The organism is Marinomonas sp. UCMA 3892, from assembly GCF_012726345.1.
In the GTDB taxonomy this organism is placed as follows: domain Bacteria; phylum Pseudomonadota; class Gammaproteobacteria; order Pseudomonadales; family Marinomonadaceae; genus Marinomonas.
In genome coordinates, this window is record NZ_PTXN01000025.1 from 1 (window position 1) to 43,165 (window position 43,165).

The following is a 43,165-nucleotide window of genomic DNA, read 5'->3' on the forward strand; positions in this document are numbered from 1 at the left end:
CTGCTAAGCAGGGCGGGGTTTTTTCGTTTAGGCGGTGTAATAGGATTGCTCCCACATGCGTGTGGGGCTCTTTATCAAAGACACGCATGTGACAGTCGGCATCAGTCGTCAAGCTTTATATTAAGAAGGCCCTGATAGCTACGCTGTCAGGGCTTTTTTTCGTCTGCAGAAAATTCTTTTGCCTGTAGGAATACCATCTTGTCATTGCCTTCGCTTGCGCCAGTTTCGCAAGCTCAACGCGTCAGCGCGACTCCAATGCCAAGATAGCTAAAGGGAGGGGCGAATATTGATTCTGAAAATATTTAAGAGAGCTGCGGATATAATCAAATTAAAAAAGCCCTAGAAGTTATTATGCTCAATTGAGTGAGAGTTTACTTTTAGGGCTTGGTGGATATCAGGTAATAGGTCTTATTGTTGATTAAATTCCGCTAAGATTTCGTTGTAACGTCCAGAGGCTTGGAGTGATATTAGGCCTTTATTAAAAGCATCACGAAGTGCCTCTGCGTTTGGTGCTGACTTTGCTATCAATAGGTATAGATCATTTTCTTCTAGAGGAGGAAGAAGTATCTGTAGCTGAGAGCCATCAATGCCTGCGGCTTTAGCTGCTTCTTTTGCGACGGCTAAACTGTCTGCGTACAACTGCACTTCACCAGTATTCAATGCTTTAATGGCATCAGAAACTTCTGCGTATTCTTTAAGGTTTGTAAATGGGAAGTTATCAAATGATTCTCCGATTACAGTGCCTTTTAACTTGGCAATAGTGTACTGATCAAGCTCTTCAAATGAAGAATAATTAGTAAGAGGGAAGTCCGGCTTTTTGATTAAACCTGCTAAAACCGTATAGATAGGAATTGAAAAATAATATTCTTTCGCTCTTTCCTCTGAATAGTAACCGCCGACAATGGCGTCTTTGTCACCGTTTTTCGCGTTGTTCAATGCATTTTGCCAACCTGTGAATTCGATTGTAGAGTCATAACCTGATTCAGCAAGTGCTTCTTCTACAATGGCTGTAATGAAGCCGCCTTTCTCTAAACTTTCTGCATAAAAAGGAGGCCAGTTCATCGTGGTTAGTTCAATTGTCTGTGCCTGCAAGGTAAGAGGTATAGCCATTACTAGAGGTAAAAAGAATTTTGTTATTTTTTTCATAGGTTAATCCTGTTATTAAGAAGGGATTTTTTATTCTTACTCATTGTATGCATATTTTTGTTTATTTTATAGACAGCTGTCGTTAGTGGATAGAGGACGGTCGTATTTCTAATTTTGGAGGTTAATCATGTCTGGGGATGGGGGGTTCACAAAAAAGCCCAGCTTGGTGCTGGGCTTTATGTATAAAAGCGATCTAGATCATCGAGTATTGTCAGCCAGCTCACTAAGTAACGCGCGCTGAGCGCTGCGATATTCGCCTTTTCTAGGTTTGGATAGCTGGTACGAGCCGTCGCTTTGTAAAATCCAGCTTTGAGTATTATCTGTTAGATAGTATTCAAGTTCCTTTTTCACTCGGCGAGTCTGTTTATAATCCTGAAGAGGGAAGGCTACTTCAATACGGTTATTTAAGTTTCTATCCATACCATCGGCGCTTGATAAATAGACCTGAGGATTACGATTGTTGTAGAAGTAATACACTCGGGTGTGTTCAAGGAATCGACCGATTACACTTCTGACGCGAATATTGGAAGATATTCCTTTGATTCCTGGGCGTAATGTACAGATTCCTCGAACAATTAAGTCTATTTTTACACCCGCCTGAGATGCTTTATACAGGGATTGAACAAGTCTCTGCTCAGTTAAAGAATTCACTTTAATGATGATTCTAGAAGGGTCACCATTAAGGGCATTCTCCGCTTCTCTATTAATCATTTCTAGCAAGCGATCGCGAAGGGTAAATGGAGCATGTAATAGCTTTTTGACCTTCAGTTCTTTGCTCATACCGGTGAGTTGTTGGAAGACGCGATGAACATCATCACCAATTTCCTTATCACAAGTCATAAAGCTATAGTCGGTGTAAAGACGAGCATTACCTGCGTGATAGTTACCAGTTCCTAGGTGAACATAGCGAGTCAGATCTGCGCCTTCTCTACGGACGATCAGAATCATTTTTGCATGAGTTTTATGTCGAACAACGCCATAGACGACAATGGCGCCAGCATCTTGTAGGCGGCTTGCCAAGGCTAAGTTTTCAGCTTCGTCGAAACGAGCACGTAATTCGATAACGACAGTAACTTCTTTGCCGTTTCGAGCTGCTTCAACTAATGCATTGGCAATTGGTGAACGCGAACCTGTTCTGTATAGAGTTTGGCGAATTGCTACAACGTTTGGATCTTTTGCTGCTTCGCTTAATAAATCGATAACAGGTGAGAAGCTCTCAAACGGATGCATTAATAGATAATCACGCTGGCGAATCGCCTCGAATAATCCTCCAGAGCTGGCTAGTTTTCTAGGCAAACCCGGTGAAAATGGAGGATACATTAGGTCTGGTCGATCAACGAGTTCTAGTACTGCCATAAGACGGCTCAAATTAACTGGACCATCTATGCGATACAAGTCTTGCTGTTCTAAGTCAAATTGCTTAAGTAAAGAATCGACGATATGAAGTGGACAGTTTTCGGCGATTTCTAATCGTACTGAGCTACCGTAATGGCGACTTTGTAACTCTGTGCGTAACGCACCAGCCAAATCGACACCGATATCATCTGAGTCTACTTCTAAATCGGCGTTACGAGTCAGGCGGAATTGGAAACAACCTTTGACTGTCATGCCGGGGAATAACTGATCCGCATGGGCGTGAATGATAGAAGAAAGGAAAACTAGATTATCGCCACCTTCACACACGTCATCTGGTAGTTTTACCAAGCGTGGTAGCGAGCTTGGTGCTGGAACAATGGCGAGGCCATTTTCGCGGCCGAAGGCATCACGACCTTCCAGTTCAACAACAAAGTTGAAGGTCTTGTTCGCTAGTCTTGGGAACGGATGTGCTGGATCGAGGCCGATAGGGCTGATGATAGGCAGCACATTGTCACGAAAATAGCGTTTTACCCAAGCGGCTTGTTTTTCGTTCCATACGGTACGACGAATAAACTTAACGTTTTCATTCGCCAGTTTAGGCAAAATAATATCGTTGAGAATACGGTACTGACGACGTACTAGTTTGTGAGCATGTTCGCTAATTAAGCCGAGCACTTTTTTCGGATGCATGCCGTCAGGACCATTTTTTTCACGGCTGTATTCTAATTGGCTTTTTAAACCCGCTACGCGGATTTCGAAAAATTCGTCCATGTTTGAGCTGAAGATACACAGAAACATCAATCTATTTAAGATTGGATGGTTTTCATCCATGGCTTGTTCAAGAACACGTGCGTTAAATTGTAAGTGACTTAACTCGCGGTTGAAGTAGAGCTCTGGATCAGCCAGATCAATCTCTTCCGGTAGACGTTCTTCAATCGCTACCTTGTTGGGATCTTGTGGCTGTTCCGGAATGGGCTCTAAAACAAGCTCTGCATCCAACTCTAAAGGTGGACTAGGAATGGTTTCTTTTTTATCTATTTCGTTCACCGACTGCTCAGACATGCGCTTTAATTCTCTCTAAATACCGTTTTATTGTGTTGTTGGTATCATTGTTCCTTTGCCTACAGTATGTAGGCATATACTAACAAATTACACCAACGCAGCCTGCTGGTCACCGATTCTGTGCGTTTATTTTTACTAAAAGCCGTTAGCTTTTAGTTTTCAGCAGGCGTGCTGCATCTTTTGCAAAATAAGTCAGGATGCCATCTGCACCAGCGCGTTTGAATGCTAGGAGTGATTCCATCATTACTGTATCTTTATCTAGCCAGCCATTTTGAAAGGCGGCCATGTGCATTGCGTACTCTCCACTTACTTGATAAGCAAACGTTGGTACTTCAAGTTCTGTTTTCACTCGACGTACGATGTCTAAATAAGGCATGCCTGGTTTTACCATGACCATATCCGCGCCTTCCTCTATATCGAGCATCACTTCGCGGATGGCTTCATTAGAGTTGGCTGGGTCAATTTGGTACGTAAATTTATTGCCTTTACCAAGGTTACCGCTTGAACCTATTGCATCACGGAATGGGCCGTAGTAAGCCGAAGCGTATTTGGCTGCATATGCCATGATAAGTGTATTAATAAAACCTTCAGCTTCAAGTTCATCACGGATTTCACCAATGCGTCCATCCATCATGTCGGATGGTGCAACGATGTCAGCGCCTGCTTGGGCATGTGAAAGTGCTTGTTTTACTAGCGTGTCGACGGTGATGTCATTCAGCACATAACCTGATTCATCAATGATGCCGTCTTGGCCGTGAGTGGTATAAGGGTCTAGCGCAACATCTGTTAATACACCAAGCTCTGGGAAAGACTCTTTTAAAGCGCGAACAGCACGTTGTACTAAACCATTCGGATTGTAGGCTTCTTCAGCAAGTAAGGACTTTTTATCACTTTCGACAACAGGAAATAGCGCGATCGTAGGGATACCTAACTCGACAAGCTCTTTGGCTTCTTCTAAAAGTAAGTCGATAGAAAGGCGCTCAATGTTTGGCATGGAAGGAATGGCTTCGCGCACATTATTGCCTTCAATAATAAACATTGGGTAGATTAAATCGTCTGTAGTAAGGCGATGCTCGCGCATCAGGCGGCGAGAAAAATCATTTTTACGCATGCGGCGCATACGAGTGTATGGAAATGTCATCCAATATCTCTCCTTTTCGCTGTGTATGAATGTACTTTAGTATTGTTACAATACTAAGACAGTGCCAGATTAAAAGCTTTGTGTTAAGACAAAACTTTACTGATTTCTAGCACTTAGTCTTTGTTTATCCGTTCTTTTGGGGTTTAAGTTTAGATTAGTTGCGCTTCGGCTTCTTCAAGTTCCTCTTGTGCTTCGAACCACGCTTCTTCACTTTCAGCTTGGGCTTTTTTCCATTTCGCCTCATCACTCAATAAACTTTGCAGTTTGTTTCTTTGATCGGCTTCGTAAAGGCTTGAGTCAGCCATTGCTTCGGCAATACGATCAAGATGTTCTTGTGCTGCTTGAACTGCTTTTTCATACTTCTCGATTTGTTTGCGCAGCGGACGTAATTTTTCGCGCATTTCAGCCGCTTTACGGCGTTCTTCCTTACGATCCACTTTATCGATTTTATCTCCAGCTAATTCGCCTTTTTCAAGTTGCGCGGCACTGGCTTGTCTTGCTTGTAACCATGCATGATAAGCAGATAAGTCGCCATCGAACGCTTGGATTTGATGGTCAGCGACAAGGTAAAACTCATCGACGGTACTGTTTAGCAAATGTCTATCGTGGGATACCAATAAAATGGAACCTGGGAATTCTTGCAAGGCTTCAGTTAATGCTTGGCGCATTTCGATATCCAAGTGGTTGGTTGGCTCATCGAGTACTAATAGGTTTGGTTTTGTCCAAGAAATTAATGACAAAGCCAAACGTGCTTTTTCTCCGCCTGAAAAGCCTTTTACCGCACGCAGTGCATCGTCCCCAATAAAACCAAAACCCCCTAGGTAACGACGAATATCACTCTCAAGCACTTTTGGGGTGAGTCGTTGAATATGCAGTAATGGTGAGGCTTCTAAGTCGAGAGCGCTTAGTTGATGCTGTGAGAAATAACCGATCTTTAGGTTTTCTCCTAAGATGCGATCACCAGCCAAAATGCTAATTTCGCCAACAATGGATTTGATGAGCGTCGATTTACCCGCGCCGTTAGGGCCAAGTAAGCCAATGCGTTGACCATCTCGAAGGGCAAAGTTTGTGTTGCCAAGCTGAACGGTTTTTGTGCCTGATTCTGATGTATAACCCAAGTCTGCTTGAGATAAATTAATCAATAATTGTGAGGTTTTCTCGGCCACAGGGATTGTAAATTCAAATTGCGAATCAATATGTGCTGGGCCGATAATTTCCATTTTCTCGAGCATTTTTAAGCGGCTCTGAGCTTGCTTGGCTTTATCGGCTTTGTAACGAAAGCGATCCACATATTGTTGTAGGTGAGCGCGTTTCTCTTGTTGTTTTTCGTAGTTGGCTTGTTGTTGCGCTAAGTGCTCAGCACGTTGGCGTTCATAATCCGAGTAGTTACCTTTATAAAGCACCAATTGCTTTTGATATAGGTGAACAATATGACTACAAATACCATCTAAAAAATCTCTATCATGGGAGATTAATAATAAAGTGCCGGGGTATTGGCGCAGCCAGTTTTCTAACCACATGACAGCATCCAAATCCAAGTGGTTGGTTGGTTCGTCGAGCAAGAGCACGTCGGAAGGGCACATTAAGGCTTTGGCAAGGTTAAGGCGAATTCGCCAGCCGCCAGAAAAGTCAGACACGGGCCTCTGCATGTCTGTCATTTTGAAGCCTAGCCCTTGCAGAAGTGTTTCGCCTCTTGATTGAGCTGTGTAGCCATGAGCATTTTCATATTCACCTAGCCAACTTGCATGAGCATGATCGTCGCCACTTGCTTGTGCTTTGGCAATATTGCTTTCTATGTCTCTTAGACGATCGTCACCATCTAGACAATAATCCAAAGCACTGCGTTGCGTTTCTTCAACTTCCTGAGCCATAAAAGCAATACGGCGTTGTCCTGGCAGAATAACTTCGCCAGTATCAGCATGTAGCTCGCCTTTGATCATGGCGAATAAAGAGGATTTGCCAGCGCCATTAGCACCAATCAGACCGACTTTTTGACCTTCAAAGATGGTGAGGTCGGCTTCTTCAAGTAGGAACTGAGTGCCACGCTGTAAACTAACTTCAGTAAATTGGATCATAAAAACTAGGAATCTCTTATCTCTATTAATGAGAAGTGATGTTGGTCGTTTCAATAGAAAGTACAATGCGAAACATTTTAGAGTGCTGCTAGACTAAACGAAATAGCAAGCGTGCATATTCCCAGTACATTTCCTAGTTAATCACGGTTTAAAGTAGATGATTGATCGTCTCAAGGGTAAAATGGCGGCAATATTTATTTGAACTTTTTTAGTTAGGCTTTTCGGCCTGAACAAGGTGTGCTTTGTGAACAATGTAACCATAAACGAAATCCAGCGTTTTTCCTTTGATAATAGTAATGTTCGTGGTGAACGCGTGTTACTGAATGACGCTTATCAAGAAATCATTAAGCGTAAGCAATATCCGCTAGCGTTAGAAAAACTCCTTGGTGAGTTTGTTGCTGCAATCGCGTTATTAAGAGACATTGTCAAAATAGATGGTGTGTTATCTATTCAAGCTAAGGGCTACGGCTTTTTGTCGACTTTGATGACAGAATGTGACGAGCACCAAAATCTTCGTGGTATTGCTCAATGGGATGAAAGCCAAGAAGTGCCAGAGGCTATTTCTTTAAAAGATGTACTTGAAGGTGGTTATTTGGCGATTACTATCCAACCACGTAATGGCCAGCGTTACCAAGGCATTGTCGAGATCGTTGGTGACACCTTGTCTGAATGCCTTGAGCAGTACTTCTCTCAGTCAGAGCAGTTACCAAGCCGAGTTTGGCTGGCGGCCAACGGTGCACAATGTGGTGGTTTGTTCTTGCAGCGCTTGCCAGAAGAACAAGCGAAAGAAGGTGATGAGGATGCTTGGGAGCGTTTGACGCATCTTGCTTCTACGGTTAAAGAAGATGAATTGCTTGGACTTGAAACTGGTGAGTTGCTTCATCGCCTATACCATGAAGAAGAAGTTCGTCTTTATGACACTAAAGTGATGCAATTCGGTTGTTCATGCTCTCGTCAGCGTACTTTAGATGCTGTGATGTCACTAGGCACTGAAGAAATACGTGAGCTTCTTATTGAGCAAGGTAGCGTAAAAGTAGACTGCCAATTCTGCGCAGAAAAGTATGAATTTACCGAAGCCGATTTGGTTGATTTGCTCGGTGATCAAGCGAAAACTCACTAATTTAAAAGACTACAGACGCTAAAACGTGGCGTGATTGACAAGGTCGCGCCACGAAATAATACCAATGACATGATCTTCATCGTCTGTTACTGGTAAACAGGAAATATCTACTCGTTTTAGCCACGCCACAATTTCTTCTACTGGTGTTTCTGCTCTTACTGTAATGGGCTGGCGTGTCATCACTTGATGAGCAGCTCTATTTAAGGTGTCTAGATCTCTAGGTTGCTCTGAAGCACTGTCTATAAAAGGGCTGATTAGGCGCAACAAATCCCTGTCTGAAATAATACCAACCAGTTTATCTTTTTCGGTGACTGGAAGATGATGGAAGCCATTCGTTTCCATAATTTGTTTGACATTGGGCAAGCGCTCATCCATGTCGACACAGATGACATTCTTTACCATGATATCTTGTGCTTTCATTGCCATACTCCCCAGTACCCTAAATTATAGAATTTAGTATATTTATACTGAACATTAATATTTAAATATAGTAGCCAAATCGAAGCATGTTTTTTCTTAATGTTGTTAACATCGCCTTTCTTGTCGCTAAAGTCAATAAAATGAACGCTATCGTGAAAATTGAAATGTGAATATATCTACATTCTTATACTAAGGTCTCAAGACATTATTTTTAAAATCCGTATAATTAACCCACACCTGCTCAGAATCCCTTATTAAGCTGATTTTCTATGGATTTTTGGCATACGAGCAAAGGCGTTCTGAGGAGAGGGTGGAGAAAGTAAAGCAGAGCATTCTGAAATATTACTGCTGGCCAAAAGCCTCTTTTCTACATCACTCTCAAATTCACAATTGGCTATGACACGGCGAAATCATATGACCTCAAATTCTGTAGACGTTTTACTAGTCGGGGGCGGTGCCATGAGCACCACCCTAGGAGTGTTACTAAAGCAATTAGACCCTAGCATGACCATATTAATGGTTGAACGTTTGGGTAGTATCGCAAAGGAAAGTACCGATGGCTGGAATAACGCTGGTACGGGCCATGCCGCATACTGCGAGCTTAATTATACTTCTGAAAATAATGACGGTTCCGTTAATATTGATAAAGCAGTTAAAATTAACGCCGCCTTTGAAATTAGTCTCCAGTTCTGGTCCTACCTTGTGAAACAAGGATTGATGCCAGCGCCACAAGAGTTTATTCATCGTGTGCCGCATCAGAGCTTTGTTTGGGGGCAGCGCAACGTTGACATGCTAAAAGCACGTCATGCAGCAATGAGTGCTCATCCCGCTTTTAGAGAAATGCAGTACACAGAAGACCGTGAAAAAATGAGAGAATGGATGCCTCTTGTTATGAATAACCGTAATGACAGCGAACCACTTGCTGCAACACGAGTTGAGCATGGTGCTGATGTAAACTTTGGTGCTATTGCTCGTAATATGAGTAAGCATTTAGAAGGCTTAGATAACTTTGAATTAAGTCTGAATTGCGAAGTAAAAGGTTTGCAAAAACGCTCTGATGGCCGTTGGGATGTAGAGATTGAGCAGAATGGCGCGTGTAAAACCATTGACGCTAAATTTGTATTTCTAGGTGCTGGTGGTGGCGCTCTACCTTTACTGCAAAAAGCAGAAGTAAAAGAAGGGAAGGGTTTTGGTGGTTTCCCTGTGAGTGGACAGTGGTTAGTTTGCGAAAAGCCAGAAATTGTTGAGCAGCATTTTGCGAAAGTTTATGGTGCTGCGCCTATCGGTGCTCCGCCTATGTCTGTTCCGCATTTAGACACGCGAATTATAGATGGCAAAAAAGCTATTTTGTTTGGTCCATTTGCTGGTTTTACGACAAAATTCCTGAAAACAGGTTCATTCTTCGATCTGCCGAAAAGTGTTCGTTTTGATAATATCAAGCCGATGCTAAGTGTCGGCAAGAATAATATGGATCTAACTCGCTACTTGATTAGTGAGGTGATGCAATCTCATAAAGATCGTTGTAATTCATTGCGTCAGTTTTTTCCTGATGCAAAAGATGAAGATTGGGAGCTTGCGTACGCTGGGCAGCGTGTTCAGATCATCAAGAAAGATGAAAAATTGGGCGGTAAGCTAGAGTTCGGAACCGAAGCGATTACCACCGAAGATGGTTCTCTTGCTGCTTTATTGGGTGCTTCTCCGGGAGCTTCAACAACTGTGAATACTATGATCGGTATTCTAGAGCGCTGTTTCCATGAGCGTGTAGCATCGCCTGAATGGCAAGCGAAAATGAAAGAAATGGTGCCTTCTTACGGTGAATCACTGGTAGAAAATACCGACTTACTTCTTTCTATCCGAGCGAATACATTAGAGACTCTAAACTTAAAGCCTTAACGTAATTTATGTAGATAGGATAAGTTTTCAAAAGCTGGGAATCCCCCAGCTTTTTTGTATATTACATTAATAGCATCATTGTGAGATTGAATATGACAATAACCTTTGCTGAGCGCGCAGATCAGTTGTGTGACAGATTACGAGATATGGAACATCAAGCGGAAGAGGGCGATCAGTTATTTTACTGCGCGTATCTTCTAGGGCTTTTGGGCTTACATAGCAGTACCGAAGGAGAAGGGCAAGATGAGTTCGACCGTGCTTTCACTGAGATCTTGCAAGACACGCTGGAGGCCGAAGGTGTAACCGATAGCGATCAAGAGAGTATCCAAGCATTGTGGGAAACGGTAAGCTCCACAGCTGTTTAGTTATTGATATATCTATTTGAACAATAAAAAGGGAGCACCAAATATGCTTATTTGGTGCTCCCTTTTTATATCCATCACTTTGTATTTTAATAAATGGTATTAGAGTACTGGTTTATCTGGATGTGGTGCATAAGCAAAAACATCAGAAAAACAGTTCTCTTTGCTAAGGCCTTTTAGTTCTAATTGATCTAATGTGCCATACACCATGCCAACCGATCCGCTGATAAAGGCAACGCTTTTACTTAGATCTGGATGATCTGCTAGAACCGCTTCATATAACCAGCCGCTTCGGCCGTGCCATTTGTCGCCTTTCTCATTCACTATAACGTCTAGCGTAAAAGGTGTGTATTTGTGGGCTTCTTCTAACCACTCTTGAGCAAAAACATCTTCTGGCGTTCTTAATCCCCAGTAGAATGACACATTGCCAGTGAAATTCTGCTCAACCAAATGGCTATACAGACTTTTAATCTGAGCAAAACCTGTTCCGCCAGCAATCAGCAAAATATTTTCTGGGGTGGAGTCTAGGGCGCCATTCGCAATATGGCAGTCGCCACCCGGTGCTTTAATTGTAATACTGTTGTTGGATTTAATGTGCTCAACGACTTTGCTGGCAAGAGACGCAGAATCTGAAACAAGAACATATAACGTCAAATAAGGTAGTTCATGTGGTGCGCTACCGATGGAGTAAGGAACTTGCTCGCCAGTTGGTAATGTCACTATTAAATATTGGCCGGCTTCAAACGTAAGATCATCCACCTTTAAAGTAATTTGATATACATTTGGGTTTATTGATTCGACTGCGTTTACCGTCGCGGTAATCTCTTTCATTTAAACTACTCCAATATAAGTCACGCTCACCTTAAAGTGGTGGCGGTGGAATTAGGTTGATCATTTAAGTAAAAAAAAACCACTTCAGGAAGTGGCTTTTTTACCGCAGACTTCTTGCTGCAGGAATATCTACTTACTTATTTTTGCCTTTCATTGACTCAAAAAACTCATCATTGGTTTGAGTTACTTTTAGACGGTCAATCAAAAATTCTGTTGCTGCAACGTCTTCCATAGGGTTCAACAGTTTACGAAGAATCCACATGCGTTGTAGTTCATCTTCAGATGTTAGCAAGTCTTCACGACGAGTGCCTGAGCGACGAATGTTGATTGCAGGGAAAGTTCGTTTCTCAGCAATCTTACGGTCCAAGTGCAATTCGGAGTTACCAGTACCTTTGAATTCTTCAAAGATAACTTCATCCATTTTTGAGCCAGTATCAACAAGCGCGGTTGCGATAATTGTTAAACTACCGCCTTCTTCGATATTACGTGCAGCACCAAAGAAACGCTTAGGACGTTCAAGTGCGTTGGCATCCACACCACCAGTTAATACTTTACCTGATGAAGGGATAACCGTGTTGTAGGCACGTGCTAAACGTGTGATGGAATCCAATAAGATAACTACGTCACGCTTATGTTCAACTAGACGTTTTGCTTTTTCGAGTACCATTTCAGCCACTTGAACATGACGAGTTGGTGGTTCATCGAATGTAGAGGCAACCACTTCACCGCGAACAGTACGAGACATTTCGGTTACTTCTTCAGGACGTTCATCAATCAGCAACACGATTAAATGACATTCTGGGTTGTTACGAGTAATAGCATTGGCGATGTTTTGTAACATAAACGTTTTACCGGCTTTCGGCGGAGAAACAACCAATGCGCGTTGACCTTTACCCATTGGGGCAACAAGGTCAATGATACGAGATGTCACGTCTTCAGTAGAGCCGTTACCAGCTTCCATCAATAAACGTTCATCAGGGAATAATGGTGTTAAGTTTTCAAAAAGAATTTTGTTACGGACGCTTTCAGGCTTATCAAAGTTAATTTCACTGACTTTTAGTAGCGCAAAATAACGTTCGCCATCTTTTGGTGGACGAATTTTTCCGGCGATAGTGTCGCCAGTTCGTAGATTAAAGCGTCTGATTTGGCTTGGTGATACATAAATGTCGTCCGGGCCTGCTAAGTATGAACAGTCAGGTGAACGAAGGAAGCCAAAGCCATCTTGAAGAATCTCTAAGATACCGTCGCCATAAATGTCTTCCCCACCTTTCGCATGACGCTTTAGGATTGAGAAAATAACATCTTGCTTGCGAGAACGAGCCATATTTTCTATGCCCATTTCTGCTGCGATTTCTAAAAGTTCGTGTACTGATTTCTGTTTTAAGTCGGTAAGGTTCATAAACGGGTTTTGTATTAGCTCATTTGAGGAAAATTGACGGAATTAGAGTTAATAAATTAGTAACAATAATTTGTGTCTGGAAGTATTTTACAATGTATCAGCTACTCGGCACCAAAAACACAAAACAAGAAGGTTAGATTATTGTTCTGTTTTTCACTAGCCCGGATAGGGCAAAAGCCAATACAGCGCGAAACAATTTGATTGGGATCTAAAAGTGATCTACTTACTGCTTTATCACTATCAAGACCATCCATACTATAGTTCGACTTAAAGGCGAGGTCTATAGTGAAATTCAGGAAAAAAACACTTTCTGGTAATTTTTTGATCAAACACAGGCTTTTGGGGGGATTCGCTAGGTGTTTTTTTTAAAATTAGTCATTATTAGACCTTGCTTTTCCCTAAAAGTCGCTAAATTTTATAAAAAATTCATCAAATGCCCCGTTGTTTTTGGTGTTTTGTTGCCAATGACATGGGCCAGTAACTGATATACTCTTGTTCTTATTAAGACTTCGGCAATCATAAGGCTTTCTGAATGCAATCACTCTTTTTGCAACAATCTCATGACTTTCCATTTGAAAAAATTGCTGCCATTGACTTGGGGTCAAACAGCTTCCATATGGTTATCGCCCAAGTTACTCATGGGCAGTTAAGAATCACTGGAGAGTTTGGGGAAAAGGTTCAGTTGGCCGCAGGTTTGGTTAACGGTCACCTAGATGACGCCTCTCAACAGCGGGGGCTGGACTGTTTAGCGCAATTTGCGCAAGTGATTGAAGACATGCCGCCAGGCTCCGTTCGTGTTGTTGGTACCAATGCCTTAAGGGTCGCCAAAAACCGTTACGACTTTATTGGTAAAGCAATGGATATCATGAGTCATCCTGTCGAAATCATTGCGGGTCGAGAAGAAGCTCGTTTGATTTACGTGGGTGTGTCTAGAACCATGGATCATGGTGACTCGAAAAGATTAGTGGTTGATATCGGTGGTGGCAGTACTGAGTTTATTATAGGTAAGCAGCTGGAACCAATATTGACGGAAAGCCTTCATATGGGCTGCGTGAGTTTTAAACAACGGTTTTTTGATGATGGCGTTATTAATAAATCTAATTTTCAGAAAGCGGTCACCGCAGCGCGTTTAGAGTTGTTGAGTATTCAGGACGATTATCTTGATGAAACGTGGGATGTGGCGATAGGTTCGTCAGGTACAGTTAAAGCGGCTTTCAATATAGTTAAGGAAAACAATTGGAGTAAGAAGGGTATAACGCTAAAAACACTAAAACAGATTCAGAAAGCGTTGTTTGCCGCAGGACATGCTGACAATATTGAGTTGCCAGGCCTCAAACCTGAACGAAAAAGTACCTTTGCGGCAGGTATTGCTATATTAACAGCAGTATTTGAGTGCTTTGATATTAAGCAAATGGATTTTTCGAATGGGGCATTAAGGGAAGGTGTGCTGTATGACATTATGGGACGTTATGCCGAAACAGACATTCGTGAACGTACTGTTAACTATATGTTGAACCAATATCATATCGATACAGAGCAAGCAAAACTCGTCACAAATACTGCATTATCGGCTTTAGCCCAAGTTAAAGAAGATTGGAATTTAAACAGTATTTCCAGCGAAGATTTATTGCGCTGGGCAGGCCTTCTTCATGAAGTCGGGGCTGGTATTTCACATAGTCGATACCATAAACATGGTGCTTATATTATCCGTGAATCAGATATGCCAGGATTTTCTCAGCAAGAGCAACAAGCGCTGGCTAACTTGATTCTTCGACATCGCCGCAAGTTTACTCAGTCTCTGGATTATCGTTTTACAAAAAGTGATCAACAAGATTTGGATCGTCTGTCCATTTTACTGCGATTATCTATCTTGTTGCACCATGATCGAAAAGAAGGTGATATGCCTATATTTACCTTAAAAGCGGATAATAAAAGCCTTCATGCAGAGTTTTTACCTGAATGGTTAGACGGTAGACCGCTTACTTTAGCCAATCTTCAGCGCGAAGCTGAGTCATTAATTTCTGATGGCTATACTCTCACATTTAGTTGAGTAAGATAGAAAAGTCGTTGCTTTGCTCCTAGGTTAGCTTATCTATTGATCTATACAGGGCTGCGACTTCTTCTCGTTGCAGTCCTGTCACTCGTGATAAACGACCAATACTGGATGAAATTTGAACTGATTCTTTCCCTTCCTTGTCTTGATCTTCTGACTTTTCAGGTTGAAGCTGCGATGTGAGAAGTTGTTTAGCACGGTCAGACAGCTGGACAGGGTCTTGTCGTTGCGTTGAATCTTGGCGTGCAAAAGCGTCCGTCGAAGCCGTTATGCTGGGCAGATACAAAGGTTTGCTAGATACAGATGAAATCGACAAAACAGCCACCTGAGATAGTTGTTTGAGATACCCTATAGAGTAGTACAAAAAATGATCTAAGTGTATTTTTGTAGCGCTGAATTATTTGGAATTAAATGCAGCCATAAAAAAAACTTTGTATACAGCAAACATAGCCTATAACTCACCTTTCAAGAAAGCTCTCATATCGTCCATTTTTCTATTTATTTTGTGCACACATTCACCATATTAGTGTCATTGTTATGTAAGGATGATATTGTTTGCACAATGTCTATCAACAAACAATTAATTAAATAGTGCATTTAACAGGTGAGCATTCTGCTTTATATCATGTCGTTTCATAGGTAACGTGAATGATTATCTGTTGTAGGTTATTTGCTTCAAAAAGGATGCCGCATGAGCCAAGAAAATCTTCCAATAGAACATCTTTATTTTACTGAGACAAATTTAGAGCAAATCTTAGAAAATTTGGATGTAGTTCGTAATCGAATCCATCCACAGTCAACAGATGAAGAAGGTATAAATGAACAGGTTTTTCCATCTGTTTGCCTAATTGGTTTGGGGCGTTGTGGTTCTAATATCGCTTTGGATGTCGCATCACTAGTATACGATGCTAGAGCAAACTATATGCGTGAAGTAGAGAGCCAAGAAATATTAGATAGTGAGAGTGAATTCAGACCTATGCGCTGGATTCGCAAACACTTGCCACTTGAAGATAAAGATGGTTTTAAACCAGTTTTTCTTATTGAACCTATTGTTCTACTGGGTGATTTAGATAAAGATATTGAAGGCAGAATTCGTTTTTCTAATCAGGAAGGACGAACTAAATTTCTAGAAGAGTACACCAAATTGCAAATAATGGACTTGTCTGAAGTGCATGCTGGTGGCGCAGGTAACGCTCCGATTTTAGGGCAATATCTTGCAAAAATTATTCTAAACAAAGATGCGACGACGTTCCGTAATGAAAACTGGAAACAGATGCATTCTTATCTAGTTGATTCTTGTGGTATCAAAGCCAATCAATCACGTCTTTATTTTTATATTTTTAGTGCTGGTGGTGGTACTGGTTCTGGTATGGCGTCTGAATTTGGTTTAGCGCAACAATTCTCTTACTTAAGTAAAACCTTTGATTATCGTTCCGATCAAAGCCAAATGGCGGATAAACGTCATAGCTTTGTTTTTGAACCTATTTTTACTTCTGGTATTTGTATTTTACCGAACATATCAGGAAAAAATGTTGAGATTTCTGAGGCATTGCATATTAACGCAGGCCGCTTGTTGACCAAATATATTTCTGAAGAGTGGAATTTCTCGTATAACGAAGAGCGTGAAGACGACGAAGTGCCAGCGGATGTAATGGAACGTATTCGTCCTTGGAATTCTATGATGCTGATATCTAACGATATTATGCGTTATGCTGAAGAGGAAAACGGTGGTGATTCAGATAATATTGATGTAAATACTATGGAAAAATACGCTAACCAGTATATTTCCCAGCAAATTTTTAACATCTTGACAGCTCAAGCAGTGACAACAGATTACGACGAAGACTACTTCCGTCGTGCGGGTATTGATATTGCTGAAACTATCCGTTTGGACGCTAACGACTTATTTATGAGTTTGGCGGGCCCAGTTGCTGTGGCTTATGCTGAAAGCGTGGTGAACGAAGGGACACGTCAGGATAGTGTTGATATTGATGACTTATTCTGTCGCTCAATTGAGTTGCCACACTTTAATAACGACACATCTGCAATTGAAGGTGTTAGTGTGTTGCCTGTTGAGTCTGATCGATACCGAGAAGCGATTAAGAATTATCGTAAAAGCGGTTATGATGCGACGGCATTGAACCATCTACATTTCTTCAAAAACTGTTCGTCTATTGTTTCTATTATTTCTTTGCCAAGAGACTACAAACTGTCTTTCACTGCATTGAATCGCTTAAAAATGCATTTGAACCGCTTGTGCCCAAATACAACTTTAAAGCGTTACGCGCTTGTTATTGGTGCATCAGCAAACTTGTCATTAACGACACTTATCGCTAAAAGCCCATGTTTAAGTGATGACTTTTTGACGCTAATGGTTGCTTATATGAAGCGCTGTTTTGCTCGTGATGATTATCGCTACACGGATGAGATTGACAAAGCGATTATCAAAATGATCCAAGATGATAGTTTTGATGATGCCTTGATAGATAAGTTCTTTACTACCTATGAAAACCCAGCAAAGATTCTAGATACCAACTGGTACGCGATTAAGCCAATGTACGAGAAAAAGTACCGTGAGCTTATTGATAACAATCAGCGTTTTGTTTCTATTAATGACATTCGTTTGGATATAAACAACGTTAAAAATGCGATTAAATATCTTCGTGAAATTTATCGTCATCGCATCAGTAAAACTAATGTTCTTACACTAAATGGTTAATTTCATTTAGTTAAATGCCGAATGGTGGTTGTTTGAAAAAGGCTACTCAATTACATTTGAGTAGCCTTTTTTGTTTGCTCTGTTTTTTTATAACTGCTGGCTAATCTCAATAGTTGGCTTAACTATTGAATAACTAAGTTAGCGCTTCTATTTTTGTGGCTTATCTTTACGTTTTTGTTCTTGTGCCCTTATATGGTGTGCGTAATTCGCCCCACGGTATTTAGCATGGGCCTTTTTGGTGCGGTTTTAACTGTTTAGGATGTATATGGCAGAATACTATTGGTTGTTGGTGGCCTCTGCGCTTGTATTTATGATGCAGGCTGGCTTTTTGTGTTTAGAAAGTGGTCGTATTCGCAGTAAAAACAGCATTAACGTCGCGGCGAAAAATATATCTGATTTTATAATATCGACGACATTATTTTGGTTGTTTGGTTTTGGCATCATGTTTGGTGACTCTGTGGCAGGGTTGTTTGGTGCTAGTGATTTCTTTTTTGATGATCGGCACACGCCTTGGGAAATAAGCTTTTTTCTTTTTCAAATGATGTTTTGTGGTACCGCAGCAACGTTAACGTCTGGAGCGGTTGCTGAGCGCATGACATTCATTGGCTATCTGGCAATCACAGTTGTTTTAAGTGCATTCATTTATCCTATCGTTGGGCATTGGGCTTGGTCTGGTGTGTATCCTTCAGAAGGACCAGAAGGTTGGCTTGAGGCTCTTGGTTTTATTGATTTTGCGGGTTCTACCGTGGTGCACTCAGTTGGTGGCTGGGTAGCATTAGCCGCGATTATCATTATTGGACCTCGCCTTGGACGCTTTGAAGAGGGGATACGGTTACCACCTGGTAATAATCTCCCCTTGTCTGCTCTAGGAACGTTATTAATTTGGTTTGGTTGGATTGGTTTTAACGGCGGTAGCACATTAGCGCTAACCGATGCTGTGCCAATGATCATTCTAAATACCTTTATCTCTGCGGCTTGGGGGGCGCTAATCGCTGCTGGAATTAATTATTTCCGCGATGGCTATATTGAGGTGGGCTTTGTGCTGAATGGCACAATTGCTGGTTTGGTAGGCATTACTGCTTCTTGTCATGTGGTTTCACCTGGGGCATCCGTTATTATTGGAGCTGTTTCTGGCGTAGTTGTGTATTTCGGTAGTTTACTGATGGAGCGCTGGAGTTTAGATGATGCATTAGATGTTGTTCCAGCGCATTTATTTGCGGGTATATGGGGGACTTTGAGCGTCGCTTTATTTGGACAGACAGATAAAATTGATAATGGTTTGGGGTTTTTAGGGCAGCTTGGGGTACAAGCATTAGGTATTGTTGTTATTGGATTCTATTGCTTTGTGGTGGGTTATAGCTGCATGTGGCTGCTGAATCGTTTTATGCCGCTACGAGCGAGTAAAGAGCAAGAAGAGCAAGGTTTAAATGTTGCAGAACATAGAGCTACAACCGAATTATTTGATTTATTAACCTCCATGCAATATCAACAAAACAATGCGGATTTTTCAAAACCCGTACCGGAGGAGCCTTTTACTGAAGTTGGACAGATTGCTCGGAAATATAATCAAGTTATTGATCGAGTGAGTACTGAAATTGCGCAGCGAGATGACGCTTTGATGCGTTTTCAAGAGAGTGAAATGCGTAAGTCTGCGATATTGAATTCATCAATGGATTGTATTGTCACGATTAATCGCTTTGGTTCTGTAATAGAGTTTAATCCAGCGGCGGAACGAACATTCGGCTGCCTAAAAAAACAAGTCGAAGGTAAGAGTTTTATCGGTCTTTTTATTCGCGAAGAAGACAGAAAGAAAATTTTCGAAAGCTTGAACTCAGGTTTTTCTACATCAAACGGATTGATATTGAATCGACGTAATCCGTTTCGCTTACAGCGTAGTCCTAATAATGATTTTCCTGCTGAAATTGCGATTACTAAGGCCAATGCTGACTCTTCACAAGAAAGTGAATATACACTTCATATTAGGGATATGACTCGCCACGTGAAACTACAGGAACGCCTGAAGTTCCTAGCCTATAGTGATCCATTAACCAGTTTGTATAATCGTACTTATTTGATGGACTCTTTAATCAGCGCTTTGCTTTTTGCTACCAAGCAAAAGACGTCTGTTGGATTGCTGTTTTTGGATCTGGATAATTTCAAAATCATCAACGACACATTAGGTCATAAAGCAGGTGACGAATTACTGTGTGAAGTGGCTAGACGTTTAATTGCAGTGTCTGATCAGTTTGATGTCATTGCTCGTTGGGGCGGCGACGAATTTGTCTTTATGATGACGAAAGATGTCACTGAAAGTCGTTTGGCGAAGCGAGCGCAACAAATTTTAGAGGCCATGCGAGCGCCAGTTTGTTTAAACGAGCAATATTTCACCATACCAACGAGTATTGGTATCGCCTACACCGGCGAGCAAAGTTTGGATGCCGATAAGTTGATTCAACAAGCTGATATCGCAATGTATTGGGCTAAGGAAAAAGGTCGTGATAATGCGCAATTCTTTACACCTGAAATGTCCAATATTGTCACGAAAAAATTTGGTTTTGAGAAAGAGATTAATGATGCGCTTGCATCAGAACAGTTTTCTTTAGTTTTTCAACCAAAAGTCTTTATGGAAAAAGAAAACATCCTCGGTTTAGAGGCGTTGATCCGCTGGAATCATCCAACCAAGGGGCTTATTCCACCTGCTGACTTTATTCCAATGGCGGAAGAGTCTAACTTAATCTCTAGAATTGATGAGTGGGTGATTGATCAAGCTTTATTACAGCAAAAAGCATGGCGTGATCAAGGTTTACGGATTGTTCCTATTGCTGTGAATCTTTCTGGGCGGCATTTGGTATCGGACTCTCTGGTGTCTTATATCTCACAGAAATTAAATGCTTACGGTATCGAGGGATGCTTGCTAGAGATTGAAATTACTGAGGGGGTGCTACTCCAAGATATTCAGCGCTGTATCGAGGTGATGGCAGAATTGAAAGAGTTAGATATTAGAATCTCAGTAGATGATTTTGGAACAGGCTATTCGTCGCTAAGCTATTTAAAACGGTTACCGTTGGATATCTTGAAGATTGATCATTCATTTGTTGAAGAATGCGATCGCCATATTGAAGACGCTAAAATATGTGAAACCATTGTTCACTTGGCGCGAAATTTAGAATTGGTGATTGTTGCGGAGGGGGTAGAAACCGCTCCGCAAGCAGATACGTTGAAGTCGTTAGGCTGTGAGATCTTCCAAGGCTACTATTTCCATAAACCTATGGTAAGTGCTGATATTGCCAAGTTGCTTATTGAGGATCTTGTGATTGGTTAGGTGTTTCTCTATTACGGATAGTTTCCATAAGTTCTTGGTTCTGCGTTTTTTCTAGCGGCTTAGTGCGATAGTGCAGTGCCGTTTTTGCAATCATATTGGCCGCGACCGGTGCGGTAATCAATAGGAATAAGGTAATCAAAAACTCTTGAATGGAAAGGAATCCTTTTAAATGGCTTTGAAAGATCATTGATGCAACTAACACACCAGTAATTCCCAATGTAGATGCCTTTGTTGGACTGTGAAGGCGCATGTAAATGTCAGGCAAACGCGCAAGACCATAAGAGCCTATCAACAGAAAAATGCCTCCAACAAGCAAAGACACGCAGATGATGATTTCGAGATAAAAAGGCATAACTGATCCTTATTCTATGATGTCGCCGCGAAGTAAGTACTTACATAGAGCCGCAGTACTGACAAATCCTAGCATGGCAATTAATAGTGCTGCTTCAAAATACAACGCGCTTTCTACATAAATGCCGTAGAGCAAAATAAGTGCAATGGCGTTTATGTACATTGTATCTAGTGCCAGAATTCGGTCTGATATGGTTGGGCCTTTTAGGAGACGCCATAAGTTCAAAATCAGCGCAATGCAAATACACACCGCCACTATGGTGATGGTTATCTTTAGCATCCAAATATCTCCTTGATTGGCTTCTCATAGCGTTGCTTAACCGATTTAATCAGCTCAGCTTCGTCATCTAGGTGAAGTGAATGAACATATAGCCAGGCTTTGTCTTTTGATACTTCTGCACTCACGGTTCCAGGTGTTAGAGACACTGTGCTGGCTAAAATAGTGATACCTAAGTCTGAGTCGATATTGATCGGAATCGCGACAAAACCTGGTGTTAACTTGTTGATTGGGCCAATAATCAGTAACGCTACTTCTACATTGGCGACCAAAATATCTTTTAACACCATGAGTATGTATCGAATCGCCAGCCAAGGCTTAAGAATCTTAGGATGTTCATCACGCATACTGTTTACTAGTAAGGGAATAGTGATTGCAAAGAAAACTGCCAACACCATGTGACCAGCACTAATAGAATTGTTCAATAACAGCCAAACCACAAACAATAGCAGGCTGTGAAATGGCATAGGGAATAACTTCATTGGGCTACTCCTGGTAATAAAGCATAAGCAGAAGCTTGAATATCATGTAGATGGTGCGCTGCTTGCTGAGTAAATTCACTGATATCGCCACCGAAAACAACTAATATTGGAGACGCAAATAACAATAAGCCGATACCCATTATTTCGGTTATTTTAGCGGGTTCTGCTTCTGCAGCCACACTGCCATTGTGACGCCAGAAAAGCGTTGTGCCAGCTCGTGAGAAAGCAATTAAGGCAGCTAAACTGCCAATGAGAATTAAAGGCCAAACCCACATAGTTTGTGCAGAAGACTGTGTTGCTTGCAGTATCATGATTTTGCCAACAAACCCAGATAATGGTGGCATACCGATTAATGCCAAAGCAGAAATTGCAAATCCAAAGCCTAGTAATCTAGGTTGAACAAAAGGACGTGAGCGAACGAAACGGTCTTCGGCTTTACCGCGTTGGCGAGACATAACATCGGCGAGCAAAAATAATCCAGCTGATGCCAAAGTACTATGCACCATGTAATACAGAGCCGCAGAGGTTGCTGCTTCTGAATTGATTGCTGCACAAGCCAGTAAACTACCACTGGAGATAATGACTAAGTTCGCGCTGAGTGTTTTGATTCCAGGACTTGCGAATACACCTATGGTACCAATGGTGATGGTTAACAAGGCCATTGGCCATAACCAAGGAGTAGCAATGTTGGCCAGTTCGCCAGCATCGTCGCCAAAAATAACAGTATAGACGCGGAAAATACTGTAAATCCCTACCTTGGTCATAATGGCAAATAACGCAGCGACTGGTGCACTAGCGCTGGCGTAGGTTTTCGGTAACCAAAAATGCATTGGCAGCATGGCAGCTTTTAAGCCGAATACGACTAATAATAACAGCGCACCAGTTTTGGCTAGTGTCGCCGTTTCACCTTGCAGTTGGCCAACTTTGATTGCCATGTCTGCCATATTTAGCGTGCCAAGCGTGCCATATAAAATACCAAGGCCGAACAAGAATAGGCTAGAACCAACAAGGTTAAGAATGACATAGTGCAAAGCTGCTTGGGTTTTCTGTTTGCCGCCAGCATGGATTAATAGCGCATAAGAAGCGATTAGTAATACTTCGAAAAAGACGAATAAGTTAAATATATCGCCTGTTAAGAAAGCACCGTTAATGCCCATTATTTGGAACATAAACAGTGGGTGGAAATACGCGCCACCTTTGTCTTGTCCTGCGACAGCATACAGCATTACGCAGAAGGCTAAAAAGGCCGTTAATAGCACAAGAAGACTAGAAACCTTATCTGCAACTAATGCAATACCAAAAGGTGCTTGCCAGCCACCTAAAGCATAAAGCTGAACGCCTTGGGCATTTATCTGATACAACAAAACTGCTGATGAAATCAGTAAAAACAAGGTGCCAATAATGGACGTAATGCGCTGGGAGTTAATGTCGCGTGATATCGGCGGCAACAACATGATGGCGCCAAATAACAAAGGAATCAGAATCGGAAAAATGCTCAAGTGCTGCATTTATTGGCTCCCTCCTGATTTCTTTGAGGCGTCGCCTGGTTGTGCAGGCAAGGTGCCATCAACATGATCATTACCCAAATCAGCGCGGGCACGCATTGCTAAGATTACTGCGAACGCTGTCATAGCAAAACCGATAACAATGGCGGTTAGTACCAAAGCCTGAGGAAGCGGGTCGCTGTATTGCTCGGACTCACCCAGTACTGCGGCCGCATTAAGTTTTAGTCTGCCGCTGGCAAACAAGAATAAGTTCACCGCGTAAGACAATAAAGTTAAACCGATAACCACGGAAAAAGTGCGGCCTCGTAAGGCAAGAAAGATTCCGCAGGCTGTTAATAAGCCAACGCAAAATGCGTATAAACCTTCCATTAATCATGCTCCTTTTGAGTAGGACGCTCACTGGTGGTCAATTGACCTAGATTGGCAAGGATCAACATGGTTGCGCCAACCACAGTAAGGAAAACACCAAGATCAAAAATCATGGCACTGGCTAATTCGAATTTTCCGATCACTGGTAAGTAGAAGTAATCAAACCAAGATGACAAGAAAGTATGGCCAAAGACCCAACTACCCAAACCACTTAGGGTGGCGATACCAATGCCTGAACCAATCATGATTTGATAATCCAGCTTGAGGCGAGTCTTAATCCAGTCAACACCGTGTGCCACATACTGTTGAATAATGGCAACCGATGTAATTAAGCCTGCTATAAAACCACCACCTGGCATGTTGTGCCCGCGTAAGAAAATATACGCAGAAACTAACAGCGCTAATGGCAAAAGACTCTGGGAAATCACGGCCAAAAGAATAGGGTAGCGGTCTTCCGACCAAGCCAATCCGTTACCGTCGCTAGATGGCATATAAAGACGCATTTTAGCGATCAGCTTATAAATCCCTAATGCCGCAATACCTAAAACGGTAATTTCACCAAGAGTATCGAAGCCACGGAAATCCACCAAAATCACGTTTACAATATTGGTTCCGCCACCACCAGTCTTACTGTTTTCGGTGAAGAAAGTTGAAATCGTATCGAGGGGCCGAGTCATCAAGGCATAAGAAATGGTACCAACTACGCCACCAATTAATGATGCAAGGCTCAAATCTCGCACAACACGTCGAGGAGAAGATTCTTTCGGTGTATTTTGTGGTAAAAAGAACAGCGCCAAAATCAACAAAATCACCGTCACAACTTCAACCGAAAGCTGAGTAAGTGCCAAATCAGGTGCTGAAAACTGAGCGAATGCCAATGAAACAATCAAACCCACCACAGACAAGGTGAGCAAAGCGATAACTCGTCTTCTATGCCAAAGTACAGTGGCTAAGGCGGAAACACATAACAACACCGCGCAAGTGATAGACAATGCATCAAGAGGAATCTCGGGGCGTTGTCCCGCGGTCGCATTTAGCTTCATCAAGGTAGACGCAGTCATTACAATCGCAATAACTAAAACAAAGAAAATATAACGCTGTAGTGATCCATTTTCCGTGAAAGCAATAAAACGGCTGGCCCTGTTAGTGAGGGACTGAATGACTCCCTCAAACACTAATTTAGGATCACTGGTTGGAAATTGTGCTTGGAACTTAAACATATGGTGGCGGTTATGGTACATGTACAAACCACCTAGCAAAGCAATCACACTCATTAGTAATGGGAAATTGAAACCATGCCAAATTGCAAGGCTGTATGTTGGTGCTGGACCATTTAGTGTTGCTTCCGCCGCCGCAAATAATAGATCGCCCACGACTAAACTTGGAAAAATCCCAACAACTAGACAAAGCCCAACCAAAATCTCTACTGGCACACGCATGTAGCGTGGTGGCTCATGAGGTGTTTTAGGTAAGTTAATTGGCTCACCATTAAAAAACACATCGTGAATAAAACGCATCGAATAGGCAACAGCAAATACGCCACCTAAGGTCGCCAGTACCGGAATAAACCAAGACAAGGATCCAAGTGATGCCTGATGCAATGTTTCAGTAAAGAACATCTCTTTCGACAAGAAACCATTCATCAATGGCACACCTGCCATAGAAGCCGACGCGACCATAGCTAAAGTCGCCGTGTAAGGCATGTATTTCCAGAGACCATTTAACTGACGCATATCGCGTGAGCCAGATTCATGATCAATAATCCCCGCAGCCATAAACAAGGAGGCTTTGAAAATAGCGTGGTTGATTATATGGAAGATAGCGGCCACAGCAGCAAGGTCTGTCCCCATGCCGAGCAACAAGGTAATCAAACCCAAATGACTGATGGTCGAGTTCGCCAACAGCCCTTTTAAATCATGCTGGAATATCGCGATGTAAGCACCCACAAGGAAGGTCGCTAAACCTGTCAGACTTACTATCATGAACCAAAGATCAGTATCCGCAAGCGCTGGGTAAAAACGTGCCATTAAGAAAATACCGGCTTTTACCATAGTTGCAGAATGTAGGTATGCGCTCACTGGCGTTGGTGCCGCCATGGCATTGGGTAGCCAGAAATGGAATGGAAATTGCGCCGATTTTGTAAAAGCACCAAGTAAAATCAGAACTACAATAATTGGATAATTTGCACTAGCTTTGATCAACTCGCCGCTGTCTAAAACATCTTGTAGGCTAAAACTACCTACCGTGTTACCTAGAATCAACAAGCCAGCTAACAAGGCTAAACCGCCAGCGCCTGTGACGGTTAGCGCCATTCTTGCGCCTTTTCTAGCTTCTGTTTTATGTCCCCAGAAGCTGATGAGCAAAAAGGAACTAATACTGGTTAATTCCCAGAAAAACCACAGCTGAATCAAATTATCAGACAGCACCACGCCAAGCATGGCAAACATAAAGAGAATTAAGTAAGAGTAAAATTTACCAATAGAGTCTTTCGCAGATAAATAATAGCGAGCATACAGAATAACAAGTAAACCAATACCCAGAATCAAAATAGAGAACAGCAACGCCAAGCCATCTAAACGAAAGGCAAGTTCTAACCCAATAGCAGGAATCCACGGTAGTGCTGCTTGAAAGCGTTCGCCTTGGAAAATATCACCAGCATGTGTAAGGACTAAAAAGAGAGTTAAAGCAGGTAGTGCTGCTGTCATAAACGCACAAGCAGTACGACTAAAACGAGCGGTAATAAGCGGGATTAATGTACCTAATAAAGGAAGAAAAGGTAGCCAGATAAGTGAACTCAAAGGCAAAACTCCTTTCTAGTGATTGGTAATATAATATGTATGTGCTGTGCGAGCATGGTTGTTATCCTAACAATCGTTCTCTAAGAGTGGTTCTTCAACATTGTTTACCCTACAAACTGACAGAGCAACGGCCCCGTAAGCATAGCCTTTTATCAATCTAATCAATAGGCTAAAACTGTTTTTACAGTAAAAAATAGTATCGATTTTTTTTCAGAAAGCCGAACAATATGAACTCTTAACTTAAAAAAAGTTCCTTTAAGATAGATTTTATTCATTATTTGAGGTTAGTTTAGCGTCGCTAAATTACCGTGAGGTAGCATGCGCTGTTGGAGAGCCCATAAATGAAAAAGTGCTTCTTATGGGCTCTATATAATTAGTTCAAAAGTATTAAATGTGTTTCACTTCTTCCATTAGGCTTTCTATGTGTACGACTACTTGAAGACTAGCAACTTCCATTTTATCTAGTTGAACTAGCATTTCTTTCGTATTTCCAGTTTGTGCTGCTTTTAGTGCCGCACGGCCTGATTCATGCACTGTCCTATGTGGCATTTCAATCGCTTTGAAGCTTGGTGACTGTTGGAAGTGTCGGCTGCCGTAACCTTCGTAATACCATTTACCTAATCTGCATTCGGTATGCAGGTTGACCTCTTCATCGAATTTCTTTTTATCGATACGGTTATAAACGTCATTTTTCCAGACTGCATGATCTAATTTTACTGTATTTAAAAAAGAGTGTGTGGCAGCAATACTAATCACGCCTTGCATATGATTTGAACGTGAAATGACGTCATCAACCACTTTATCAATCTGAACTGACGATGAAGAGATGTCCATTGCACTGATTTGGTTTTGGTTCACCATGTTCTTGATCTGTTCGGTTTGAGCGATAACCTGTTTGACTAATGTTTCTACCTGCTCACTTGCGCTATGCGTTTTTCCAGCCAAATTTCTAACTTCATCTGCAACTACAGCAAAGCCACGACCTGCAGATCCTGCTCTGGCGGCTTCGATAGCAGCATTGAGTGCTAATAAGTTGGTCTGAGCAGAAATCTCTTGGATACTTGAAACAAGCTGACTAATGCCATTGGCTGTTTTATCGAGTACGTTGGCCGCTCCCATGCTGTCGCTGGCTTGTTCATTGATTAGACTCGCGCGTTCGCTTAAGCGATTTAATGCGACTCTCGTTTCATCGAATACATCGTCTAATTCAGACAAAGCAACACGTTCTTCAATTAAATTCTGAGCGCTATCCGCCAATCCAAAGCGAATGGAATTAAGCATTTCTCCTCCGCGCAGCTGATAGCGAATTAACTCTACATTATCTCCTGAATGACTTTTGAATTGTTGCAACTCTGCTTTCACCGAATCCAGCTCAGCTTTTAGCGCTTCTAAGCTTAGCTGGTGGGACGCTCGTTCTACTTCGAGTTGTTGCGTGAGAGTTTTCGTTTGTTGTTTTAATTCAGAATTGAAAAACATAAAAGAGGTCCGATCCAGACTTAGGTATAAAGCTATAAAGTTGAATTGATAGTGTACCGAATTAGTAATCTGTGATTAGTGAGAATTATCAATGAAAGGCTGGAAGTTTGTTGGAAAATTGTAACATTGAGTTATTTTGTATGCGGTTAGATTCAAAAAAAGTGTGCCACCTAGACCGAAGAGGAGGCACACTTTTAGTTTAAGTTAATGGATAGAATATTTTTACTGGAAGAAGCTCCAAACAATACTGTGTTCAGAGCCAAGGCTCCAAAGTAATACCACTGCTGCCAATAAAGCTTCTAAGACTAAAACCCCAATACCGAGAGTGGTGCTGGAGAGAATAAAGCCTTGTTTATGACTAATGCCCAAGAAACTAGGTGTGCCGCGATACAATAGATAACCTGTATAAACGACGCCCGCTACACAAGCGAGTAAGCAGAGCCAAATGATCGGATAAATGGCAAAAATACCGCTTAAAAACATCGGTGTAGCAATATAACCTGCAAAGACAATACATTCTTGACGAGGAGGGCGATTCGGAAAGTTTCGCGCCATCCAGTGAATTAAACTACCCACTATCGCCACGGCGACAAGAATGAGTGCGTAAAACAACACACCTAAACCAAGGCCATCCATAAAAGACACCTTGATTGCTTCGTCTCCTCCGAACGTCCAACCAAATTGCGTCGTGCCAATAAAAGTACTGACAACGGGAATAGCTGCCATCCAAAGAACATGATGTAAGTACAGATGACTTACCGACTCATGTTCCTTATTTATTTCGCGCCATTCCTTATCTGGATGATGAATAAGACCCCAAACATGATTGATCATGGATTCCCCCTTGTCTCACAGAGTGAGCATAATGGATTTGGAAAAAGTCCTGATACAGCCACGCCCAAACAAAAGTGGCTTATACACAGTATAGATGGATACGCAGAAATAGACTGAAAAGATGATAACGTTTTTTTATAAGTACTCAGTTGCTCAGACTATTTAGGAGCAAGCAGAGTGAATGAGAAGGTGTAGCGCAATGAGATGATAGTTAAATAAAAAACCAACAAGTTAGATGCGCTCTATCTATCTTGTTGGTTTTGAATGACTTTTATTGACAGTTATAGTCTTGTTTCATCTCAACACTGTAAGGTTTGTCGACTGGATCATTAAAATTGGCTCTGGCGATGGTTTCTTTAGCTAAGAACTCAAACATTTTCCATTTTGAACAAGTAGGGTGAACCACAGTATTGCTAGAATCTAAAATTAACTTGTTTTTCTTATCCGTCAACTTGTACTGAAAGGTATAAACCTTCGTTGGTGTTTCTACCTTATCGTAACCGCTAACAATGGGCTCCATAAATTGACGATAACGTGTGACACAGGTACGAGCGTCTGTGCTTGGGTTTCTATGGCAAACAGTATAAGGAATATTTCGCTCGTTATTAAACACAGGAACCTTCTTAGTTTCCGTGGTTTCTTCAGACGTAAAGTTAACCGATAGGTGATAGTCAGGATTGTTTTGAGAATCCGAGACATTAGTAAAGCCGCGCTCTTTCAATGCATTGATAATATCGGGGATGTATCGCTTATTCGTCAGATCATCGCCTTCTTTGCTTGGAACTACAACAATTGTAGCGGATTTATCAATATCTACATTCGAGTCAACATTACTGACATTTTGTCCTGCCAACTTCACATTGGATGAACAGCCCGAGAGAAGAGCCGAAAACAGCACAAAAAAAGTGAAAAGCCTCATAGTCGCGTTCTCCATTGCGTATCAAAAAACAATTATCCAACAGCCATGAAAACACAGATAGCGAGCAAAACCGAGATATGTCCTTCGCCTTTTACGTGATTTTCAAAAACCTTACTCTAACGTAGCACTTAAATGAGGGTGTTTAAGAAGATTTTTTCCGTGATAAGTTAATTGAGAAAAGCGCTACATTTATGATCTTGGATGGCGGTGTTTCTAGTTCATGTACCTTTTAAATGATGGTATTTGATTAAATTTAGCTTGATATTTTTCGAATATTTCGAATATTTCGAATAATGTAACTGTGTTATTGGTAGTCATACTAATAACATTACTTTTAGAAAAAACTCGGAGCAAAGAGTATGAACACCGCAATTCGTATCCCTAGTCAAGAAGAAGCAGCGCTAGCAAAACTGTGCAGCCAAGAACTGGCTGGCGTGTTAGCGACTAACGGAGACGAGCAACGCTTTTCTTTTACGGATGACTCTGGAAACACCCATGATATAAAGTTACCTAAGACTGCTTTGAATCTTTTTGTCGAGGTGCTGACGCAGCTTGGAGAGGGGAATATTGTTCAAATCACGCCAATCCACGCCGAACTTACTACTCAGCAAGCCGCCGATATGCTCAACATGTCACGCCCTACCTTGATTAAGCTTTTAGACGATGGTGCGATTCCTTTCAATCGAACAGGAAATCGTCGAAAAGTTGCCTATGTAGATGTGATGAAATACAAAGAAACGTTATTGAATAAACAATTAGCGAGCTTAGAAGAGCTAACCGCACTCGATCAAGAAAACGATATGGGATATTAATCACTATTTAGTCATCTGGTCGATATCCCAAAACTTATGGTGAAGCCCATTCTCAAACTTCTCTATCTTATCTAGGATTTTCTTTTTTGACTCAGGTGATAGTCTGTCATCTTTCCTCACACTCCTTTTATACTCCTTTCTTTCAAGGTACCTTTGCTTATTTAATTTGAATCCTGTAGTAAAGTGCTTGGATATATTGTTGATTATAGGTCCATATTTTACGCAGAAATCTATGTAAGGCATTAGCTGATCTGTTATATCTTCCCACTCTTTGGAATTGTCAAGAAGCTTATCGAAGTCAGCAGGAGATATAATAATGCCGTTATGAATTCCTGTTTTTTTGATCTTACTCATCTTATAGATCTTTCTTGCTAACTCTGAGCAATAAGAAAAGTTTTTTGCAGGAGCTCTTGAAGGTGAAATTTTATATGGTTGCTCTAGGAAATAACCTAAGTTACTCATCAGAGATTGAATATCATCTGAAGTTAGAGATTTTAATCTCATGATTTTGAATCTACTTAAGTCATTAGGTAATATGTCAGGCAATGTGACATGACGAACACCCGATTTTGGCATCGCATCAATGCACATAAAGTCCGCATGAATAAGAGCTATATGACTAGAACGTGCTTTAAAGTATGTTGGACGTTGTATAGCGCTTAAAAATTTAGAAGACTTGCTCTCACCTTGAATCATCAAAATGTCACCAGACTGTGGCTGAACCTTGATAGCGTCAAATTCACTGATGAAATCATTATTTTCATCTTTAGTCATTTTTATAAAGGTGTCATGTAGATTTGGAGGTATGCCACATAGAATGGCCATTTCCTTTAGAGCTTCATCTGATTGATTTCTAACTTAATCAAGAATTCTTTGTTGTCCCTCTTGAGTACTAGTTTGCTGAATAAGGTCTGCTAAAATATCTTTGCTAGCAATTTCTTTTATTTGTGATACATCTAGTTTCTCAAGATCTTCCTTAGTCATTGTTAGAAATCTTTTTGTTGCTATCGCAGCAAAGCGCTCTTGATCGATCATTTTCACATCCGATATGGTGTTGGTGTATTATCTTAATTGGAGGAACTTTATGAGAATTCAAGTTACAGGGCTTCTCAGACAATGCGCTATTCACATTTATCGCGAGATCATTTGAAATATGCTGTCTTTTTTAATCCTCTCAATGATCAGAATACCCTGCTTGAGGGGGACTGATCAAAAGGTATATGTATGGATAAAACTAAACTTAATGAGTTATATGAAAAACTGTATTTTCATGAACTAGAGGCAAGGGATCAGCTGTCGAATAGATGCCAAATACCTCTGCTTGTTTTGCTTGCATTGGCTGGGTCGTATTCACTGGTTTTCAAAAGCCTATTTACACCTTTAGAGTTTCCATGCATATGGGCTTACTATGCCTACATAGCTTTATGTATTGCTTCGATAATTATGATGATTGTATCAAGCGTATTTTGGGCTAAGTCTCTTTCTGGCTCTGCTTACCATTGCATTCCTAGTGCTTCAGATACTGAGGAATATAGAGAAGCGTTATTTGCTTACCATAGTAGCGTAAACCCAAATAGTGTTGACAAAAATGTTGAAAAACAAATGTCTGAATATGTCTATTCAAGGTATGCGCAGTGCTCAAGTTATAATACTGCAGTGAATGATAGGCGCTCTCGCAAGCTGTATTTCTGTAACAAGTCACTTCTATATACGTCTGTTCTAATTGTTTTATGTCTAATTGGTCATTTTTTTATTGAATCTCGAGTTGAAAAAATAACCAATGTAAAGTTTACTGAAAACAGTAAAAGCTCAATAAATATAGATACTCAAACAATCAATCTTGATTTTAGTGAAGATATTAAAAGGTACTTAAATGAAAGTAGAGATGGAGAACGCTCCAAGTAATAAGGGGGATAACCCTTCAAAACCCAAGCCTACTTCGCAGCCTCAAGCTCCTGCAGCTCCAACGCCGCCAAGTAATAGGATTGTGATCAATAACGATCAAAATTCACCTAAGCCGAGGTTTTAAGCTATGGGAACGGGAACGACAAAAGATAGTAACCCTGTGCCACCACAAGCCCCTCCTATTAGAGTTGTGAAAGATAGCTCAGGAGGGAAAGGGAAGAACAGTAAATAAAAAAAAAGCCGCTACTGATTAAGTGGCGGCTTTTTTAGTTTTTCGTAGACATTTTGTGGTCACATCTACACTGTTTGACTTATGTTTTTCTCATAAATCAACCACTTAAGTGGTGGAGGCGGGGGGGGTCGAACCCCCGTCCGTCAGTCCTCTGCCATCGGCTCTACATGCATAGTCACTTCTATTATTTGACCACGAACCGCCCGAAGGACAGGGTGTTAATGGCGAGCCTACTTAGTCTTAGAACCTTATCCCTAGGCGGGGCATCAGTTAGCATCTTGTAATTTATGATACTGCAGAATCTCTGGCTACAAGCAACCTGAGGGCAGCACACTAGCAGCGGTTTAGGCTGCTAAAGCGTAGTTTTCGTCGTTTGCGACTATTAAATTGATGCGGGGGATTTACGAGATCACGCATCACTCTCGACATGCACCTTTGGGTTTGTAACCGACGTCGAAACCATGTCGCCCCCAAAAAGTAACGTTAGTCTAGCGCAAACAATCTGCTTACGCTAGAGATAACGCTGAAATGCTTAATTCAACCTAATTTTGATTGGCGTCTATTAAGCATTGTGTTTCATTAGTCGTTCTTTGTCTCTTGACCAATCACGATCACGCTCGGTATCACGTTTATCGTGTTCTTTTTTACCTGTTACCAAGGCGACTTCGCATTTGATTTTGTTGCCTTTCCAGTACAGCGCCATGGCCGCACAAGTTTTGCCTTTTTGCTCGGTGACTTGGATGATGCGCTCAAGCTCTTTGCGGTTTAAAAGCAATTTGCGTTGGCGCATCGGTTCACAAACGACATGCGTTGAGGCACTAAGCAGTGGCGTAATACGCGCACCGACGAGCCACGCTTCGTTTTGGTGGATGATGACGAATGCGTCTACTAATTGGGCTTTGCCTTCGCGCAGGCTTTTTACTTCCCAACCAGACAAAACCAAACCGGCTTCGAACTTCTGGTCGACAAAGTAGTCGTATTTTGCACGTTTGTTAAGCGCGATGGTGCCCGTGCTGGTGGATTTTTTCTTTACTTTACTCATAGTTACAAATTATACGGTCGATAGTGGCAAAAACCTATGCTTTTCTTGAGGTATGCGCCTGAATGTTGGAAAATTCGCACTTGTTAATTAATTTGTCAGGTTAGGTAGCGCGGATGTGTTGGCCACGTTTACGTTTTATTCCTATCCTTAAACACATCTTGTGTATTTAGAGCCTAAATTTATGCCGGAAAGTAGATGTTTACAAGGTATCTGGTCAAGTCCGTGGATATTTATTTTTGCGGCCAGTGGATCGGCAGTGGGATTAGGGAATATTTGGAAGTTTCCTTATGTGCTCGGACAAAACGGTGGCGGTGCATTTTTGTTGGTGTATTGCTTATGTTTGTTACTCGTTGGTTTGCCTGTGTTAATGGCGGAAGTCGCTTTGGGCCGCACGGTTCGTTCTAACCCAATTGATACGGTAAATGATTTAAGTGAGCGCCGTATTGTTCATCCGGCTTGGGTGTTTGTGCCTTGGTTAGCAGGGATAACGGGGTTTCTAATTCTGACTTTTTATAGTGTGATTGCGGGTTGGTCTCTGGCTTATTTAGATCGTGCGGTGTCTGGCGACTTTAAAGATATCACGCAAGTTGGTGCGGCCAACATGTTTGATAATTTGCTAGCTGCACCGACAGAAATGCTGTTATGGCATTCAGTATTTATGGCATTAGTTGTGTTAACCGTTGGACAGTCAGTGACGCGCGGTTTGTCTGCTGTAGTGCGGATTTTGTTACCGGTCTTGGTAGTGACGTTACTGTTGTTAGCATTTTATTCTATGACCATTGGCAATATGAATGAAGCGCTGAACTTTATGTTTCGTTGGTCTTGGCAGGATATTACTTTTGAGGTTGTCTTATCTGCAGTTGGACTTGCTTTGTTCAGTTTGAGTGTCGGAATGGGGGCGATGTTTGCTTATGGTGCTTATATGAGCAAGCGTATGTCTATAGCTCGAGCTTGTAGCATAGTCGTTGGCGTTGATTTGTTAGTGGCTATTTTGGCAGGTTTGGTCATTTTTCCATTGGTGTTCTCGTTTAATATTGATGTCGAAGCTGGGCCAAGTTTGACCTTTGTGTCTTTGCCTATCATTTTTGGTAGTTTACCGGGCGGTCAGTTTTTTGCAGGAGTGTTCTTTTTATTACTTGTGGTTGCGGCTCTTACGTCAGCCATATCCATGTTAGAATTGTTTGTTGCTTGGCTGCATGAAAAATTTTATATCGCCCGTTTGAAAGCCGCGCTATTGATGGGGATTGCCGTTTGGTTTGTTGGTATTGCGGTACTGTTGTCTTTTAATCATTGGGACAGCAAAATTGTCTTTGGGCTAAATTTCTTTGAATTGTTGGATGAATTTACGTCTTTGATTCTTTTGCCAGTGGGAGCTATTTTGTTGTCTGTTTTGGTGGCTTGGTTTATTCCACATTCCATGTTGCAAAATGAGATGATCACAAAACAAGCAAATCATTTTCAATGGTGGTATAAGACATTGAAATACATAAGTATTCCAGCAATGATTGTGATTACTCTTGCTGGCTGGATAGGAGTGTAGTTTGAGTCATATAGAACGCTTCGCACATGTTAATTACAGTTGCGAGCAAATGTTTGCCTTGGTAAACGACATCGATGGTTATCCTGAGTTTTTACCTGGGTGTTTGAGTTCGACATTAATTTCAAAAACGCCAACGGAAATCGTTGCGTCTTTGGATGTAGGTAAGGGACCAGTTAGACAATCTTTTACTACGAGGAACTTTCTGGAAGATTTTAGTCGAATAGAGATGACCTTGGTAAAAGGGCCGTTTAAGAGTTTGCATGGTGTATGGACTTTCACGGAGTTGTCTCCTACAAGTTGTAAAATCATGCTGAGTATTGAGTTTGAGTTAAGCGGTATGCTGAAATTCGCCTTTGGTGGCGTGTTTAGCCAAATTGCCAATACTATGGTGGATTCTTTTAGTAAGCGTGCAAAAGTGGTATACGGTGAATAGTATGAGAGTTGAAGTGGCTTATGCTTTGCCTGAGAAGCAAAAAATTATTGCGCTAGAGGTTGAAGATGGTTGTACAGTGCGTGATGCTGTGCGCCGTTCGAATATCCAAGTTTTCTTTCCTGATGTGGATGTGGAGACAGTAAAGGTGGGTATCTTCGGAAAAGCCGTACGAAATGCAGAAGAGCAAGAGTTAAAAGAAGGCGAGCGAGTTGAGTTGTATCGTGAGCTGAAGGTTGACCCAAAACAAGCGAGGGCCAACCGTGCAGCAAAAACAACTAAAACTTAGTTGTTTTTGATTTGTGTTAAAACGCCGTCGCTAAAAATTAGCACAAGGTCGTTTGCATCACTTTTTTGGGTGTCTGGTGTTGCATATAGAACTGTATATAGGTAATGCCATTCGTTTGGCTTGAAGGTGTCTCTTAGCATGGGGTTACCCAGTAGATAAGTGACCTGAGATTCAGACATGCCAATTTGTAATTGTGATAGTTGTTCCTTCGTTACGAGGTTTCCTTGTGTTACTGGAACCTTGTAAGGTGGTGGAAATAAACTGCATGCGCTAAGTGAAAGTGCTGCGCATAATATTAAAACTGATTTTTTCATTTGTATTATCCTTACTCCGGTGTGCTAATGATAAAGTAATTATCAACAAGATCGAATAGAGAATGACTCATGACTAGCGAAAATCAAGAGCTAAAGAAAGCGGGACTCAAGGTAACTCTACCACGAGTGAAAATTTTACAAATTCTTGAAGGCGCGGGTGACCGCCATATGAGTGCTGATGATGTCTATCGCACTCTACTTGATCAAGGTGAAGATGTTGGTTTGGCGACAGTTTACCGTGTGCTAACTCAGTTTGAAACTGCGGGTTTGGTGCAGCGTCACCATTTCGAAGCAGGAACTGCTGTTTTTGAGCTGGCGAAGGGTGATCATCACGACCATATGATTTGTCTAGAAACGGGCAAAGTCATTGAATTCGTTGATCCAATTATTGAGAAACGTCAACGTGAAATCGCAGAAGAGCATGGCTTTGATATTGAAGACCACAGCTTGATTATTTACGTGCGTCCAAAGAAGAAATAAACGTTCCTTTACCCAAAGGTAATGAATGAGAAGGGCCTAAATAGCAGAGTTTAGGCCCTTTTTTGCTTTAGCTTCTCTTTTATATTAATGAAGTACTACTGAAGTTGAACATTGCCAAGCATTTCCCGAGCATGCGCTAGAGTTTGTTCGGTTAGTTCTAGTCCGCCTAATAAACGTGCGATTTCTTGTGTGCGGTCTTGATCCTTCAGTAGCTCGACCTGAGAAGACGTTGCCTCATCTGCAACCAGTTTACTGACTCTAAGGTGCTGATTGCCTTGCGCTGCCACTTGCGCCAAGTGAGTCACACAAAAGACTTGTCCGCGTTTGCCTACAGAGCGCAGCATGCGGCCAACGACTTCAGCGATACCACCACTGATGCCCACATCGACTTCATCAAATACCAATGTTGGAATAATGGACGTGTGTGCGGTAACCACCTGAATGCCTAAGCTAATACGTGACAATTCACCACCTGAGGCGACTTTTCGTAATGGTTGAGCGGGTTGGCCAGGGTTGGATGCGATCATGTATTCGATGTCTTCAAAACCATTTGCTGAGACTTGGTTTAGTGGTTGGCATTGAATAAAGAAACGCGCATATGGCATGCCCAATCCATGTATTTGTTCTTCGACTTTTTGCGCTAGTTCGTCTTTTGCGATAATACGTTTTTCGGTCAATGTGGTGGCAAGTGCGGTGAGTTTCTCATAGGCCTGCTCTTCTTTTTCTTTGAGAGATTCAATGTTTTCTTCGCTGCCTTGTAGGCTGCTAAGCTCCGCTTCTACGCTTTCTCGCAAAGCTAATAATCCTTCCGGCAACGTCCTATGTTTACGAGCTGTATCATAAATGTCCGATAAGCGTTGCTCTATATCCATGAGACGTTCGGGGTTTTGTTCTAGAGTATCCTGATAATGATGCAAACTGTCGGCTGCTTCTTGTGCTTGAATGAGGGCGACATTCATCATTTCTAAAGCGTTTTCTAATTCTTTGGTGGCTGGGCGAATTTGGCTGGCGCTGTTAATCGCTTGATGCAGTAAAGAGCACACATTGCCTTCATCGCTGTCGATCAGGATACCGCTGGCTTGGTAAGCTTTGAACTGCGAGTCGGCAATGTTTGATAAAAACGCTTGTTCATTTTCTAGCTCTTCAATTTCGCCTTCTTTTAAATCCAGCTGTTGAAGCTCTTGTGCCTGATAGGATAGCAGTTGAATTTTGGCATCTTGTTCAGAAGAACGATTTTGCAATGCTGACAGTTCTTCTTTGAGCTGACGCCAAGTGCTGTATTGCTGGCTTACTTGTTTGCTTAAATCAGTTAAGCGGCCATATTCATCAACTTGTTGTCTTTGGGCGTTCTTTTTAAGCAAAGATTGATGCTCGTGTTGGCCATGGATATCAACTAATTGGCTACCAACGTCTTTTAGATCGCTTAGCGTGCAAGGACGACCATTTATATAAGCCTTAGAGCGACCTTCTTTGCTGATAACACGGCGTAATATGCAATGTTGATCGTGTTCTAGGTCTCTTTCTTCCAGCCATTTATGTACGTGTGGATAGTGTTGTATATCAAAGCTTGCGCTGATATCGGCTCTTTTTTGCCCATGTCTTACGACAGCTGCATCGGTACGATCACCTAAACAAAGTGATAAGGCATCCACCATGATGGACTTGCCTGCCCCTGTTTCACCTGAAATCACGGTCATACCTTTTTTGAATTCCAATTCTAGGGATTCAACAATGGCGAAGTTGGAAATAGCGATGCTGGTCAGCATAGAAGAAGGCTCCAAAGAGAGAAAATATTTATATGGTTATTTATACAGTACTTGGTTGTTTTTTGACAAGTCTAGTTCGTAAATTTAATTCCCATGAAATTAATACGGCTTTAGTGTTGAAAGGTTAAAAGCTGACCCCATATACCCTGCACATAGGAAGCATTGTTTCTGTTATTTGGAGTTGAAAATGAGTGAGCAGCAAAAAAATCCTAATCTAAACGCGGAGCATGATTTGAAAAGCGAAACGCAAAACGAAACAGTAGAAGAGCTTCTAGAGCCTGAAGTAGAGACTTTAGAAGAAGTTACTGAAAATGATGAGCTTGCAAAAGCATTAGAAGAAGTCGCTCAGTATAAAGAAGCGGCACTACGCGCTCATGCAGATGCACAAAACGTACGCCGTCGTGCAGAACAAGATGTCGAGAAAGCGCACAAATTTGGTTTAGAAAAGTTTGCTAAATCGATTGTGAACGTGGCGGACAATCTAGAGCGTGCTCTGGCTTCTGCGCCAGATACAGGTGAGCCAGACCCTGTTCGTGAAGGTGTAGAGCTAACGTTAAAAGATTTGCTTGAGACTTTGGCTCGCTTTGAAGTGAAAATGGTTGATCCACACGGCGAACCGTTCAACCCTGAATTGCATCAAGCTATCACTATGGTGCCGAATCCTGAGTTAGAAGCGAACACCGTTATGGATGTCGTACAGAAGGGTTACACCATTAATGGCCGTTTATTACGTCCTGCAATGGTAGTGGTTTCAAGTGCAGTTTAAAAATACTGTCATTTTTTTGACACTGGACGCTTGAAATACTTTTAAGCGTACCCAAATACAGAATTATCATTGTTATAAACGAATTTATTGGAGATACAAACCATGGGTAGAATCATTGGTATTGACTTAGGTACAACAAACTCTTGTGTTGCTGTATTGGATGGCGAAAAAGCGCGCGTTATTGAAAACGCTGAAGGCGATCGCACCACTCCTTCCATCGTAGCATTTGCTGAAGATGGTGAAGTACTGGTTGGTCAATCAGCTAAGCGTCAAGCAGTAACAAACCCAACAAACACTTTGTTTGCGGTTAAGCGTTTGATTGGTCGTAAATTTAAAGACGACGTTGTACAAAAAGACATCTCTATGGTGCCTTACAAAATTATCGCTGCAGATAATGGTGATGCGTGGGTAGAAGTGAAAGGCGACAAAAAAGCGCCACCACAAATCTCTGCTGAAGTTCTTAAGAAAATGAAGAAAACAGCGGAAGATTACCTAGGTGAGAAAGTAACAGAAGCGGTTATTACAGTTCCTGCTTACTTCAATGACTCTCAGCGTCAAGCTACAAAAGATGCGGGTAAAATTGCTGGTCTAGAAGTTAAACGTATTATCAACGAGCCAACAGCGGCTGCCTTGGCTTATGGCCTAGACAAGAGCTCTGGCGACTCTACTATCGCGGTTTATGACCTTGGTGGTGGTACGTTTGATATCTCTATCATCGAAATCGCAGACGTTGATGGCGAGAAGCAATTCGAAGTATTGTCTACAAACGGTGATACTTTCCTAGGTGGTGAAGACTTCGATATGCGTGTTATCGAATACTTGGCTGCAGAGTTTAAAAAGTCTTCTGGTATCGATCTACACAACGATCCATTGGCGCTACAGCGTTTGAAAGAAGCGGGTGAGAAAGCGAAAGTTGAGTTGTCATCCTCTTCTCAAACAGAAGTTAACTTGCCTTACATCACTGCAGATGCGACTGGCCCTAAACATTTGAACGTTAAATTGACTCGTTCTAAGCTAGAGTCTTTGGTTGAAGAGCTAGTACTGAAATCTCTTGAGCCTTGTCGTCAAGCATTGAAAGATGCTGATTTGACAGCTTCTGATATCGACGAAGTTATCTTGGTTGGTGGTCAGACTCGTATGCCACTAGTTCAAGCGAAAGTAACTGAATTCTTCGGTAAAGAGCCACGTAAAGACGTGAACCCAGATGAAGCTGTTGCAATCGGTGCATCTATCCAAGGTGCGGTACTTTCTGGTGATGTGAAAGACGTTCTTCTTCTAGACGTTACTCCACTGTCTCTAGGTATCGAGACTATGGGTGGGGTTATGACTACGCTAATCGAGAAAAACACGACGATTCCTACTAAGAAATCTCAGACTTTCTCTACAGCAGAAGACAATCAAAATGCGGTAACTATTCACGCATTGCAAGGTGAGCGTAAACAAGCGTCTCAGAACAAATCTCTAGGTCGTTTCGACTTGGCTGACATTCCACCTGCTCCACGTGGTGTGCCACAAATCGAAGTAAGCTTCGATATCGATGCCAACGGTATCTTGAGTGTTTCTGCGAAAGACAAAGCGACTGGTAAAGAGCAGTCTATCGTTATCAAATCTTCTTCTGGTTTGAGTGATGAAGAAGTTGAAAAAATGGTTCAAGACGCTGAAGCGAATGCTGAAGAAGACCGTAAGTTCGAAGAGCTTGTACAAGTTCGTAACACAGCTGACGGTATGATTCACGCAACTCGTAAAACTCTGGTTGATGCTGGCGATAAAGCAACGGCGGAAGAGAAAGAAGCGATTGAAACAGCGATCACTGAGCTTGAAGAAGCGCTAACATCTAACGACAAAGAGAAGATTGAAGAGAAAACCAATGCGTTGACTCAAGCGTCTGGCACTTTGGCTCAGAAGATGTATGCAGAAGCTGAAGCCGGTGCACAACCAGCTGAAGGTGAGCAAGCTAAATCTCAGGATGATGCGGTTGATGCAGAATTCGAAGAAGTGAAAGAAGATAAAAAATAAGCGCTAAGCACTTATTTGCCCATTAATAATGGGGTTGTTTATAGCGAGCACGGTTTTAAACCGTGCTTTGCTATTTGCAAAATATGAGATAGACGATTTTTAAAATTCAGTTTTTTAGATTTAGACTTTTTAATTCAGACTTTTCAATTCAGGAATGCTTGCGATGAGCAAAAGAGACTATTACGACGTTCTTGGGGTGGCCAAAGACGCGGATAAGAAAGACATAAAAAAAGCTTATCGTTCTTTGGCGAATAAGTACCACCCAGATAAGAACCCAGACAATCCAGAAGCACTCGATAAATTCAAAGAGCTGGCTGAAGCCTATGAAATACTGTCTTCTGATGACAAACGCGCAGCCTACGATCGATTTGGTCATGACGGCGTAAATGGTCAGGCTGGTGGCTATGGCGGCGCTGGAGCTGGTGGTTTTAGTGATATTTTCGGTGATGTTTTCGGTGATATTTTTGGCGGCGGTGGTGGCGGTCAAAGCCGAACTCGTCGTGGTTCCGATTTACGCTACACCTTAGAGCTTGATCTTGAACAAGCCGTTTGGGGTTGCGAAGAAAAAATCCGTATACCAACCTTGGTGAACTGTAAAACCTGTGATGGTTCTGGTGCTAAGAAAGGCTCAACACCTAAGACTTGTGGAACCTGTGGTGGTGCTGGTCAAGTACGTATGTCACAAGGTTTCTTCTCTGTTCAGCAGACTTGTCCAGAATGTCATGGTGCTGGCCAAGTGATCAGTGATCCTTGTAGAGATTGTCATGGCCAAGGTCGAGTTCAAGAATATAAAACACTTAATGTAAAAATTCCTGCAGGCGTAGACACTGGCGATCGTATTCGTTTGTCTGGTGAGGGCGAAGCTGGAACTCATGGTGGTCCGGCAGGTGATTTGTTTGTTCAAGTCTCTGTTAAACCGCATAGTATTTTTGAGCGCGATGGTGCGAACTTATATTGTGAAGTGCCAATTAGTTTTACTACTGCAGCATTAGGCGGTGAAATTGATGTGCCGACACTTGATGGCCGTGTGCGTTTGAAAGTGACTGCTGAATGTCAGTCTGGCAAGTTGTTCCGCCTGCGTAATAAAGGTGTGAAGCCTGTTCGTGGTGGTCCAGTAGGTGATTTGATTTGTAAGGTTGTTGTTGAGACGCCAGTCAATCTTACTTCTCGTCAGAAAGAGCTATTCACGGAATTGGCTGAAAGCATGGGCGAAGGTACAGACCATTCTCCTAAGCAGAAAAGCTGGTTTGATGGTGTGAAGCGTTTCTTTGATGATATTAAGAAGTAGTTTTTTAGCTTCATGGTTATGCCTTTAAAGCTAAGTAATGAATAAAAAGTCGCTTAAATAAATTCCAGTCAAAAGCCAGCTTTATTAAGCTGGCTTTTTTGTTTGCCCAGCGAAGCTGGCAAACCCGTCAGGTTGTAAGAAACCTGTCTCACCCCGACTGGGGGGAAGAGAATCCGAATCGCAAGGGCGTTGCTGGCCAACGGCAGGGTCTGAAGGAAGCGATAGGAAGTTAACAGTACACAACGCAAGTGAACCTGCTTCGGCAGTTTAGGTGGGTAAGCGTGCAAAATAGCGCAAAGCCCGATACTCAGTCAGACCTAGGCTGTGTTTGAGGGTGGCATTGTTAACAGGGCGTCAGTGCAGTAACTGGGGAAG

General features: G+C 41.9%; 37 protein-coding genes and 1 other RNA gene. 15 read left to right on the plus strand and 23 right to left on the minus strand.

The genetic code is table 11. The annotated features are described in order from the left end of the window. Positions 1-408: 408 nt before the first annotated feature. The 4 genes from B6N13_RS21905 to B6N13_RS21920 all read right to left on the minus strand — a co-directional run bounded on the left by B6N13_RS21905 (position 409) and on the right by B6N13_RS21920 (position 6,780). Entirely contained in the window at positions 409-1,146 is a 738-nt protein-coding gene (locus B6N13_RS21905) for a transporter substrate-binding domain-containing protein (RefSeq protein ID WP_012071661.1), read from the minus strand. A 198-nt stretch (positions 1,147-1,344) separates the two neighbouring features. Continuing rightward, positions 1,345-3,564 carry a polyphosphate kinase 1 gene (gene ppk1 / locus B6N13_RS21910; RefSeq protein WP_012071660.1) on the minus strand — a complete coding sequence of 740 codons (2,220 nt, stop codon included), beginning with the start codon at positions 3,562-3,564 and terminating at the stop codon, positions 1,345-1,347. 145 nt (positions 3,565-3,709) lie between these two features. Further along, positions 3,710-4,705: a porphobilinogen synthase gene (gene hemB / locus B6N13_RS21915; RefSeq protein WP_012071659.1), complete on the minus strand. Its 996-nt coding sequence runs from the start codon at positions 4,703-4,705 to the stop codon at positions 3,710-3,712. A 149-nt stretch (positions 4,706-4,854) separates the two neighbouring features. Beyond that, complete coding sequence (locus tag B6N13_RS21920; RefSeq protein ID WP_012071658.1) at positions 4,855-6,780, minus strand: ATP-binding cassette domain-containing protein; 1,926 nt, start codon at positions 6,778-6,780, stop codon at positions 4,855-4,857. A 244-nt stretch (positions 6,781-7,024) separates the two neighbouring features. Between B6N13_RS21920 and hslO the strand changes: the two genes are divergently transcribed. Next, entirely contained in the window at positions 7,025-7,900 is an 876-nt protein-coding gene (gene hslO, locus B6N13_RS21925; RefSeq protein WP_012071657.1) for an Hsp33 family molecular chaperone HslO, read from the plus strand. Between the two features lie 18 nt (positions 7,901-7,918). On the opposite strand, the gene B6N13_RS21930 is transcribed toward hslO, so the two are convergent. Continuing rightward, positions 7,919-8,320, minus strand: a complete 402-nt coding sequence (locus B6N13_RS21930) for a CBS domain-containing protein (RefSeq protein ID WP_012071656.1) — start codon at positions 8,318-8,320, stop codon at positions 7,919-7,921. Positions 8,321-8,668: 348 nt separating this feature from the next. Here B6N13_RS21930 and mqo point away from each other — a divergent pair, with 348 nt between their 5' ends. Further along, positions 8,669-10,213, plus strand: coding sequence for a malate dehydrogenase (quinone) (gene mqo / locus B6N13_RS21935; protein ID WP_282434096.1), 1,545 nt, complete (start codon positions 8,669-8,671; stop codon positions 10,211-10,213). 92 nt (positions 10,214-10,305) lie between these two features. Further along, positions 10,306-10,578 (plus strand): YfcL family protein, encoded by a 273-nt coding sequence (locus tag B6N13_RS21940; RefSeq protein WP_012071654.1) that lies wholly within the window; start codon positions 10,306-10,308, stop codon positions 10,576-10,578. Between the two features lie 99 nt (positions 10,579-10,677). On the opposite strand, the gene B6N13_RS21945 is transcribed toward B6N13_RS21940, so the two are convergent. Both B6N13_RS21945 and rho read right to left on the minus strand, forming a co-directional pair. After that, entirely contained in the window at positions 10,678-11,406 is a 729-nt protein-coding gene (locus B6N13_RS21945) for an NAD(P)H-flavin reductase (RefSeq protein ID WP_169460620.1), read from the minus strand. Between the two features lie 133 nt (positions 11,407-11,539). Continuing rightward, complete coding sequence (gene rho / locus B6N13_RS21950; RefSeq protein ID WP_012071652.1) at positions 11,540-12,805, minus strand: transcription termination factor Rho; 1,266 nt, start codon at positions 12,803-12,805, stop codon at positions 11,540-11,542. A gap of 532 nt (positions 12,806-13,337) precedes the next feature. On the opposite strand from rho, the gene B6N13_RS21955 reads away from it, so the two are divergent. Beyond that, positions 13,338-14,855, plus strand: coding sequence for a Ppx/GppA phosphatase family protein (locus B6N13_RS21955; protein WP_012071651.1), 1,518 nt, complete (start codon positions 13,338-13,340; stop codon positions 14,853-14,855). 28 nt (positions 14,856-14,883) lie between these two features. Here the strand turns inward: B6N13_RS21955 and B6N13_RS21960 are convergent, their stop codons facing one another. Next, positions 14,884-15,174, minus strand: a complete 291-nt coding sequence (locus B6N13_RS21960; RefSeq protein WP_048814141.1) for a hypothetical protein — start codon at positions 15,172-15,174, stop codon at positions 14,884-14,886. Between the two features lie 375 nt (positions 15,175-15,549). Here B6N13_RS21960 and B6N13_RS21965 point away from each other — a divergent pair, with 375 nt between their 5' ends. After that, a complete protein-coding gene (locus B6N13_RS21965; RefSeq protein WP_012071650.1) occupies positions 15,550-17,577 on the plus strand; it encodes a hypothetical protein in 2,028 nt (675 codons plus the stop codon). Positions 17,578-17,842: 265 nt separating this feature from the next. Beyond that, positions 17,843-20,899 carry an ammonium transporter gene (gene amt, locus B6N13_RS21970; RefSeq protein ID WP_169460621.1) on the plus strand — a complete coding sequence of 1,019 codons (3,057 nt, stop codon included), beginning with the start codon at positions 17,843-17,845 and terminating at the stop codon, positions 20,897-20,899. Here amt and B6N13_RS21975 read toward each other — a convergent pair. From B6N13_RS21975 to B6N13_RS22015, 9 genes are all read right to left on the minus strand, one after another. Continuing rightward, entirely contained in the window at positions 20,874-21,251 is a 378-nt protein-coding gene (locus B6N13_RS21975) for a Na+/H+ antiporter subunit G (RefSeq protein ID WP_169460622.1), read from the minus strand. The two genes, amt and B6N13_RS21975, sit on opposite strands and share 26 nt — an antisense overlap. 9 nt (positions 21,252-21,260) lie before the next feature. Further along, positions 21,261-21,530, minus strand: a complete 270-nt coding sequence (locus tag B6N13_RS21980; protein ID WP_012071647.1) for a K+/H+ antiporter subunit F — start codon at positions 21,528-21,530, stop codon at positions 21,261-21,263. Next, positions 21,524-22,009 (minus strand): Na+/H+ antiporter subunit E, encoded by a 486-nt coding sequence (locus B6N13_RS21985; protein WP_012071646.1) that lies wholly within the window; start codon positions 22,007-22,009, stop codon positions 21,524-21,526. Before B6N13_RS21985 ends, B6N13_RS21980 begins: the two co-directional genes overlap by 7 nt. Beyond that, positions 22,006-23,517, minus strand: a complete 1,512-nt coding sequence (locus tag B6N13_RS21990) for a monovalent cation/H+ antiporter subunit D (protein ID WP_012071645.1) — start codon at positions 23,515-23,517, stop codon at positions 22,006-22,008. The genes B6N13_RS21985 and B6N13_RS21990 overlap by 4 nt, the downstream gene beginning before the upstream one ends. After that, the gene (locus B6N13_RS21995; RefSeq protein ID WP_012071644.1) at positions 23,518-23,883 is read right to left on the minus strand and encodes a Na+/H+ antiporter subunit C; all 366 of its coding nucleotides are present in this window, start codon (positions 23,881-23,883) and stop codon (positions 23,518-23,520) included. It abuts the gene before it with no gap. Then, entirely contained in the window at positions 23,883-26,681 is a 2,799-nt protein-coding gene (locus B6N13_RS22000) for a monovalent cation/H+ antiporter subunit A (RefSeq protein WP_169460623.1), read from the minus strand. Before B6N13_RS22000 ends, B6N13_RS21995 begins: the two co-directional genes overlap by 1 nt. Before the next feature lie 387 nt (positions 26,682-27,068). Beyond that, positions 27,069-28,157, minus strand: a complete 1,089-nt coding sequence (locus tag B6N13_RS23620) for a methyl-accepting chemotaxis protein (protein ID WP_169460624.1) — start codon at positions 28,155-28,157, stop codon at positions 27,069-27,071. 222 nt (positions 28,158-28,379) lie between these two features. Then, entirely contained in the window at positions 28,380-28,991 is a 612-nt protein-coding gene (locus B6N13_RS22010) for a Yip1 family protein (RefSeq protein ID WP_012071641.1), read from the minus strand. A gap of 271 nt (positions 28,992-29,262) precedes the next feature. Then, a complete protein-coding gene (locus tag B6N13_RS22015) occupies positions 29,263-29,910 on the minus strand; it encodes a hypothetical protein (RefSeq protein WP_169460625.1) in 648 nt (215 codons plus the stop codon). Positions 29,911-30,269: 359 nt separating this feature from the next. Here B6N13_RS22015 and B6N13_RS22020 point away from each other — a divergent pair, with 359 nt between their 5' ends. Next, positions 30,270-30,722 (plus strand): excisionase family DNA-binding protein, encoded by a 453-nt coding sequence (locus B6N13_RS22020; protein WP_169460626.1) that lies wholly within the window; start codon positions 30,270-30,272, stop codon positions 30,720-30,722. A gap of 3 nt (positions 30,723-30,725) precedes the next feature. Here the strand turns inward: B6N13_RS22020 and B6N13_RS22025 are convergent, their stop codons facing one another. Beyond that, entirely contained in the window at positions 30,726-31,496 is a 771-nt protein-coding gene (locus B6N13_RS22025; protein ID WP_169460627.1) for a YiiX/YebB-like N1pC/P60 family cysteine hydrolase, read from the minus strand. Between the two features lie 84 nt (positions 31,497-31,580). Further along, entirely contained in the window at positions 31,581-31,757 is a 177-nt protein-coding gene (locus tag B6N13_RS22030; RefSeq protein ID WP_169460628.1) for a hypothetical protein, read from the minus strand. Positions 31,758-31,946: 189 nt separating this feature from the next. Here B6N13_RS22030 and B6N13_RS22035 point away from each other — a divergent pair, with 189 nt between their 5' ends. Continuing rightward, positions 31,947-32,627 (plus strand): hypothetical protein, encoded by a 681-nt coding sequence (locus B6N13_RS22035; RefSeq protein ID WP_169460629.1) that lies wholly within the window; start codon positions 31,947-31,949, stop codon positions 32,625-32,627. A 342-nt stretch (positions 32,628-32,969) separates the two neighbouring features. On the opposite strand, the gene ssrA is transcribed toward B6N13_RS22035, so the two are convergent. Both ssrA and smpB read right to left on the minus strand, forming a co-directional pair. Next, positions 32,970-33,331, minus strand: a transfer-messenger RNA (tmRNA) gene (gene ssrA, locus B6N13_RS22040). Positions 33,332-33,421: 90 nt separating this feature from the next. Beyond that, positions 33,422-33,901 (minus strand): SsrA-binding protein SmpB, encoded by a 480-nt coding sequence (gene smpB, locus B6N13_RS22045; protein ID WP_012071634.1) that lies wholly within the window; start codon positions 33,899-33,901, stop codon positions 33,422-33,424. Positions 33,902-34,082: 181 nt separating this feature from the next. Between smpB and B6N13_RS22050 the strand changes: the two genes are divergently transcribed. The 3 genes from B6N13_RS22050 to B6N13_RS22060 are packed head-to-tail and all read left to right on the plus strand — an operon-like array spanning position 34,083 to position 36,160. After that, positions 34,083-35,441: a sodium-dependent transporter gene (locus tag B6N13_RS22050; RefSeq protein ID WP_012071633.1), complete on the plus strand. Its 1,359-nt coding sequence runs from the start codon at positions 34,083-34,085 to the stop codon at positions 35,439-35,441. A 1-nt stretch (position 35,442) separates the two neighbouring features. Then, positions 35,443-35,874 (plus strand): type II toxin-antitoxin system RatA family toxin, encoded by a 432-nt coding sequence (locus B6N13_RS22055; protein WP_012071632.1) that lies wholly within the window; start codon positions 35,443-35,445, stop codon positions 35,872-35,874. A 1-nt stretch (position 35,875) separates the two neighbouring features. After that, on the plus strand, positions 35,876-36,160 hold the full coding sequence (locus tag B6N13_RS22060) for an RnfH family protein (protein ID WP_169460630.1): 285 nt from the start codon (positions 35,876-35,878) through the stop codon (positions 36,158-36,160). Here B6N13_RS22060 and bamE read toward each other — a convergent pair. Continuing rightward, complete coding sequence (gene bamE, locus B6N13_RS22065; protein WP_012071630.1) at positions 36,157-36,474, minus strand: outer membrane protein assembly factor BamE; 318 nt, start codon at positions 36,472-36,474, stop codon at positions 36,157-36,159. The genes B6N13_RS22060 and bamE overlap by 4 nt on opposite strands. Before the next feature lie 69 nt (positions 36,475-36,543). On the opposite strand from bamE, the gene fur reads away from it, so the two are divergent. Next, positions 36,544-36,954, plus strand: a complete 411-nt coding sequence (fur, locus tag B6N13_RS22070; RefSeq protein ID WP_012071629.1) for a ferric iron uptake transcriptional regulator — start codon at positions 36,544-36,546, stop codon at positions 36,952-36,954. Between the two features lie 95 nt (positions 36,955-37,049). On the opposite strand, the gene recN is transcribed toward fur, so the two are convergent. After that, positions 37,050-38,720 (minus strand): DNA repair protein RecN, encoded by a 1,671-nt coding sequence (gene recN / locus B6N13_RS22075; protein ID WP_012071628.1) that lies wholly within the window; start codon positions 38,718-38,720, stop codon positions 37,050-37,052. Positions 38,721-38,907: 187 nt separating this feature from the next. Here recN and grpE point away from each other — a divergent pair, with 187 nt between their 5' ends. The 3 genes from grpE (at position 38,908) to dnaJ (ending at position 42,790) form a co-directional block, all read left to right on the plus strand. After that, positions 38,908-39,486, plus strand: a complete 579-nt coding sequence (gene grpE / locus B6N13_RS22080; RefSeq protein ID WP_012071627.1) for a nucleotide exchange factor GrpE — start codon at positions 38,908-38,910, stop codon at positions 39,484-39,486. Positions 39,487-39,588: 102 nt separating this feature from the next. After that, on the plus strand, positions 39,589-41,502 hold the full coding sequence (gene dnaK / locus B6N13_RS22085; protein ID WP_012071626.1) for a molecular chaperone DnaK: 1,914 nt from the start codon (positions 39,589-39,591) through the stop codon (positions 41,500-41,502). 163 nt (positions 41,503-41,665) lie between these two features. Further along, positions 41,666-42,790 (plus strand): molecular chaperone DnaJ, encoded by a 1,125-nt coding sequence (gene dnaJ, locus B6N13_RS22090; protein WP_012071625.1) that lies wholly within the window; start codon positions 41,666-41,668, stop codon positions 42,788-42,790. Positions 42,791-43,165 lie beyond the last annotated feature (375 nt).

Coding starts and splice junctions, on each gene's coding strand:
- B6N13_RS22035 (WP_169460629.1), top strand. CDS start 31,947: ATGGATAAAACTAAACTTAATGAGTTATATGAAAAACTGTATTTTCAT.
- B6N13_RS22020 (WP_169460626.1), top strand. CDS start 30,270: ATGAACACCGCAATTCGTATCCCTAGTCAAGAAGAAGCAGCGCTAGCA.
- B6N13_RS22050 (WP_012071633.1), top strand. CDS start 34,083: ATGCCGGAAAGTAGATGTTTACAAGGTATCTGGTCAAGTCCGTGGATA.
- fur (WP_012071629.1), top strand. CDS start 36,544: ATGACTAGCGAAAATCAAGAGCTAAAGAAAGCGGGACTCAAGGTAACT.
- B6N13_RS21930 (WP_012071656.1), bottom strand. CDS start 8,320: ATGAAAGCACAAGATATCATGGTAAAGAATGTCATCTGTGTCGACATG.
- B6N13_RS21990 (WP_012071645.1), bottom strand. CDS start 23,517: ATGCAGCACTTGAGCATTTTTCCGATTCTGATTCCTTTGTTATTTGGC.
- B6N13_RS21905 (WP_012071661.1), bottom strand. CDS start 1,146: ATGAAAAAAATAACAAAATTCTTTTTACCTCTAGTAATGGCTATACCT.
- ppk1 (WP_012071660.1), bottom strand. CDS start 3,564: ATGTCTGAGCAGTCGGTGAACGAAATAGATAAAAAAGAAACCATTCCT.
- bamE (WP_012071630.1), bottom strand. CDS start 36,474: ATGAAAAAATCAGTTTTAATATTATGCGCAGCACTTTCACTTAGCGCA.
- dnaK (WP_012071626.1), top strand. CDS start 39,589: ATGGGTAGAATCATTGGTATTGACTTAGGTACAACAAACTCTTGTGTT.
- B6N13_RS22025 (WP_169460627.1), bottom strand. CDS start 31,496: ATGACTAAAGATGAAAATAATGATTTCATCAGTGAATTTGACGCTATC.
- B6N13_RS22015 (WP_169460625.1), bottom strand. CDS start 29,910: ATGAGGCTTTTCACTTTTTTTGTGCTGTTTTCGGCTCTTCTCTCGGGC.
- B6N13_RS21995 (WP_012071644.1), bottom strand. CDS start 23,883: ATGGAAGGTTTATACGCATTTTGCGTTGGCTTATTAACAGCCTGCGGA.
- B6N13_RS21945 (WP_169460620.1), bottom strand. CDS start 11,406: ATGAAAGAGATTACCGCGACGGTAAACGCAGTCGAATCAATAAACCCA.
- B6N13_RS21975 (WP_169460622.1), bottom strand. CDS start 21,251: ATGCCTTTTTATCTCGAAATCATCATCTGCGTGTCTTTGCTTGTTGGA.
- B6N13_RS21965 (WP_012071650.1), top strand. CDS start 15,550: ATGAGCCAAGAAAATCTTCCAATAGAACATCTTTATTTTACTGAGACA.
- amt (WP_169460621.1), top strand. CDS start 17,843: ATGGCAGAATACTATTGGTTGTTGGTGGCCTCTGCGCTTGTATTTATG.
- B6N13_RS22060 (WP_169460630.1), top strand. CDS start 35,876: ATGAGAGTTGAAGTGGCTTATGCTTTGCCTGAGAAGCAAAAAATTATT.
- smpB (WP_012071634.1), bottom strand. CDS start 33,901: ATGAGTAAAGTAAAGAAAAAATCCACCAGCACGGGCACCATCGCGCTT.
- B6N13_RS22010 (WP_012071641.1), bottom strand. CDS start 28,991: ATGATCAATCATGTTTGGGGTCTTATTCATCATCCAGATAAGGAATGG.
- B6N13_RS21940 (WP_012071654.1), top strand. CDS start 10,306: ATGACAATAACCTTTGCTGAGCGCGCAGATCAGTTGTGTGACAGATTA.
- grpE (WP_012071627.1), top strand. CDS start 38,908: ATGAGTGAGCAGCAAAAAAATCCTAATCTAAACGCGGAGCATGATTTG.
- B6N13_RS22030 (WP_169460628.1), bottom strand. CDS start 31,757: ATGATCGATCAAGAGCGCTTTGCTGCGATAGCAACAAAAAGATTTCTA.
- dnaJ (WP_012071625.1), top strand. CDS start 41,666: ATGAGCAAAAGAGACTATTACGACGTTCTTGGGGTGGCCAAAGACGCG.
- rho (WP_012071652.1), bottom strand. CDS start 12,805: ATGAACCTTACCGACTTAAAACAGAAATCAGTACACGAACTTTTAGAA.
- B6N13_RS21920 (WP_012071658.1), bottom strand. CDS start 6,780: ATGATCCAATTTACTGAAGTTAGTTTACAGCGTGGCACTCAGTTCCTA.
- recN (WP_012071628.1), bottom strand. CDS start 38,720: ATGCTGACCAGCATCGCTATTTCCAACTTCGCCATTGTTGAATCCCTA.
- B6N13_RS21985 (WP_012071646.1), bottom strand. CDS start 22,009: ATGAAGTTATTCCCTATGCCATTTCACAGCCTGCTATTGTTTGTGGTT.
- B6N13_RS23620 (WP_169460624.1), bottom strand. CDS start 28,157: ATGTTTTTCAATTCTGAATTAAAACAACAAACGAAAACTCTCACGCAA.
- hemB (WP_012071659.1), bottom strand. CDS start 4,705: ATGACATTTCCATACACTCGTATGCGCCGCATGCGTAAAAATGATTTT.
- B6N13_RS21980 (WP_012071647.1), bottom strand. CDS start 21,530: ATGCTAAAGATAACCATCACCATAGTGGCGGTGTGTATTTGCATTGCG.
- B6N13_RS21955 (WP_012071651.1), top strand. CDS start 13,338: ATGCAATCACTCTTTTTGCAACAATCTCATGACTTTCCATTTGAAAAA.